Source organism: Pseudomonas sp. AF03-9 (genome assembly GCF_020515815.1).
In the GTDB taxonomy this organism is placed as follows: Bacteria; Pseudomonadota; Gammaproteobacteria; order Pseudomonadales; family Pseudomonadaceae; genus Aquipseudomonas.
Genome location: NZ_JAHPJF010000009.1, coordinates 1 through 57100 on the forward strand (window position 1 = coordinate 1; position 57100 = coordinate 57100).

Sequence of the window (57100 nt, forward strand, 5' to 3'; positions counted from 1 at the left end):
CGGTCCGCCGCGGTGTTTCAGGAAAACCGAGGCGCCTGGATTTGGGGCGGCTTCGCCACCCAGCGCGGGGCAAGCCCGCTCACTACAACAGCCCTCCGACATTTTCAGGTGCGCCCGACCCAAGACGGTGCGCTGATTTTCCAATGCCCAATTTCGGGCATCTCCTACACTCAGAAGTATTCCTTCGTACCTTTTAAAACGACTATTCGGAACTATGGTTCAGAAATTGCTACGGGTGTTGGGTCTGACACCGTTCAGTAACAGTCCTAAACGCGCCACAAGCGCTTATCTTGGTTTCAAGGGATTACATAATGAAAAAAGCATTGCTGACCCTTTCTGCACTGGCTCTGTGCATGGCCGCAGGTTCCGCCTTGGCCAAGGAATACAAGGAATTGCGTTTTGGTGTCGATCCGTCCTACGCGCCGTTCGAATCCAAAGCCGCCGACGGCAGCCTAGTGGGCTTCGACATCGACCTGGGCAATGCGATCTGCGCGGAGCTGAAGGTCAAGTGCAAGTGGGTCGAAAGTGATTTTGACGGCATGATTCCGGGCCTCAACGCCAACAAATTCGACGGTGTGATTTCGTCGATGACCGTGACCACCGCCCGTGAAAAGGCGATCGACTTCTCCAGCGAGCTGTTCTCCGGCCCGACATCCCTGGTGTTCAAGAAAGGCGCCGGCTTCTCCACCCCGGAGTCGCTCAAGGGCAAATCCGTGGGCTATGAGCAAGGCACCATCCAGGAGGCCTACGCCAAGGCCGTGCTGGACAAGGCCGGTGTGACCACCAAGGCCTACGCCAACCAGGACCAGGTGTACGCGGACCTGACCTCCGGCCGCCTCGACGCCTCGGTGCAGGACATGCTGCAAGCCGAACTGGGCTTCCTGAAGTCGCCGGCCGGTGCCGGTTATGAAGTCAGCGCGGCCATCGATGACCCACTGCTGCCGTCCAAAACTGCGATCGGTATCAAAAAAGGTAACAAAGACCTCAAGGCCTTGCTCGATAAAGGTATCAAAGCGTTACACGATGATGGCACCTACGCCACCATCCAGAAGAAACACTTCGGCGACCTGAACCTGTACAGCGGTAAATAACACCCTGGCGCCCACCCCTTTGCGGTGGGCGCTTTTTTATCGCCATAGGTCCTGAAGTCATGTTTGAAGATCTTTTACAAACCCTGGGGCTGGGTGCCTTCAGCTTGAAGGGGTTCGGCCCGCTGTTGCTGCAAGGCACATGGATGACCGTGAAGTTGTCGGTCGCTTCCCTGGCCGTCAGCGTCCTGCTTGGCCTGCTCGGCGCCAGCGCGAAGCTGTCCAGCCTGCGCCTGCTGCGTATCCCCGCCCAGCTCTACACCACCTTGATCCGCGGCGTACCCGACCTGGTGCTGATGCTGCTGATTTTCTACAGCCTGCAAATCTGGCTGACCGGTTTTACCGACTTTATGGAATGGGACTACATCGAGATCGACCCATTCAGCGCCGGGGTCATCACCCTGGGCTTTATCTACGGTGCTTACTTCACCGAAACCTTTCGCGGCGCGATCCTCGCCGTGCCCCGCGGCCAGCTGGAGGCGGCGACGGCCTACGGGCTAAAGCGCGGGCAGCGGTTCCGCTATGTCACCTTTCCGCAGATGATGCGCTTTGCCCTGCCGGGCATCGGCAACAACTGGATGGTGATGCTCAAGGCCACCGCGCTGGTGTCGATCATCGGCCTGGCAGACCTGGTCAAGGCGGCCCAGGATGCGGGCAAGAGCACCTATCAACTGTTCTATTTCCTGGTGGTCGCCGCGCTGATCTACCTGTTGATTACCAGCGCCTCCAACTTCGTGTTGCGCAGGCTTGAGCGGCGCTACTCCGCCGGGGCCCGGGAGGCCGTGCGATGATCGAACTCCTGCAGCAATACTGGCGGCCGTTCCTGTACAGCGACGGCCAGCACATCACCGGCCTGGCAATGACCATGTGGTTGCTCAGCGCCTCGCTGGTGATTGGTTTCCTCGTGTCGATCCCGCTGTCCATCGCACGCGTCTCGCGCAAGCGCCTGGTGCGCTGGCCGGTGCAGTTCTACACCTACCTGTTTCGTGGCACGCCGCTCTATATTCAGTTGCTGATCTGCTACACCGGCATCTACAGCATCGCGGCAGTGCGCGAACAACCGTTGCTGGATGCGTTCTTTCGCGATGCGATGAACTGCACCATCCTCGCCTTCGCCCTCAACACCTGTGCCTACACCACCGAGATCTTTGCCGGGGCGATCCGCAGCATGGCCCACGGCGAAGTCGAAGCGGCCAAGGCCTACGGTCTGAGCGGTTGGAAGCTGTATGCCTACGTGATCATGCCCTCGGCCCTACGCCGTTCGCTGCCGTACTACAGCAACGAAGTGATCCTGATGCTGCATTCGACCACGGTGGCATTTACCGCGACGGTGCCGGACATTCTCAAGGTGGCCCGGGACGCCAATTCGGCTACCTACATGACCTTTCAATCATTCGGCATCGCTGCGCTGATCTACCTGACCGTGACCTTCGCCCTGGTTGGTCTGTTTCGCCTGGCAGAGCGCCGCTGGCTGGCCTTTCTCGGGCCGAGCCACTAAGGAGTCGCAATGCGTCATCAGATTCATCAACTGATTGCGCCGGTGCCAGGTACGGCGCGGCAGATTCACAGTTTCCACTTCGGGCCCGCAGAGGCCGAGGGCAAAATCTATATCCAGGCGTCGCTGCATGCCGACGAACTGCCGGGCATGCTGGTGGCCTGGCACCTGAAGGTGCGCCTGGCCGAGTTGGCCGCGGCCGGGCGTCTGCGCAGTGAGATTGTGCTGGTGCCGGTGGCCAATCCGGTGGGCCTGGAACAGGTGCTGATGGATATTCCATTGGGCCGCTATGAGCTGGAGAGCGGGCAGAACTTCAATCGCCTGTTCGTCGACCTCAGTGAAGCCGTCGGTACTCAGGTCGAGGCGTTGCTCAGCGACGACCCGCAGCACAACGTGCGGGTGATCCGTGCTGCCCTGTGCGACGCGTTGGCGGCGCAGGCTGCTGCGACCCAGTTGCAATCCCAACGCCTGGCATTGCAGCGCCTGGCTTGCGATGCCGACATAGTGCTGGACCTGCATTGCGACTTCGAAGCCGTGGCGCACCTGTACACCACGCCCGAAGCGTGGCCGCAAGTGGAGCCGTTGGCGCGCTATATCGGCTCGGAGGCCAACTTGCTCGCCACCGACTCCGGTGGGCAATCCTTCGATGAATGTTTCACCCTGGTCTGGTGGCAGTTGCAGCAACGCTTCGGCGAGCGATTCCCGATACCCATGGGCAGCTTTTCGGTGACCGTCGAACTGCGCGGCCAGGGCGATGTGAACCACGGCCTGGCCAGCCTCGACTGCCAGGCGATCATCGACTACCTGATCCACTTCGGCGCCATTGCCGGCGATGTCGCCCCGCTGCCCGACCTGCCCTACCCGGCCACGCCGCTGGCCGGTGTCGAGCCGGTGGCTACGCCGGTTGGCGGCCTGCTGGTGTTCAGCGCCCTGCCCGGCGAATACCTGGAGGCCGGGCAACTGATCGCCGAAATCATCGACCCTATTACCGACCGCGTAACGCCCGTGCACTGCCAGAAGGCCGGCCTGCTTTACGCCCGTTCGCTACGCCGCATGGCCACTGCCGGGATGGTCATCGGCCATGTCGCAGGCACCGAGGCCTACCGCAGCGGCTATCTACTTTCGCCTTGAGGATGCACGCCCCATGTACAAATTGACCGTTGAAGGCCTGCATAAAAGCTATGGCGACAATGAGGTGCTCAAAGGTGTTTCGCTCAAGGCCAAGACCGGTGACGTGATCAGCCTGATCGGCGCCAGCGGCTCGGGTAAGAGTACCTTTCTGCGCTGCATCAACTTCCTGGAGACCCCCAACGACGGCGCCATGACCCTGGATGGCAAGCCCATCCGCATGGTCAGCGACCGCCACGGCATGCGCGTGGCCGACGACGCCGAGTTGCAGCGCCTGCGCACGCGCCTGGCGATGGTGTTCCAGCACTTCAACCTGTGGAGCCACATGAGCGTGCTGGAAAACATCACCATGGCCCCGCGCCGGGTGCTGGGCTGCAGCAAGAAGGACGCCGAGGAGCGCGCCCGTCGTTATCTGGACAAGGTCGGCCTGCCGGCACGGGTGGCCGATCAATACCCGGCGTTTCTCTCCGGCGGCCAGCAGCAACGGGTCGCCATCGCCCGCGCCCTGGCGATGGAACCTGAGGTGATGCTGTTCGACGAACCCACTTCGGCCCTCGACCCGGAGCTGGTGGGCGAAGTGTTGAAAGTGATCCAGGGCCTGGCCGAGGAAGGCCGCACCATGATCATGGTGACCCACGAGATGAGCTTTGCACGCAAGGTGTCGAGCCAGGTGCTGTTCCTGCACAAGGGCCTGGTGGAAGAGCAAGGCGCGCCGGCGGATGTGCTGGGCAATCCGCAGAGCGAGCGCTTGCAGCAGTTCTTGAGTGGCAACTTGAAGTAAACCTTTGCGCGCCCTGGAAGGTCTGTGCAATAGACCTTCCAGAGTGTCAGCGCGCCCATGGCAAAACCTACCGACTACGCCAAGCATTGGTTTGCCGCCAAGGGTTGGAAGCCGTTCGCTTTTCAAAAAGATGTGTGGGCGGCGGTCAGGAGCGGCCAGTCGGGGCTGCTGCACGCCAGCACTGGCGCCGGTAAGACCTACGCCCTGTGGTTTGCTGCCCTCAACCGCTTTGCCATCTCGCGCCCGCCCGCGACCGGCAAGCGTAAACCCCTTGCCGAACCGCTGAGCGTGCTGTGGATCACGCCGATGCGCGCCCTGGCCGCCGACACAGCCCGTGCCCTCGAAGCGCCGCTGGAGTCACTACAGATTCCGTGGAGCGTCGGCCTGCGCACCGGCGACACCAGCAGCAGCGAACGCGCACGCCAGACCCGGCGCCCGCCCACCGCACTGGTCACCACCCCGGAAAGCCTGACCCTGATGCTCGCCCGTGCCGACAGCGAAACGAGCCTGGCGCACCTGCGCATGGTCATAGTGGATGAATGGCATGAATTGATCGGCAACAAGCGCGGCGTCCAGTTGCAACTGGCGCTGGCACGGCTGCGACGCTGGCATCCCGAACTGATGGTGTGGGGGATTTCCGCCACGCTGGGCAATCAATCCCACGCCTTGGAAGTGTTGGTCCCACAGGGCGGCGGGATCAATGTGCAGGGGCAAACAGCCAAGCAGCTGAAGGTCGACACCTTGCTGCCAGCGCACGCCGAACGCTTTCCCTGGGCCGGGCATATCGGCCTGAAGATGTTGCCCCAGGTGCTGGCGGAAATAGACGCCAGCAGCAGTTGCCTGGTGTTTACCAATACGCGGGCGCAGTCGGAAATCTGGTTCCAGGCATTGCTGGATGCGCGTCCCGATTGGGCCGGGGTGATTGCACTGCACCATGGTTCACTGTCGCGGGAAACCCGAGACTGGGTAGAGCGGGCGTTGAAAGACGGCCAGCTCAAGGCGGTGGTCTGCACCTCCAGCCTGGACCTGGGGGTGGATTTTTTGCCGGTAGAGCGTGTGCTGCAGATTGGCTCGGCCAAAGGCGTCGCACGCCTGATGCAGCGCGCAGGGCGCTCGGGGCATGCGCCGGGTCGGCCGTCGCGAGTGACGCTGGTGCCGACCCACAGCCTGGAACTGGTGGAAGCGGCGGCGGCCCAGGATGCAATTGCCCAGCGGCGTATTGAAGCGCGGGAGTCGCCCTACAAGCCATTGGACGTGCTCGTACAACATTTGGTGAGCATGGCGTTGGGCGGCGGCTTCACGCCGGATGCGCTGCTGGAAGAGGTACGCGGCACCTGGGCTTATCGCGACCTCGGTAAAGAGGATTGGGGCTGGGCGCTGGGATTTGTGCGGCATGGCGGTCTGTCCCTGACCGCCTATCCCGATTACCGCCGGGTGGAACCCGATGAACAGGGCATCTGGCGTGTCCCTGATGCACGACTGGCGCGGCGTCACCGCATGAGTGTGGGCACAATCGTCAGCGACGCCAGCATCCAACTGAAATTCTGGAGCAAAGGCGGCGGGGGCAAGAACCTGGGCAGTGTCGAGGAAGGTTTTATTGCGCGGCTCAAGCCAGGTGATGGCTTCCTGTTTGCCGGACGCTTGCTCGAGCTGGTCCGCGTGGAAAACATGACCGCCTATGTACGCCGCAGCAGCGCGAAAAAAGCCGCCGTACCGCGCTGGAACGGCGGGCGCATGCCACTCTCCAACGAGCTGGCACAGGCCGTGGTGGCACGCTTTGACGCGGCGGCCCAGGGGCACTTTGACGGCCCTGAAATGCGCGCGGTGCAACCTTTGCTACAGACGCAGTTGCACTGGTCCGGCCTGCCGACGTGCACATGCTTACTGGCCGAAGCACTCAAATCCCGCGAGGGCTGGCACCTGTTCCTCTACCCGTTCGGCGGGCGCCAGGTGCACCAGGGGTTGGCCGGTTTGCTGGCGTGGCGGGTCAGCCAGGGGCAACCCGTGACCTTCTCGATTGCGGTGAACGACTACGGGTTGGAGCTACTGAGTGCTACCGAGGTGGATTGGCCTGCATTGTTGAACAGCGCATTGCTGAGCCCCGAGAACCTGCGCCACGACGTGGCCGCCAGCCTGAATGCCGGTGAGTTGGCCTTGCGCCGCTTTCGTGAGATCGCGCGCATCGCCGGGCTGGTGTTTGCCGGTTACCCCGGCGCACCGAAAAGCACGCGGCAGGTGCAGGCGTCCAGCGGGCTGTTCTTCGAGGTGTTCAAGCAATATGACCCACAGAACCTGTTGCTGACCCAGGCGGGGGAAGAAGTCCTGCGTGACGAGCTGGATATGCGGCGGCTGGAAGAGACCTTGTGCCATCTGTCGACACTGAAGCTGGATTTGCACTTGATCGAACGCCCGACGCCACTGGCGTTCCCATTGCTGGTGGAGCGAATGCGCGAAAGCATGAGCTCGGAAAAGCTCTCGGCGCGCATCGCACGGATGGTCAAGGACCTGGAAAAGGTCGCGGATAACAGGAAGCGTTGATGGTTTGCAAGGTGCTGCTGGAAGGTGAATGGCTATGGTTGCTGGCGGACAAGGCGGTTTACTGGCCCGCGCGGCGGTGCCTGTTGATTGCCGATGCACATTTTGGCAAAGCCTCGGCCTATCGCAGCCTGGGGCAGCCAGTGCCCCAGGGGACGACAACAGCCAATCTGGCACGCCTGGATCGACTGTTGTCGGCGTATGCCTGTGAGCAGTTGATCTTTCTTGGCGACTTCTTGCACGGCCCTGGGTCACAGGCCAGTGGCACCCTGAACGCAATGAGGGCCTGGCGTGAGCGCAATGCTGCCCTGGAGATGACCTTGATTCGTGGCAATCACGATAAACGCGCAGGCGACCCACCCGCCGACTTGAGGATCGACGTGGTGACTGAGCCACTGCTGATGGGGCCTTTCGCCTTGCAACACGAACCGCACGCCCACCCCGTTCACCACGTGCTGGCAGGGCATGTGCATCCGGTGTATCGGCTGCGTGGCAAAGGGCGCCAGAGCCTGCGGCTGCCCTGCTTCCAGATCGGGGGGCGGATCAGTCTGTTGCCAGCGTTCGGCGCATTCACCGGGGGGCATGGGGTGGAGCAGGACAATGATCGCCGAATCTATGTGATTGGCGATCATGAAGTCTGGCCACTGGGCTAGATGTCAGACAACGGGAGCGGGAGGCGGCTCGTCCGGCAGGGTTGGAACACCGTTTTCATCGGGCTGCTCGGGTTGACCTGGGGCGGGGTCAGGATCCGGCTGCCCCGGCACTCCCCCATCGAAGGCTGGATTTGCCATCAGGGACCAGGCCATGACACCAATCTGGTTAGGTTCAAGCCGGGCAAGTTCGGCGCTGATTCGCGGGTCGATCTTCATAAGGTACTCCTCAAGCGTGGCCCGGCGCGTTGTGCACGCGCCGAGGCAGTACACCCAATAGAGTGCCTACCCGCTGACAAATTCCCTTTACGTGTAAGACCTTTCGATCAAGCGCGTGGGAGGGTAACGCCGCGCTGGCCCTGGTACTTGCCTGCACGGTCTTTATAGGACACTTCACAAGCCTCGTCGGACTGCAGGAACAGCATCTGTGCCACACCTTCGTTGGCATAGATCTTCGCCGGCAACGTGGTGGTGTTGGAGAACTCCAGGGTCACGTGACCTTCCCACTCGGGCTCAAGCGGCGTCACGTTGACGATGATGCCGCAGCGCGCGTAGGTGCTCTTGCCCAGGCAGATGGTCAGCACGTCGCGGGGGATGCGGAAGAACTCCACGGTGCGCGCCAGGGCGAAGGAGTTTGGCGGAATGATGCACACGTCGCTCTTGACGTCGACGAAGCTCTTTTCGTCAAAGTTCTTCGGATCGACAATCGCCGAGTTGATGTTGGTGAACACCTTGAACTCATCGGCGCAGCGCACATCGTAGCCGTAGCTGGAAACACCGTAGGAAATCACCGGGGCATCGCCTTGACCACGGATCTGGCGCTCGACGAACGGTTCGATCATGCCGTGCTCTTGCGCCATGCGGCGAATCCACTTGTCCGATTTGATGCTCATGGCGGGTGTCCTGAATAGCGAGGTGGAAAAATTCTGTTGGGCATCTTACCGGGGCCGGCGTTGGGGTTCAAAGGGCGCCGGACTTTTCTTGACGATAGGCCTGCCTGCCGGAGGCCGCAGCCAGCAGGGCCGGGACCCGGCTCAGGGTGACCGATGGCAGTAAATACCACCGCCAGTCACGAAATTAGAGAAACCTTCGGAAATACCATTGGCACGTTCCGGAAAAAGGGTTAAGGTGGCGCCACTGTGCTGCTTGTGTCACTGAGAATCTCTACACGATATGTTGAATTTCGATCCAACCATCTCCAAGAATTTTTCCTGCTCTTTGCACTCAGTCTCGGCCAGGGCTTTTCCTGAGTCGCAGTTAACTTTGTCCAAGGAGATACACCATGTCTAATCGCCAAACTGGTACCGTTAAGTGGTTCAACGATGAAAAAGGCTTCGGCTTCATCACTCCACAATCCGGTGACGACCTGTTCGTTCACTTCAAAGCTATCCAATCCGACGGCTTCAAAAGCCTGAAAGAAGGCCAACAGGTTTCTTTCATCGCTACCCGCGGTCAGAAAGGCATGCAAGCTGAAGAAGTTCAAGTTATCTAACTTGTACTGACTTAGTCAAAAAGACCCCGCCCTTAAAAGCGGGGTTTTTTTATGCCTGGGATTTGGCATTGTCGCCGATGTAATGGCCAGGCAAAAAAATGTGGGAGCCAAACCTATGTGGGAGCTGGCTTGCCTGCGATAGCATCACCTTGGTGTCACTGACAAACCGAGGTACTGCTATCGCAGGCAAGCCAGCTCCCACACAAGCCTGGCTCCCACACTTTCAACGTGCGCCGTTATTGGAACAACGACTCACTCGACAAGCCATTCTTCTCCAGGATCTCACGCAAGCGCTTGAGGCCCTCCACCTGGATCTGCCGCACCCGCTCACGGGTCAAGCCGATTTCCAGGCCGACATCCTCCAGGGTACTGCTCTCATGGCCGCGCAGGCCGAAGCGGCGAATCACCACCTCACGCTGCTTGTCCGTAAGCTCGGATAACCACTGGTCAATGCTTTGCGACAGATCATCGTCCTGCAACAGCTCGCAAGGATCTGTGGGACGATCATCGGTCAAGGTATCCAGCAGGGTTTTATCCGAATCCGGACCCAGCGAGACGTCGACCGAAGACACGCGCTCGTTCAAGCCGAGCATGCGCTTGACCTCACCCACCGGCTTCTCCAGCAGGTTGGCGATCTCTTCAGGCGACGGTTCGTGATCGAGTTTTTGCGTAAGCTCACGTGCCGCCCGCAGGTAGACGTTGAGCTCCTTGACCACATGGATCGGCAACCGGATCGTGCGGGTCTGATTCATGATCGCCCGTTCGATGGTCTGGCGAATCCACCAGGTAGCGTAGGTCGAAAAGCGGAAGCCCCGCTCCGGGTCAAACTTCTCCACCGCCCGGATCAAGCCGAGGTTGCCCTCCTCGATCAGGTCCAACAGGGATAGCCCACGATTGACATAGCGTCGGGCGATTTTCACCACCAGCCGCAGGTTGCTTTCAATCATGCGCTTGCGCCCAGCCGGATCACCTTTTTGCGACAAGCGCGCAAAATGGACTTCTTCTTCGGGAGTGAGCAGAGGGGAAAAGCCGATTTCATTGAGGTACAACTGGGTCGCGTCGAGCGCCCGGGTGTAGTCAATGTACTTGTGTTGCTTTAACGCAGTGGAGTTCTTGGATTTGGTGCGAACTGAAGGTGTTGCAGGTCCCTCATTCGACATCGAATCCTCAGCGATACCGGTCTCCATAAGGAGGACCTCATCGTCGATGTCAAACTCCGGCGCTTCTTTACTGAGAGCCATTGTTATAGTCCTTTGGTGAGTTCGACCTCAAGCTCAAGCATCGCCTTTATCCTTGGCAACGCTGGAGCCTGTTCCTTCTACGTGAGGGAACAGGCTGGCAACACATCAACGACGGGGTAGGAATTGCAGTGGATCTACAGGCTTCCCTTGGCGGCGAATCTCAAAGTGCAGTTTCACCCGGTCTGTACCAGTTGACCCCATTTCGGCAATTGTTTGTCCGACTTTGACTTGCTGCCCCTCCCGAACCAACAGCCTGCGGTTGTGACCGTAAGCACTGACGTAGGTATCGCTGTGTTTGATGATGACCAGCTCGCCGTAGCCCCGTAAACCACTCCCGGCGTACACCACTGTCCCATCAGACGCAGCTAAAACAGGCTGTCCCAAATCCCCGGCAATATCAATGCCTTTATTCAAACTGCCGTTTGAAGAGAATTTTCCAATAAGCACTCCGTTTGAGGGCCATCCCCAACCGGTCGGTGCAGGCCCTGCCGGAGGCAGCGGCGCAGAGGTCGGCTTGCTCGCAACCGCAGGCGCAGCGCTGCCTGCAGGCCGGGTGATGATCGTGGTTTTGCTCGAAGACGACGGCGACGAAGTGCTGTTTGTGACAACCGCAGCAGGCGTTGAGCCGGTGCGCCCGTCAAAGCGAATCGTCTGACCCGGATGTATCGTGTAGGGCACCGGAATATTGTTACGTGCTGCAAGCGCCTTGTAATCCCAGCCATAACGGAAGGCGATCGAGAACATCGTGTCGCCCTTGCGTACCACATATTGCCCGGTGGTCACCGTCGGCTTTTGCGGAGCCGCGCTATTGCGGTCGACCACCCGTGCGCCGCTGCTTGGCGAGCTGGAGCACGCCACCAGGGAGGAACTCAAGACAAGGCCAAGCACCAGTCGCTGAAAGCTTGTTTTACTCATACGCTGCGCAAGACCTGTGAGACTCACCCGCCGCTCCCTTTGTGGTGGCTGAACATGAACGCCTGTATCAGGCTTGAAATATGACGCAAGTATAACTGGGCATTGGCTTTTTTCCGGCACACGACTGAAACGAAACATTCATCATGTTTAACCCGGATGGCCAATCATGTTGACTCAACAGGCCCCGGCGTAAGACACATCCCGGCCAACAGAATTCACTGCCGGTAGACAAATGATCAGGCCAGCGGACCATTGAGCAACGGGACGAAGCGTACGGCGCCCAGCACATGCCGTGAAAACCCTTCGTCCTCACGGATAATGAGCATCAATTGTTGCACTTCGCCGGAGCCCACCGGGATGACCAACCGCCCACCAGGGGCCAATTGATCAAGCAAGGCTTGCGGCACATCGGTGGCCACGGCGGTGACGATGATGCCGTTGTAAGGCGCCAACGCCGGCCAGCCTTCCCAGCCGTCGCCCCAGCGGAACACCACGTTGCGCAGGTTCAACTCTGCCAGGCGCTCCTTGGCGCGGTCCTGCAGGACCTTGATGCGCTCCACCGAAAACACCCGTTCCACCAACTGCGACAGCACCGCGGTCTGGTAGCCCGAGCCGGTGCCGATCTCCAGCACCTTGTCCAACGGCCCGGCCGCCAGCAGCAGCTCGCTCATGCGCGCGACCATGTACGGCTGGGAGATGGTCTGGTTGTGGCCGATGGGCAGCGCGGTGTCTTCATAGGCACGGTGCGCCAGGGCTTCATCGACAAACAGATGCCGTGGTGTACGGCGGATCACTTCCAGCACCTGGGCGTTGGACAAGCCCTCCTCGTACAGGCGCTGGATCAAACGCTCACGGGTGCGTTGGGAGGTCATCCCGATGCCGCGGCGCAGTAGGTCGTCTTGTTCACGGCCCATCAGTTCAGCGCCTCCAGCCAGCCATCGAGACTACTGAAGGCATCACTGAAGGTGCGATCAAGTTGCAACGGGGTAATCGATACATAACCTTGCATCACCGCGTGAAAGTCCGTGCCCGGGCCGCCATCTTCGGCATCGCCGGCGGCGGCGATCCAATAACCTTCCTTGCCGCGCGGATCGACCACCTTCAACGGCGCCGCCGCACGGGCACGATGGCCCAGGCGCGTCAGCTGGATGCCGCGGATATGGTCGAGGGGCAAATTGGGGATATTGACGTTGAGCACCGTTCGCGGCGGCAGGTCCAGGGAACCATGGGCCTCCACCAGCTTGCGCGCGAAATAGGCGGCAGTAGGCAGGTTGTCCAATTGGCGCGAAGCTAACGAGAAGGCAAACGAGGTCCGCCCCAGGAAGCGCCCTTCAAGGGCCGCCGCCACCGTGCCGGAATACAGCACGTCGTCACCCAGGTTGGCGCCGAGGTTGATGCCCGACACCACCAGGTCCGGCTCGTGCTCCAAGAGGCTGTTGATCGCCAGGTGGACACAGTCGGTGGGGGTGCCGTTCACGCTGATAAAGCCGTTGGCCAGAACCTGCGGGTGCAGCGGACGGTCGAGCGTCAGCGAACTGCTGGCGCCGCTCTTGTCCTGGTCGGGGGCAACCACCATGCACTCGGCATAATCTTCCAGCGCAGCATAGAGCGCGGCAAGACCGGGTGCGGTGGCACCGTCATCGTTTGATATCAGAATACGCATGGGCTGTCCGTCTGCCCCACCGGCACCAGATCAACAAGCTCGCGCACCAAGACAGTGGCGAAGCATCCGGCCGGCAGGACGAATTCCAATTGCAGAATGTCAGGACCGGGATAATGCCACGTCAACCCGCCAATGGGCAGTCGCAGAATGCGACGCTCCTGGCTCATGCCGGCATTCACCAGCCAATCGCGCAGGTCGGCTTCGCCGGCGGCAATGGCCTGTTCCAGCGCATGGGTTGCGCCTGAGGCGGGCGAGTCGCCCTCGCCCCACTGCGGCCCGGTGGGGTGCAGGTCCAGAATTGCCAGGCGCGGGTCGCTGCATTCAGCTTCGCCCGCCGGGAAAAAGCTGCGGCTGTCGGTAAACGCCAACAGGTCGCCGACTTGGGCGCGCTGCCAGGAGCCGTCGGCAACACGCGCCGCCAGCACCTTGTTGAACAGGAAACTGCGGGCGGTGGACAACAGCCGCGAACGCACATTGCGCTGCTCCGGCAGGGCCTTGCGCGCAGCCCACTCGCGGGCGTCGACGACATTGCCGCCGTTGTGGCCAAAGCGCTGAGCGCCAAAATAATTGGGAATGCCGTGCTGGGCGATCAATTGCAAGCGCGCATCGATGGCGGCGGTGTCGCCAGCCAACTGGGTCAGGCGCAAGGTGAAGCCATTGGCCGAATGCGCACCGCGCTGCAGTTTGCGCTTGTGCCGTGCAGTCTTGAGGATCTTGAGGGTGTCGTTTTCTGCCGCGCTCATGTCCGGGTCGGCCTTGCCTGGCAGCTGCACGCTGAACCATTGGCGGGTCAGCGCCTGGCGATCCTTGAGCCCGGCATAACTGACGGTGCGCAACGGCACACCGGCGGCCTTGGCGATACGCCGCGCCGCTTCCTCAGTGTTCAGGCCGCGCTTTTCCACCCACAACCACAGGTGTTCGCCCTCGCCGGTCAGCGGGATGTCGAGTACCTCATCGACTTGAAAATCTTCCGCCGTCGCCTTCAGTACCGCGCTGCCCAAGGCCTCGCCATAGGCCCGTGGGCCCAACAGTTGCAGGTCGTTCATGCGCGCAGCAACAAGGCGACGGAGTGCACGGCGATGCCCTCTTCACGACCGGTAAACCCGAGCTTTTCGGTGGTGGTGGCTTTCACGTTCACTTGATCCAATTCTATTTGCAGATCCGCGGCGATCAGCGCGCGCATCGATTCGATATGGGGGGCCATTTTCGGCGCCTGGGCCACGATGGTGTTGTCGACGTTGGCGACCTTCCAGCCCTTGGCGTGGATCAGGCCGACCACATGCCGCAGCAGCACGCGACTGTCCGCACCCTTGAAGGTCGGGTCGGTGTCTGGAAAGTGTTTGCCGATGTCACCCAATGCCGCCGCGCCGAGCAAGGCATCGCTCAAGGCATGCAGCACGACATCGCCGTCGGAATGAGCCAGCAACCCGTGGTGATGCGCAATGCGCACGCCGCCCAGGGTGATGAAATCGCCTTCAGCGAAACGGTGCACATCGTAGCCGTGGCCAATACGCATAAAAAAACGCCCCGATTTAATTCAGGGCGTGATTCTACCTACTTTTGCCTCACATTAACCGAGCAAAGCACGGCCATGATGTCGCAAATGCTCTTCGATGAAGCTGGCGATAAAGAAGTAGCTGTGATCGTAGCCAGGCTGCAGGCGCAGTTCGAGCGGATGGTTGGCCGCTTTCGCAGCTTGCTGCAAGGCTTCGGGCTTGAGCTGCACCGCGAGGAAGTCGTCGCGATCCCCCTGATCCACCAGCAACGGCAGCTTTTCCGAGGCTTCGCCGAGCAACACGCAGGCATCCCATTCGCGCCATTTGGAACGTTCTTCGCCGAGGTAGCGGGAGAAGGCTTTCTGGCCCCACGGGCAATCCATCGGGTTGTTGATCGGCGAAAACGCCGACACCGACAGGTAACGCCCAGGGTTGCGCAAAGCACACACCAGCGCACCGTGGCCGCCCATGGAGTGGCCGCTGATACCGCGTTTATCCGAAGCCGGGAAATGCGCTTCGACCAAAGCCGGCAACTCCTGCACCACGTAGTCATGCATCCGATAGTGCTTGGCCCAGGGTTCATGGGTAGCGTTCAGGTAAAAGCCCGCACCGAGGCCGAAATCCCACGCGTTATCCGGATCACCCGGCACACCAGGGCCGCGTGGACTGGTGTCCGGCGCGACGATGATCAGCCCCAGCTCGGCGGCCATGCGCTGGGCGCCGGCCTTCTGCATGAAGTTCTCATCGGTGCAGGTCAAGCCGGACAGCCAGTACAGCACAGGCAACTTGCCGCCCTGCTCCGCTTGCGGCGGCAGGTAGACGGCGAAGGTCATGTCGCAACCGAGCACATCGGAATGATGCTTGTAGCGTTTATGCCAGCCGCCGAAGCTCTTCTGGCACGACAGGTTTTCCAGACTCATGGCCGACCTCAGAAGTGGATGACGGTGCGGATGCTCTTGCCTTCATGCATCAGGTCAAACGCTTTGTTGATGTCTTCCAGACCCATGGTGTGGGTGATGAAGGTGTCCAACGGGATCTCGCCGGTCTGGGCCATTTCCACGTAGCTTGGCAACTCGGTCCGACCGCGCACGCCGCCGAATGCCGAACCGCGCCAGACGCGACCGGTCACCAACTGGAATGGACGGGTGGAAATTTCCTGGCCGGCGCCGGCAACACCAATGATCACCGACTCGCCCCAGCCTTTGTGGCAGCACTCAAGGGCGGCGCGCATCAGTTGCACGTTGCCGATGCATTCGAAGGAAAAGTCCACACCGCCGTCGGTCAAATCGACAATCACGTCCTGAATCGGGCGGTCGTAGTCTTTCGGGTTGATGCAGTCGGTAGCCCCCAGTTGCTTGGCGATCTCGAACTTGGCCGGGTTGATGTCGATGGCGATGATGCGCCCGGCCTTGGCCTTGACCGCACCGATCACCGCCGACAGGCCGATACCGCCGAGGCCGAAGATGGCCACGGTATCGCCCGGCTTGACCTTGGCGGTGTTGATGACCGCGCCGATGCCGGTGGTGACGCCGCAACCCAGCAGGCAGACTTTCTCCAGCGGGGCTTCTTTGGGAATCTTGGCCACGGAAATTTCCGGCAGCACGGTGTACTCGGAGAAGGTCGAGGTGCCCATGTAGTGGAAAATCGGCTGGCCTTTGTAGGAGAAGCGCGTGGTGCCGTCAGGCATCAGGCCCTTGCCCTGGGTCGAGCGGATGGCTTGGCACAGGTTGGTCTTGCCCGACAGGCAGAATTTGCACTTGCCGCATTCCGGGGTGTACAGCGGGATCACGTGGTCGCCAACCGCCACCGACGTCACGCCCTCGCCAATCGCTTCAACCACCGCACCGCCTTCGTGGCCGAGGATCGACGGGAAGATGCCTTCCGGATCGGCACCGGACAGGGTGTACGCGTCGGTGTGGCAAACGCCGGACGCAACTACGCGCAACAGCACTTCACCCGCCTTGGGCATGGCGACATCCACTTCAACGATCTCAAGAGGCTTCTTGGCTTCGAAGGCTACGGCGGCGCGGGACTTGATCATCCGGGTTTCTCCATCGGGTTAAAAACTAAGGCACAGAGTGTAAAACATGGCTGACTGATGAATAATCCAGCCAAAAGCAAAACTTTATTGCTGTACAGGGATAATCATCATGTTGGAAAACCGCTGGGAAGGCATTGATGAATTCGTCGCGGTGGCCGAATGCAGCCAATTCACCGCGGCAGCCGAGCGCCTGGGCGTGTCCTCATCCCACATCAGCCGGCAGGTGGCACGCCTGGAAGAACGCTTGCAGACGCGCTTGCTCTATCGCAGTACGCGCAAGGTCACGCTGACCGAGGCCGGCCAGACCTTTCTGCAACATTGCCAACGTTTGCAGGACGGGCGCGAAGAAGCCCTGCGCGCGGTCGGCGACCTCACCAGCGAACCCAAGGGCATGTTGCGCATGACCTGCGCCGTGGCGTACGGCGAGCGATTCATCGTGCCGCTGGTGACGCGGTTCATGGCGTTGTACCCGCAGTTGCGCGTGGATATTGAGCTGAGCAACCGTCAACTGGACTTGGTGCACGAAGGCCTCGACCTCGCGATTCGCCTCGGGCGCCTGCAGGATTCGCGCATGGTCGCCAGCCGCCTGGCACCGCGACGCATGTACCTGTGCGCATCACCGTCCTACCTGGCGCGGTATGGTCGGCCACATAGTTTGTCGGAATTGACTCGGCACAACTGCCTGATTGGTAGCTCGGACATTTGGCAACTGGCCCAGGATGGGCGGGAATTTTCCCAACGTGTACAGGGAAACTGGCGTTGTAACAGTGGGCAGGCGGTGCTGGATGCAGCGTTGCAAGGCGTCGGGTTGTGCCAGTTGCCGGATTATTACGTGCTGGAACATTTGCACAGCGGTGCGTTGGTGTCGTTGCTGGAGGCGCATCAGCCGCCAAATACAGCGGTGTGGGCGTTGTATCCGCAGCAGCGGCATTTGTCGCCGAAGGTGCGCAAGTTAGTGGATTTCTTGAAGGCGGGGTTGGCTGAAAGGCCGGAGTACAGCAGCTGATTGTGGGGGTGTTTGTAATGGCCTCTTCGCGAGCAAGCCCGCTCCCACACTTGACTGCATTCACAAATCAAAATGTGGGAGCGGGCTTGCTCGCAAAGGGGTCGATGCGGTCTATCTGACTACCTACGGTTAGCCCACCGCAACCGCAACCACTCCAGATCTTCGGGCCGGGTCACCTTGATATTGTCCGAGCGCCCTTCAATCAAGCGCGGCGCCTGGCCGGACCATTCCATCGCCGAGGCTTCGTCAGTGATGACAGCATCCGCCACCAAGCTGTCGGCCAACGCACGATGCAAGGCCCCCAGGCGGAACATCTGCGGCGTATACGCCTGCCAGATCAGGCTACGGTCGACGGTCTCGACCACACGCCCGTGTTTGTCGACACGCTTGAGCGTATCGCGGGCCGGCACGGCCAGCAGGCCGCCGACCGGGTCATCCGCCAGTTCGCTTAATAACTTGTCGAGATCATCACGACTCAGGTTCGGCCGCGCAGCATCGTGCACCAGCACCCAATCGTCATCGCTGGCGCCGAGGGCATTCAGATGCAGCAGCGCATTGAGCACCGAGCCCGAACGCTCCGAACCACCGTCCGCACGCTGAATGCGCGGGTCGGCAGCACAAGCCAGGCTGGGCCAATAAGGATCATCGACAGCAAGACTGACCACCAACCCGTTGAGGCAAGGATGGTCGAGAAAACAGCCAAGGCTGTGTTCGAGAATTGTGCGCCCGCCCAGCTGCAAATATTGCTTGGGACGGTCCGCAGCCATACGAGCACCAACGCCCGCGGCAGGAATCACGGCCCAGAAGGCCGGCAAACCATTACTCATTGGGCCAACTGGTAGAGGGTTTCGCCCTCCTTGACCATACCCAACTCATGGCGAGCCCGTTCTTCAACGGTCTCCGTACCTTTTTTCAGCTCAAGCACTTCGGCGTCGAGGACGCGGTTTCGCTCCAGCAGGCGTTCGTTTTCGGCGTGCTGGTCGGCAATTTGCTGGGTCAGATCCTTTACCTGCGCAAAGCTGCCATTACCCACCCATAGGCGGTACTGCAGGCCAGCCAGCAACAGGAGCAAGATGAGGAACAACCAATTGGGACTGCGCATCGAAATCCGGGTATCCAGTGAAAAAAGACAGCCATGTAAAACTTTTGCAGCAACTGATAGCACGAAGCCTGGAAGAACCAGGCTTGTGCTCGGTAGCCATGAGATTAGCGTCGAAATTCACTTCATCGTGAAATTTGCGACGCTATCAGACGACTTTTACCATTTAACCATCAGCCGCGAAACTCGCCGCGACCGTTGTACTTGGCCTTGCCTGCCAGTTGCTCTTCGATACGCAGCAATTGGTTGTACTTGGAAACGCGGTCCGAACGGCACAGGGAGCCGGTCTTGATCTGGCCAGCCGAAGTGCCCACGGCCAGGTCGGCAATGGTCGAATCTTCGGTTTCGCCGGAGCGGTGCGAGATCACGGCGGTGTAGCCCGCAGCCTTGGCCATCTGGATGGCTTCCAGGGTTTCGGTCAGGGTGCCGATCTGGTTGAACTTGATCAGGATCGAGTTGGCGATCTTTTTATCGATGCCTTCTTTCAGGATCTTGGTGTTGGTCACGAACAGGTCGTCGCCCACCAGTTGGATCTTCTCGCCGATCTTGTCGGTGAGGATTTTCCAACCGTCCCAGTCGGACTCGTCCAGGCCGTCTTCGATCGAGATGATCGGGTAGCGCTGGGTCAGGCCCTTCAGGTATTCAGCGAAACCTTCGGAGTTGAACACCTGGCCTTCGCCGGACAGGTTGTACTTGCCATCTTCGTAGAACTCGCTGGCCGCGCAGTCCAGGGCCAGGGTCACGTCGGTGCCCAGCTTGTAGCCAGCGTTGGCCACGGCTTCGGAGATCACTTTGAGTGCATCTTCGTTGGACGCCAGGTTCGGTGCGAAACCACCTTCGTCACCCACCGCAGTGCTCAGGCCACGGGCCTTCAGCACAGCCTTGAGGTGGTGGAAAATCTCGGTGCCCATGCGCAGGCCTTCGGAGAAGGACTTGGCGCCAACCGGCTGCACCATGAATTCCTGGATGTCGACGTTGTTATCAGCGTGCTCGCCACCGTTGATGATGTTCATCATCGGTACTGGCATCGAGTAGACACCCGGGGTGCCGTTCAGGTTGGCAATGTGCGCGTACAACGGCAGGTCCTGGTCCTGTGCAGCGGCCTTGGCGGCAGCCAGGGACACGGCGAGGATGGCGTTGGCGCCCAGGCTGCCTTTGTTTTCGGTGCCGTCGAGCTTGATCATCGCGTGGTCCAGGGCTTTCTGGTCCAGCGGGTCCTTGCCCAGCAACAGGTCACGGATCGGGCCGTTGATGTTGGCAACAGCTTTCAGTACACCCTTGCCCAGGTAACGGCTCTTGTCGCCATCACGCAGTTCCAGCGCTTCGCGCGAACCGGTAGAAGCACCGGACGGCGCGCAGGCGCTGCCGATGATGCCGTTATCGAGAAGCACGTCGGCTTCGACGGTGGGGTTGCCACGGGAGTCGAGAACTTCACGACCTTTGATGTCGACGATTTTTGCCATTGTTGTAAACACTCCAAAGTTGACGAAAACGACGCAGCTGAAGGAAAACTTTTGACCGACCGCAAGGGTGGAACAACGGGGCAGGCTTGCAGGCGACAAGGCTCAGGCCCGGGGGCCTGAGCTTTTAGCGTGGGATACTTTACCGGAGAAACGCGGCTTACGCGGTCTCTACCGTCGGAAAACTCTTGACCAGTTCGTCCAACTGCTTGAGCTGGGCCAGGAACGGCTCCAGCTTGTCCAGGCGCAGGGCGCATGGGCCGTCGCATTTGGCGTTGTCCGGGTCCGGGTGGGCTTCCAGGAACAGGCCAGCCAGGGACTGGCTGATGCCGGCCTTGGCCAGGTCCAGCACCTGGGCACGGCGCCCACCGGCGGAATCGGCACGACCACCGGGCATTTGCAGCGCGTGGGTCACGTCGAAGAACACCGGGTATTCGAACTGTTTCATGATGCCGAAACCGAGCATGTCCACCACGAGGTTGTTGTAGCCGAAGCTCGAACCGCGCTCGCAGAGGATCAACTGGTCGTTACCCGCTTCCACGCACTTGTTCAGGATGTGTTTCATCTCCTGGGGCGCGAGGAACTGGGCTTTCTTGATATTGATCACAGCGCCGGTCTTGGCCATCGCCACGACCAGGTCGGTCTGGCGCGACAGGAAGGCCGGCAACTGGATGATGTCGCACACCTCGGCGACCACGGCAGCCTGTTCAGGCTCGTGGACGTCGGTGATGATCGGCACGCCGAAGGCTTGCTTGATGTCCTGGAAGATCCGCATGCCTTCTTCAAGGCCCGGGCCGCGATAGGACGTCACGGACGAACGGTTGGCCTTGTCGAAGCTGGCCTTGAATACGTAAGGGATACCGAGTTTCTCGGTGACCTTCACGTACTCTTCACAGACCTGCATCGCCATGTCGCGGCTTTCCAGCACGTTCATGCCGCCAAACAGCACCATGGGCTTGTCGTTGGCAATCTCGATGTCGCCGACGCGAATGATCTTCTGGGCCATCAGGGTTACGCCTTCTTCTGGTGTTGCGTCAGTGCCGCCTTGACGAAACCGCTGAACAACGGGTGACCGTCGCGCGGCGTCGAGGTGAACTCCGGGTGGAACTGGCAAGCGACGAACCATGGGTGATCCGGTGCTTCAACCACTTCAACCAGTGCGCCATCACCGGAGCGACCGGAGATTTTCAGGCCGGCTTCTTTGATTTGCGGCAGCAGGTTGTTGTTCACTTCGTAGCGGTGACGGTGACGCTCGACGATCACGTCCTTGCCGTAGCAATCGTGAACCAGCGAGCCCGCTTCCAACAGGCAGTCTTGCGCGCCAAGGCGCATGGTGCCGCCCAGGTCGGAGGCTTCGGTACGGGTTTCGACCGCGCCGGTGGCATCTTCCCACTCGGTGATCAGGCCCACGACCGGGTGGCCGCTCTTGCTGTCGAACTCGGTGGAGTTGGCGTCTTTCCAACCCAGCACGTTACGGGCGAACTCGATAACGGCCACTTGCATGCCCAGGCAAATCCCCAGGTACGGCACCTTGTTCTCACGAGCGTACTGCACGGCAGTGATCTTGCCTTCCACGCCACGCAGGCCGAAGCCGCCTGGAACGAGTATCGCGTCCACACCTTCGAGCAAGGCGGTGCCTTGGTTCTCGATGTCTTCGGAATCGATATAGCGCAGGTTGACCTTGGTACGGTTGCTGATGCCCGCGTGGCTCATCGCTTCGATCAGCGACTTGTAGGCGTCCAGCAGTTCCATGTACTTGCCGACCATGGCGATGGTGACTTCGTGCTCGGGGTTGAGCTTGGCGTCAACCACGGCTTCCCACTCGGACAGGTCCGCGCCGTTGCATTGCAGGCCGAAACGCTCGACCACAAAATCATCCAGGCCTTGCGAATGCAGGATGCCCGGGATCTTGTAGATGGTGTCGGCGTCTTCCAGCGCGATCACCGCACGTTCTTCAACGTTGGTGAATTGCGCGATCTTGCGACGCGAGGAAATGTCGATCGGGTGATCGGAGCGGCACACCAGCACGTCCGGCTGCAGGCCGATGGAACGCAGTTCCTTGACCGAGTGCTGGGTAGGCTTGGTTTTGGTTTCGCCAGCGGTGGCGATGTACGGCACCAGTGTCAGGTGCATCAACATCGCGCGCTTGGCGCCGACTTCGAAACGCAACTGGCGGATGGCTTCGAGGAACGGTTGGGATTCGATGTCACCCACGGTGCCACCGATCTCGACCATCGCCACGTCGGCATCGCCTGCACCCTTGATGATGCGGCGCTTGATTTCGTCGGTGATGTGCGGGATCACCTGGATGGTTGCACCCAGGTAGTCACCACGGCGCTCTTTGCGCAGCACGTGCTCGTAGACACGGCCGGTGGTGAAGTTGTTGTTCTGGGTCATGGTCGTGCGGATGAACCGCTCGTAGTGGCCCAGGTCCAGGTCGGTCTCGGCGCCGTCGTGGGTGACGAACACTTCACCGTGCTGGAACGGGCTCATGGTGCCCGGGTCAACGTTGATGTACGGGTCCAGCTTGAGCATGGTGACCTTAAGTCCCCGCGCCTCCAGGATGGCCGCCAATGAAGCCGATGCGATGCCTTTCCCCAATGAAGAAACAACACCGCCCGTGACGAATATGTAGCGCGTCATGAAAAACCCTAGAAGTCTGCGTTAAAGCGGTCCGAGCCGCCGGGGAAAGCGAAGAGAGGCCGAAGCCCCCGATCACCTGCATTAATCACAGTGCACCTTTCAAAAAAACCGCCGCGTTGTGACAGACCAGCAATGAAACACCGGTACGTTGATCGCTACACATTTTTTGGAATCGCCCAGCAAAGACTGCTTGGTAATCGGCAACTGCTGCGATTCAGGCGAATCCACAGAAGTTGTATCAAGAAGGGAGCGTAGTCTACCGGAAAGGCGCTATCAGCTCAAACCTTGATCGCAGTTCTGTGGCATCCAATGTAATTGCCAGTCGCTGGCCGAGTTGGGCCATAGCCCGGCGAGGGTTGGGATACCCAGCAATTGCTCACCCCGATACAGCAGCGGCAATCTGCCACGGACAAAGCCCGGCAAGCCGCATTCATTCAGCAGGCGCTTCACGTCACGCCGGCCACGGCCCGGCACTTCGATAACTTCGCCGCCCTGGCGATAGCGGATCACCAGTGGGCCGTCAGGGGCCGTGCCGATCAGTCTCAGGCGACCATTGCCGGGTAACTCTAGTGGGATTTGTGGATCGGGCCAGCTCACCGATGCGTCGGAAAATTCCGACCAAGCGGTAGGCAGCCACCAGATGCGCTCGCCACAACGGTGCAACTCGCCATCGGCAAGGTGCCACAGGGGCTGCGCGTCGCCCTTGGCGTCCCGCAGGGAATGCCAGCTGGCCCAATGGTCACTGTCGGGTAACCGAGTCAGCGGCGTCAGCCAATGACGCAGGGTGTTGCGTTGGCGGGCATCGGAAAGTTCGCGCAACGGCGCAAGGGCCAATGACAGCAATGGCAACCAGGGAAAGGCTGAGGGCTGGTCAGCGGCACGCAGGTCCAGTTGCGCCAATTCGTCGAGCAACCCTTGCGCCTCCCCCAGGTGCTCGGCGGCGCGCGCCAGGCTGGAGACCGCTTGCGGCCAACGCTCCGTGAGTACCGGGAACACTCGGTGGCGCAGGTAGTTGCGCGAGAACCGCGGGTCGGTGTTGGACGGATCTTCAATCCACGTGAGTTGATGTTCGCTGGCATAGGCTTGCAACTCAGCCCGCGATACCTCCAGCAACGGTCGCACCAGATGACCGCCCGCCAAGGGGCGCTGCGCAGGCATTGCCGACAATCCCCGCACGCCTGCCCCGCGCAACAGGCGAAACAGCAGGGTTTCGGCCTGATCATCACGATGCTGGCCAGTGAGCAACACCTCCCCTGCCCCGGTCACCTCGGCAAACACCTGGTAGCGCGCATCACGGGCGGCACGCTCAAGGCTGGCGCCGGGCCGGACTTGCACGCGCATGACGCGCAGGGGCACGCCCAGAGCGTCACACATCGACTGACAATGCGCTGGCCAGGCGTCGGCGACAGCTTGCAGGCCGTGGTGGACATGGATGGCGCTGAGGGGAGGAAGATGCTCAGTGTTAGCGAGCAGGTGCAGCAGGACAGTGGAGTCGAGCCCGCCGGAGAAAGCGATATGCCAGGCCGGGGCGTTGCGCCAGGCAGAGAGGGCGTGAAGGAGCTTTGCGGACAAGGAGGATTTCATGAAAAACACCGCCACTGATCTGGCATACGATAACCCAGCATACACAAAGCAAATGTGGGAGCGGGCTTGCTCACGAATGCAGAGTGTCAGTCACTGAAAAGGTTGACTGATCCACCGCTTTCGCGAGCAAGCCCGCTCCCACATTTTAGGGCTATGTCGAATTACAGACCGTAGCTCATCAAGCGCTCGTAACGACGGGCCAGCAGCGCTTCGTTATCCAGCTTCTTGAGCATCGCCAGTTGCGAGCCCAATTCTGCGCGGATGGTCGCAGCCGCGGCAGCCGGGTCACGGTGGGCGCCGCCCAGTGGCTCGGCGATCACTTTGTCCACGATCCCCAGGCCCTTGAGACGATCGGCAGTGATGCCCATGGCTTCGGCAGCGTCCGGCGCCTTTTCTGCGGTTTTCCACAGGATCGAGGCGCAACCTTCCGGCGAGATCACCGCGTAGGTCGAATATTGCAGCATGTTCAGCTGATCGCAGACACCGATGGCCAGTGCACCGCCGGAACCACCTTCACCAATCACGGTGGCGATGATCGGGGTCTTCAGGCGGGACATGACGCGCAGGTTCCAGGCAATCGCTTCGCTCTGGTTGCGCTCTTCAGCGTCGATACCCGGGTACGCACCCGGAGTGTCGATGAAGGTCAGGATCGGCATCTTGAAGCGCTCAGCCATTTCCATCAGGCGGCACGCCTTGCGGTAGCCTTCCGGGCGCGGCATGCCGAAGTTGCGACGTACTTTCTCGCGCACTTCACGGCCTTTCTGGTGACCGATCACCATCACTGGCTGGTCGTCCAGGCGAGCGATACCGCCCACGATGGCCGCGTCGTCGGAGAAGTGGCGGTCGCCATGCAGCTCGTCGAACTCGGTGAAGATGTGGTCAATGTAGTCCAGGGTGTATGGACGGCGCGGGTGGCGGGCCAGGCGCGCGATCTGCCAGCTGGTCAGCTTGCCGAAGATGTCTTCGGTCAGCGTCTTGCTCTTGTCTTGCAGGCGCGAGATTTCATCGCCGATATTCAGCGAATTGTCATTGCCGACCAGGCGCAGCTCTTCGATCTTGGCTTGCAGGTCAGCGATCGGCTGTTCGAAATCAAGAAAATTCGGGTTCATAAGCGTCCGTCTTGGGTCGACGGCCAGGGAGTGCCTGGCCAGCCGGTTGTCTATTCGCGCCCTACCTTAAGGGAGAGGCGCGTTTAGGTCGAGATTAAATATTTAGTCGAGATCAGACATATCTGACCGTCAACGGTATTGGAGGAAGACGTTGTCACGGCCGAACTGGTCACGCAAAGCTTGAATCAAGCCATCCGCAGGATCAATTCGCCAGGTCTCGCCGAACTGCAACATCGCCTTGGCATCGCTGCCGGTGTACTCCATTGTCACCGGGCACGCGCCACGATGGCGTTTGAGCAATTCGCCCAACAGGCGTAGCTGATCGCCCTTGAGCGCCTCGGTCTTGACCCTCAGGCGCAGGCTTTCGGCAAGATTGGTGCGCGCATCTTCCATGCTCATCACCCGCTTGATCCGCAGGCGCAGGCCGCCGGAAAAGTCGTCATTGCTGACCTCCCCCTCCACGACGACCATGGCATCGGTCTGCAACAACGACTGGGCCGAGTGGAAGGCATCGGCAAACAGCGACGCTTCGATCCGCCCCGAGCGGTCATCGAGGGTGATAAAGCCCATCTTGTCGCCTTTCTTATTTTTCATCACCCGCAGGGCGATGATCATGCCGGCGACGGTCTGGGTGTCTCGCGCCGGCTTCAGGTCGATGATGCGTTGACGGGCGAAACGACGGATTTCGCCCTCGTATTCGTCAATCGGATGACCAGTGAGGTAAAGGCCCAGGGTGTCTTTTTCACCCTTGAGACGTTCCTTGAGGGTCAACTCCTTGGCCTTGCGGTGGTTAGCGTACACATCCGCATCTTCTTCGACGAACAAACCGCCAAACAAGTCGGCGTGGCCGCTGTCGTGGGTGCGGGCGGTCTGTTCGGCGGCCTTGATCGCCTCTTCCATGGCGGCGAGCAACACCGCGCGGTTACGGTCGATATTGGCTTGGTAAGCTTTCGGTTCATCGTGGAAATACGGGCCGAGACGGTCGAGTGCACCGCTGCGGATCAGGCCATCAAGGGTACGTTTGTTGATGCGCTTGAGGTCGACCCGCGCGCAGAAGTCGAACAGGTCCTTGAACGGCCCGCCCTGACGCGCTTCGACAATCGCTTCCACCGGGCCTTCGCCCACACCTTTGATCGCGCCCAGGCCGTAAATGATGCGGCCTTCGTCGTTCACCGTGAACTTGAACTCCGAGGCGTTCACATCCGGCGCGTCGAGGCGCAGCTTCATGGTGCGCACTTCCTCGATCAAGGTCACGACCTTGTCGGTGTTGTGCATATCCGCCGAGAGTACCGCCGCCATGAATGGCGCCGGGTAGTGGGCCTTCAGCCAAGCGGTCTGGTACGACACCAGGCCGTAGGCGGCGGAGTGGGATTTGTTGAAACCGTAGCCGGCGAACTTTTCCACCAGGTCGAAGATGTTACCTGCAAGGTCGGCGTCGATATTGTTGGTCGCGCAACCTTCAATGAAGCCGCCGCGCTGCTTGGCCATCTCCTCGGGTTTTTTCTTACCCATGGCCCGACGCAGCATGTCCGCACCGCCAAGGGTGTAACCGGCCATGACCTGGGCGATCTGCATCACCTGTTCCTGATACAGGATGATGCCGTAGGTCGGTGCCAGTACGGGCTTGAGGCCTTCGTACTGATAGTCCGAGTGCGGGTAAGCCAGCTCGGCACGTCCGTGCTTACGGTTGATGAAGTCATCCACCATGCCCGATTGCAGCGGGCCCGGACGGAACAGCGCCACCAGTGCGATCAAGTCTTCCAGGCAGTCGGGCTTGAGCTTTTTGATCAGCTCTTTCATGCCGCGCGACTCAAGCTGGAACACCGCCGTGGTCTCGGCTTTTTGCAGCAACTGGTACGTTGGTTTGTCGTCCAGCGGGATGAAGGCAATATCCAGTGGCGCTTCGTTGACCTTGGCGCGGTCACGGTTGATGGTCTTGAGCGCCCAGTCGATGATCGTCAGGGTCCGCAGGCCGAGGAAGTCGAACTTCACCAGGCCGGCCGCCTCCACGTCGTCCTTGTCGAACTGGGTTACCAGGCCGTCACCGGCCTCGTCGCAATAGATCGGCGAAAAGTCGGTGAGCTTGGTAGGCGCAATTACCACACCACCGGCGTGTTTACCGACGTTACGCACCACACCTTCGAGCTTGCGCGCCATGTCCCAGATTTCGGCGGCCTCTTCATCGACCTTGATGAAGTCGCGCAGGATTTCTTCCTGCTCGTAAGCCTTTTCCAGGGTCATGCCGACTTCGAACGGAATCATCTTCGACAGACGATCCGCCAGGCCGTAGGACTTGCCCTGCACCCGCGCCACGTCGCGGATTACAGCCTTGGCAGCCATGGAGCCGAACGTGATGATCTGACTTACCGCATTGCGGCCATATTTCTCGGCCACGTATTCGATTACGCGGTCGCGGCCGTCCATGCAGAAGTCGACGTCGAAGTCGGGCATGGAAACCCGTTCCGGGTTGAGGAATCGCTCGAACAGCAGGTCATATTCCAGCGGGTCGAGGTCGGTGATCTTCTGTACATAGGCCACCAACGAACCGGCACCCGACCCCCGGCCGGGCCCAACGGGTACGCCATTGCTTTTGGCCCACTGGATAAAGTCCATCACGATCAGGAAGTAACCGGGGAACCCCATCTGGATGATGATATCCAGCTCGAAATTCAACCGATCCACGTAGACCTGGCGCTTGGCCTCGTAGTCCTCGGTGGTGTCCTTGGGCAGCAGAACGCTCAACCGCTCTTCCAGACCGTCGAACGAGACTTTGCGGAAATATTCGTCGATGGTCATGCCATCGGGAATCGGGAAGTTGGGCAAAAAGTGCTTGCCCAGCTTCACTTCGATATTGCAGCGCTTGGCGATCTCCACCGAGTTTTCCAGCGCTTCCGGCAGGTCGCTGAACAGCTCGGCCATCTCGTCGGCGCTTTTGAGGTATTGCTCCTCGCTGTAGTTCTTCGAGCGACGCGGGTCATCCAGGGCCCGGCCTTCGCCGATGCACACGCGGGTTTCGTGGGCCTCGAAATCTTCCTTCTTGATAAAGCGCACATCGTTGGTCGCCACCAACGGCGCGCCCAGCTTGTCGGCCAGGGCGACGGCGGCGTGCAGATGCTCTTCGTCGTTGGGGCGGTTGGTGCGTTGCACTTCCAGGTAGAAACGGTCGGGGAAGACCTGCATCCACTCGCGGGCCAGTACTTCGGCTTCCTGGGGGTTGCCGCCGAGCAGCGCGAGACCGATCTCACCCTCTTTGGCGGCCGACAGCATGATCAGGCCTTCACTGGCCTCGGCGACCCATTCGCGCTCGATAATGATCGAGCCATTGCGCTGGCCGTCGATGAAACCGCGGGAAATCAGTTCAGTGAGGTTGCGATAACCGACGCCGTTCATCGCCAGCAGGCTGATGCGGCTCAGGGCGTTGTCCGGATCTTTGTTGGACAACCACAGGTCGGCACCACAGATCGGCTTGATGCCGGCGCCCATGGCATTTTTGTAGAACTTGACCAGGGAACACATGTTGTTCTGATCGGTCACCGCCACCGCAGGCATGTTCATGCCCACCAGGGTTTTGACCAGCGGTTTGATCCGTACCAGGCCGTCGACCAGGGAGTATTCAGTGTGCAGGCGCAGGTGAACGAATGAAGCCGGCATAGTGATCTCTTATACGTGGAAACAACAAGGCCCGGATTGTACCGGGCCTTGGCAAAAACATCAGCCTCGCGACTACACCTCTGCGAGACGCTCCCGTGCCTCGTAAGCCAGGCGCACCGGGGCGAACGAGCGACGATGGATCGGCGTTGGACCCAGGCGGGCCAAGGCTTCCAGATGAACGGGCGTCGGGTAGCCTTTGTGACCACCGATGCCGTAGCCGGGGTAGGTCAATTCGAAAGCAGCCATTTCACGGTCACGGCTGACCTTGGCCAGGATCGACGCCGCGGCAATCGCCGGCACTTTGCTATCACCCTTGACCACGGCTTCAGAGGGCATCGCCAGTTTGGGGCAGCGGTTGCCGTCGATCATCGCCATTTTTGGCGTGATGTGCAGGCCTTCGACCGCGCGCTGCATGGCGAGCATGGTGGCGTGGAGAATGTTCAGCTCGTCGATTTCCTCGACTTCGGCACGGGCAATGTGCCAGCTCAAGGCTTTTTCACAGATCTCGTCGAAGAGCTTTTCGCGGCGGGCTTCGGTGAGTTTTTTCGAGTCGTTGAGACCGAGGATCGGACGGTTCGGATCAAGGATCACCGCCGCCGTGACTACCGCGCCGCACAGCGGCCCGCGACCGACTTCGTCGACACCGGCCACCAGTTCGTGGGCTTCGGCAACCAGGCTGAAGTCCAGGCCCATTTGCGTGGTCATAGGGTTTCCTGTTTTTTACCGATCAAGGTCAGCACGGCGTCCGCCGCCTGGTTGGACGCATCACGGCGCAGGGTGCGGTGAATCTCATCAAAACCGCGGGTCTGCTCTTCGCCGCCATCGATCAAGGGGAGTACGGTTTGCGCCAGGGCTTCGGGCGTTGCGTCGTCCTGCAACAACTCCGGCACCAACAGGCGTTGAGCCAGCAGGTTCGGCAAGGAGATGTAGGGGCTTTTGACCATGCGCTTGAGAATCCAGAACGTCAGCGGCGCCAAGCGGTAGGCCACGACCATTGGGCGCTTGTACAGCAGCGCTTCCAGGGTCGCGGTGCCCGAGGCGATCAGTACCGCATCACAGGCCGCCAGGGCCAGGTGCGATTGGCCGTCGAGCAAGGTCAGCGGCAGGTTGCGCCCTTCAAGCAAGGTTTCGATCTGGGCCCGTCGTTGCGGGCTGGCGCACGGCAGCACGAAGCGTACGCCTGGCTTCAAGGCCAGCAGGCGTTCGGCCGCATCAAAAAACAACGCCCCCAGGCGCCCGACTTCGCCGCCACGGCTGCCCGGCATCAGCGCGACCAACGGCCCGTCAGCCAAACCCAGTTCGGTACGGGCTGCTGCGCGGTCGGCGTGCAGCGGAATGGTGTCGGCCAGGGTATGCCCGACAAACCGCACCGGCACGCCCTTCTCCTCGTAGAAACGGGCCTCGAACGGCAGCAGGGTCAGCATCAGGTCGCAGCCTTCCCGGATCTTCAACACGCGCTTCTGTCGCCACGCCCACACGGACGGGCTGACGTAGTGCACCGTCTTGATCCCGGCCTGACGCAATTTGAGTTCGATGTTGAGGGTGAAGTCCGGCGCATCGATTCCGATAAAGACGTCGGGTTTTTCTTCGATGAGGGTCTGAATCAGCAGTTTGCGCCGAGCCAGAAGCTCACGCAGACGCCCCAGCACTTCCACCAACCCCATGACCGACAAGCGCTCCATGGGGAAATAGGAAGTGAGGCCTTCGGCCTGCATCAGCGGACCACCCACACCGATAAACTCAACCGCAGGATGCTGGGCCTTGAGGGCTCGCATCAGGCCTGCGCCCAAGATGTCGCCGGAAGCTTCTCCGGCCACCAACGCAATACGCAGATTGGCCATGATCAGCGCGTGATGCCGCGGGTCGACGCCTGGATCGAGTCACGGAATACCGCGACTTCCGGGAACAACGCTGACGGCTCGGCCAGTTCGGTCAAGGCTTGGTCAACGGTGAGCCCCTGGCGGTAGACCACCTTGTAGGCGCGACGCAGGGCGTGGATCGCCTCTTCGCTGAAACCACGACGGCGCATGCCCTCGAAGTTCATGCTGCGGGCTTCGGCCGGGTTGCCGAACACGGTGACGAACGCCGGAACGTCCTTGCCGATGGCGGTCCCCATGCCGGAAAAGCTGTGGGCGCCGATGTGACAATACTGATGCACCAGGGTGAAACCGGACAGGATCGCCCAATCATCAACGTGCACGTGGCCTGCCAACGCGGTGTTGTTGACCAGGATGCAGTGGTTGCCGATCACGCTGTCATGGCCGATATGGGCATAGGCCATGATCAGGTTGTGATCACCCAGCGTGGTCTCGGCACGATCCTGAACGGTGCCACGGTGAATGGTCACACCTTCACGAATGATGTTGTGGTCACCGATTACCAGGCGCGTTTCTTCACCCTTGTACTTCATGTCCGGGGTGTCTTCGCCTACCGAGGAAAACTGGTAGATGCGATTGTGTTTGCCAATGCGGGTCGGTCCCTTGAGGATCACGTGCGGCCCGATGACAGTCCCCTCGCCGATTTCAACACCTGCGCCGATGATCGACCAAGGGCCGACCTCAACGTCGGCGGCCAGAACGGCCGACGGATCGATGATTGCGCGAGGGTCAATCAAACTCATAGTTTGCGTTCCGCGCAGATGATCTCGGCGGAGCACACCGGCTTGCCATCTACCGACGCCTGGCATTCAAACTTCCAGATCTGGCGCTTGCAGCTGATGAACTTGGCTTCCAGGATCAACTGGTCACCCGGGGTGACCGGATTGCGGAAACGCAATTTGTCGGAACCGACAAAATAGTAAAGCGTGCCGTCGGCAGGCTTGAGGTCGAGCATTTTGAAACCAAGGATACCGGCAGCCTGGGCCATCGCTTCAATGATCAATACGCCCGGCATGATTGGATGCGCAGGAAAGTGACCGTTGAAGAACGGTTCGTTGATGCTGACATTCTTGTAGGCACGAATGCGCTTTTCCTCAACATTGAGGTCCACTACGCGGTCCACCAGCAGGAACGGGTAACGGTGAGGCAGGTATTCGCGAATCTCGTTGATGTCCATCATTTCGGGGGGAAGCCTGTAATAAAGATTGGGGGCGGGCGGACTAAAAGCACGCCCCGCTAGCAAATCAAGGAGGCAAGTCTAGCGGCTGTGCACACTTGATATGGAAATGGTATCAGCCTTCTGATGAAACATTACCGCCAGGGGTCACGTCACCAACACGCTTTTCCAGCTGTTTGAGGCGTCGCGCCATGTCGTCCAGATGCCTCAAGCGTGCTGCACTCTTGCGCCATTCAGCTGCGGGCTGCATGGCCGTACCGGAGGAATAGGCGCCTGGCTCGGTAATCGAGTGGGTCACCATGGTCATCCCGGTAATGAAGACGTTGTCGCAAATATCGATATGGCCCACCAGCCCAACGCCACCGGCGAGCATGCAATGCTTGCCGATCTTGGTGCTGCCGGAGATACCGACACATGCCGCCATGGCGGTGTGATCACCGATCTGCACGTTGTGGGCGATCTGGATCTGGTTGTCGAGCTTCACGCCATTGCCGATCACGGTATCGGCCAAGGCCCCGCGATCGACAGCAGTGTTCACACCGATTTCCACATCGTCGCCGATCAATACACCGCCGACCTGGGCAATCTTGTGCCAGACACCTTTGGAGTTGGCAAAACCGAAGCCTTCGCCACCGATCACGGCACCCGACTGAATGACTACGCGCTCACCAATACGCACATCGTGGTACAGGGTCACGCGCGGGGCCAGCCAGCCACCGGCGCCGATTACGCAGCGCGCGCCGATAAAGCAATGGGCTCCGACCGTGACACCGGCAGCAATGCGCGCACCACTCTCGACCACCGCAAAGGCGCCAATGCTGGCCGCAGGGTCAACCTGGGCATCATCCGCAATTACCGCCGACGGATGAACACCGCCCGCCGCCTTGGGTTTTGGATCGAACAGGTGCGAAGCCTTGGCGTAGGCCAGGTACGGATCAGCCACCACCAGCGCGTCCCCGGCAAACCCTTCGGCATCAGCGGCTTTGAGCAACACGGCGGCGGCTCTGCTGTCGACCAGGTATTTACGGTATTGGGGATTTGCGAGGAAGCTCAACTGAGCTGGGCCAGCCTCCTGCAAGGTGGCTAGCCCAGTGATTTCTTTCTCCGGGGAGCCGCGCAAGGCGGCTCCCAGGAACTCGGCCAACTCGCCGAGCTTGATAGTCGCGGTCATGGCTTACTTCAGCTGGTTCATGCGCTCGATCACCTGGCGGGTGATGTCGTATTGAGGCTTGACGTCGATCACGGCGCCGCGTTCGAACACCAGGTCAAAGGCACCTTTCTTGATGACTTCTTCCACGGCGCTGTCGAGTTTCGGCTTCAACTGCTTGAGCATTTCACGGTCGGCAACGGCCTTGGCTTCGTTCAGCTCCTTGGATTGGAACTGGTAGTCACGGGCCTTTTGCTTGAATTCAAGCTCCAAACGCTCGCGCTCGCCTTGCTGCATCTTGTCGCCACCAGCCACCAGACGATCCTGGATGCCCTTGGCACTGCTTTCCAGGGTCTTGAGCTTGGTCAGTTGCGGACCGAATTTCTTCTCGGCATCCACGGCGTACTTCTTGGCCGCATCGGATTCCAGCAGAGCCATCTGATAGTTCAGGACGGCGATTTTCATTTCGGCGAAGGCCGGGGTGGTTACCAGCACGGTGGCCAGCAGAACCAATTGAGTCAACTTACGCACGATGTACTCCTACAGAATCCGTTGTCGTTATCTTGGGTCAGACGCTTAGAACGTCTGGCCGAGGGAGAATTGGAAAATCTGGGTTTCAGCGTTATCCGGTTTCTTGATCGGCATGGCCAGAGCAAAGCTCAATGGGCCAAGCGCAGTCACCCAAGTCACACCCACACCAACGGAGCTCGCCAGGTTGCTCAGGCTCACGTCGTTGCACTGGGTCTGAGATTTCACGCCGCTTGGGTTGGTGATCTGCTCACACTTGGAATCGAATACGTTACCCACGTCCCAGAATACCGAAGTACGCAACGAACGCTGGTCCTTGACGAACGGCAGCGGGAACAGAATCTCCGCACCACCCTGAATCAACACGTTACCACCGAACGGCAGAGGCTTGTTGTCGGAGTCGACCACAGTGCCCTGGTTACCGGTTACACCAACACCACGGCTCGGCGTACCACGCGGGCCCAGGGTGCTGTCCTTGAAACCACGTACGGAGTTGAAGCCACCCGCATAGTAGTTCTCGTAGAACGGCAGGCCATTGGTCGAACCATAACCGTCACCGTAGCCCAACTCAGTGTGCAGGCGCATGGTGTAGTTGTCGCTCAACGGCTGGAACAGCTGGCCGCGGTAGTCGAGTTTGAAGAACGACAGGTCGCTGCCCGGCGTGGTGGTTTCCAGGGTCAGGCTCTGGGAATGGCCACGGGTTGCCAGTACACCTTTGTTCAGGGTCGACTCGGACCAGCCGGCAGACGCCTTGAAGTTCAGGAACTTGTCGCCTTCACGACGGGTGAAGTCGAAGATTTCGTCCACGGTGTAGACACCGGTCTTGATCTCATCCTGTTGCGCGGTCAGGCCGAAGGTAAGACGCGAGGTCTCACTGATCGGGTAACCGATGTTCACGCCAGCACCCAGGCTGTCGATCGCATAGCTTGCAACGTCGACGTCGAGGTCTTTGTAGTCGGTGGTACGGTAGAAGGCGTTGTAGCCCAGGCTCACACCGTCAGCAGTCCAGTAGGGGTCGACATAACCGAAGTTATAGCGGCTCTGGTATTCGCTGCGGGTCAGGCCGATGGAGACCTTGTTACCGGTACCTAGGAAGTTGTTCTGGGTAATCGAACCACCAAGGATCAGACCGGCACTCTGTGCAAAGCCGACACTCGCGGTGATCGAACCCGAGGCTTGTTCTTCTACGGCGTAGTTCACGTCAACCTGGTCATCCACACCTGGCACGGCCGGGGTTTCGACGTTGACCTCTTTAAAGAAGCCCAGGCGCTCAAGACGGGTCTTGGACTGGTCGATCAGGTATGTCGACGCCCAGCCACCTTCCATCTGACGCATTTCACGACGCAGCACTTCGTCCGCAGACTTGGTGTTGCCACGGAAGTTGATACGGTTCACGTAGGCACGCTTGCCCGGGTCGACGACAAAGGTGATGTCCACGGTGTGGTCATCATCATGTGGGGTCGGCACGCCGTTGACGTTGGCGAAGGTATAGCCTTCGTTGCCCAGGCGACGGGTGATCAGCTCGGAGGTCGTGGTCATCAGTTTGCGCGAGAACACCTGGTCCTTCTGCACCAGCAGCAAGGCCTTGACCTGATCTTCGGGAACTTTCAGATCACCGCTCAGCTTGACATCACGAACCTTGTACTTCTCGCCTTCATTGACGTTGACGGTGATGTAGACGTGTTTCTTGTCCGGGGTGATGGACACCTGGGTGGAGGCAATATCCATGTTGATATAGCCACGGTCCAGGTAGTAGGAACGCAGGCGCTCCAGGTCACCGGAGAGTTTTTCGCGGGCGTACTTGTCATCGTTCTTGAAGAACGACAGCCAGTTGGTGGTCTTCAGTTCGAACAGGTCGATCAGGTCTTCATCGGCGAACTTGGTGTTGCCCACCACGTTGATGTGCTGAATGGCCGCCACGGTGCCTTCGTTGATGTTGACCTTGAGGCCGACACGGTTACGAGGCTGCGGGATCACTTCGGTTTCCACGGACGCGGAGTAGCGGCCCTGGGCAACGTACTGGCGTTGCAGTTCGTTACGCACACCTTCAAGGGTGGCACGCTGGAAGATCTCGCCCTCGGCCAGGCCGGATTGCTTGAGGCCTTTCATCAGGTCTTCAGTGGAGATCGCCTTGTTGCCCTCGATCTCGATACTGGCGACGGAAGGTCGCTCGACCACGGTGATAACGAGGACGTTGCCTTCGCGACCCAGTTGGATATCTTGAAAGAAGCCGGTTTTGAACAGCGCACGAGTGGATTCCACCAGGCGACGGTCATCAGCCTGTTCCCCGACGTTCAACGGCAACGCACCAAAGACGCTACCTGCGGATACCCGCTGGAGGCCGTTGACGCGAATATCGGAGATGGTGAAGGACTCGGCGTGAACTTCGGCGATCATCAATACGGTGAGAACCGCAGTTAGCAGCAGACGTTTCATGAAGTCCTTTCTTATTCCAACTGGCAATAAACAAACTGCCGCAAAATGCGGCAGATTCGCAATTCAGCGAAGCGTTACAGACGTCCCAGATCGTTGACCAAGGCTAACAACATCACCCCGACCACCAAACTGATACCGATCTGTATCCCCCAACCTTGCACCCGATCCGACAAGGGGCGACCACGCACCCACTCGACCAGATAAAACAACAGATGCCCCCCATCCAATACTGGGATGGGCAGCAAATTCAGAACCCCCAGGCTAATACTCAGATAAGCCAGGAAATTCAGGAAATCCGCGACACCCGACTGGGCAGAAGCGCCCGCCACTTTAGCAATGGTTATCGGTCCACTCAAGTTTTTTACCGAGAGCTCGCCGAACAACATTTTCTTCAGGGATTCGAGGGTCAGCACACTCATGGTCCAGGTGCGTTTCGCAGCCTCGCCAATCGCCGCCACCGGCCCGTAACTGACCTCGCGCAGCATCGACGGCGGCCACTCCGGACTCTTCACCCCGGCGCCCAGGTAACCCCCGGCCGCCTTGGCTTCCCCACGCACCGACAGGGTCACGGGGACATCGATTTGAGCACCCTCGCGCTCAACTTTCAGCACAATTTTGGTATCAGGGCGTACACGCACCAGATCGACCACTTGCTGCCAATCGGCCAGCGCCTGACCATCAAGCGCCAACAAACGGTCGCCGGTTTTCAGGCCGGCCGCCTGGGCCGGACCTTTCGGGTCCAGCTCGGCGAGGACCGGCGGCAGGCTCGGACGCCACGGACGAATGCCCAGGGACTTGATCGGATCAGGCTCATCCGCGCCCTGGAGCCAACGGTCCAGCTTGAGCTCACGTGGCGATTCGGCCGTGGAGTCCTGCTCACGTACCACCACATTGATGGTGCCACTCTCCCCCAGGCGACGCACCAACTGCAGGTTGACCGCGCCCCAACCTGTGGTTGGCTCGCCATCAATCGCAACAATTTCCTGGCCGCTGGTCAAGCCAGCCCTGGCCGCAATACTGTCAGCCTCGACCGCACCGATGATCGGACGCAGTTGCTCGCTGCCCAGCATGGCCAAGACCCAGAAAAAAAACATCGCCAGCAGGAAGTTGGCGATCGGGCCGGCAGCAACGATGGCAATACGCTGACGAACGGTCTTGCGATTGAAGGATTGGTCCAGCTGATCGGCCGGCACTTCGCCTTCGCGCTCATCAAGCATCTTGACGTAGCCGCCCAGCGGAATCGCCGCGATCACGAACTCGGTGCCCTGGCGGTCATGCCAGCGCAGCAACGGCATGCCGAAACCGACGGAAAAGCGCAATACCTTGACGCCGCAACGACGCGCAACCCAGAAGTGGCCGAATTCGTGGAAGGTAACCAGCACGCCCAGAGCAACCAGGGTGCCGACAATCATGTAGAGCGCACTCATCTAATTTCTCCGCATTCCAATCCAGTGCCTGAAGGCTCAAACGCGCCCGCAGACTAACGCGCGTTGCGGTTCAACCATTGCTCGGCCAGGGCCCGCGCCTTTGCATCAGCCTCGAACACTGCCGCCAAATCATTTACAGCGACCACAGGCTCAAGACCCAGTACGTCCTCGATGATACTCGCGATCTGCGGAAAGCGGATGCGCCCACCAAGAAACGCCGCCACAGCCACTTCATTCGCCGCATTGAGCATCGCCGGCGCGCTGTTACCCGCCTCGGCCGCTTGCCGCGCCAGGCGCAGGCAAGGGAAACGCTGCTCGTCCGGTGCTTCGAAGTCCAGGCGGGCAATGGCAAACAGGTCCAACGGCGCCACGCCGGAATCGATCCGCTCAGGCCAGGCCAGGGCGTTGGCGATCGGCGTGCGCATATCGGGGTTACCCAGCTGCGCCAATACCGAACCGTCCACATAATCGACCAGGGAATGAATCACACTTTGTGGGTGAATCACCACCTCGACCTGATCAGGCCTGGCATCGAACAACCAGCACGCCTCGATCAACTCAAGGCCCTTGTTCATCATGCTCGCCGAGTCAACGGAGATCTTGCGCCCCATCGACCAGTTCGGATGGGCACACGCCTGGTCAGGCGAGACGTGCTCCAACTCGGCCAGCGGAGTCTGTCGGAACGGACCACCGGACGCAGTCAGCAGAATCCGGCGCACACCGACCTGGCTCAAGCCACGGGCAAAATCACCCGGCATGCACTGGAAGATTGCATTGTGCTCGCTGTCGAGCGGCAGCAACACAGCACCGCTCTTGCGCACCGCCTGCATAAAGAGTGTGCCGGACATCACCAGCGCCTCTTTATTGGCCAACAATATCTTCTTGCCGGCGTCGACAGCCGCCAAGGTTGGGCGCAGGCCCGCGGCACCCACGATGGCAGCCACAACGGTGTCTACCTCGGCATCCGCCGAGACCTGGCACAGCCCTTCCTCTGCGACCAACACCTCGGTCGCCAGGCCCGCGGCCCGCAGATCATCCTGCAAGCCTCGCGCGGCGACTGCCTCAGGCACCACGGCATAGCGAGGCGCATGGCGCACACACAGGGCCAGCAGCTCTGCCAAACGCGAGAAGCCGGTCAGGGCAAACACCTGGTAACGATCAGGATGACGAGCGATCACGTCCAGGGCGCTCAGCCCGACCGAGCCGGTGGCGCCCAGCACGGTCACCTGTTGCAGGCGGCTCACGAAGCGATCATCCACAACAGCACAGCAAAGATCGGAATAGCGGCGGTCAGGCTGTCAATACGATCCAGCACACCGCCGTGACCCGGCAGCAGGTTGCTGCTGTCCTTGATCCCAGCCTGGCGCTTGAACATGCTTTCAGTGAGATCACCCACCACCGAGATAAAGACGACGATGGCCGTACCCAGCAGGCCCAGGAAAATCTCCTTCACCGACCAGTCACGCACGAGGCCGACCACCAGCGTGATGACCAGCGTCAATGCCAGGCCGCCATACACGCCCTCCCAGCTTTTGCCGGGACTGACCGCCGGCGCCAGCTTGCGCTTGCCGAAGGCCCGACCGGAGAAGTAGGCACCAATATCGGCGCCCCACACCAATACCATTACCGCCAGAATCAGCCAATTACCGATGGGATAACGCTTGATCTCTACCAACCCCTGCCAGGCCGGCAGCAGGATCAGCAAACCGATCACCAGCTTGCAGGCAACGCTGGACCACTGGCTGCTGGTACGCGGATAGGTCAGCACCAGGAACGTCGCCAGTGCCCACCACAACACCGCTGCCCCCAGCACCCAGGGTGCGATGTCCGGCAGGATGTACATCAGGAACAGCAGAAGCGCCACGACAGCGGCGTACACCACCCGCGGCAGTTGAGCATTGAAACCCGCCAGGCGCGCCCATTCCCAGGCTCCCAGGGTCACGACCAGGCCGATAAACAGCGCAAAGCCGGAACCGTCGAGCAGGAAAAACCCACACAAGGCAATCGGCAGCAGGATCAGTGCTGTGATGATTCGTTGTTTAAGCATTTAAACCCGGGCTCCAGCTTCGATCTGCTCGCTCGTTTTACCAAAGCGACGCTGACGGGAAGCGAAATCGGCCAGCGCATTGCGCATGGCATCGTGTTTGAAGTCCGGCCAGAACAGGTCGGAGAAGTACAGCTCGGTGTAGGCCAATTGCCACAGGAGGAAATTGCTGATGCGGTGCTCGCCACCGGTACGGATGCACAAGTCAGGCAACGGCAGGTCGCCGGTCACCAGGCAGGTTTGCAACAGCTCGGGCGTGATGTCGTCCGGGCGCAGGTGACCGGCCTGTACTTCACGGGCCAAGCGTTGCGCGGCCTGGGCGATGTCCCACTGGCCGCCGTAATTGGCGGCGATCTGCAGCACAAACCGGCCGGAGCCGGCAGTAATGGCTTCAGCCTCGCGCATGGCCGCCTGCAACTCCGGATGGAACCGTGAGCGGTCACCAATGATTCGCAGGCTGATGTTGTTGTCGTTGAGGCGCTTGGCTTCGCGACGCAAAGCCTTGAAGAACAGGTCCATCAGGGCACTGACTTCATCGGCCGGGCGCTGCCAGTTTTCACTGGAGAAAGCAAAGAGGGTCAGTACCTCGACCTTGGCCTCGGCACACACCTCAATCACAGCCCGCACCGCATCGACACCCGCTTTATGCCCGGCAACACCCGGCATAAAGCGTTTTTTCGCCCAGCGATTATTCCCATCCATGATGATCGCGACGTGACGCGGCACCATAGAAGGTACAGTCTGCTTGGTCTTTTCCATGAAGGCGTCCTGACCCCTTATACGGCCATCAGGTCCTTTTCTTTTTCTTCCGTGGCCTTGGTGATCTGGGCCTCGGCATCTTTGGTCAGCTTGTCGATGTCAGCGACGGCACGACGCTCTTCGTCTTCGCTGATTTCCTTGTCCTTGACCAGCTTCTTCAGCTCACCCAGGGCATCGCGACGGATGTTACGCACCGCTACACGTGCATCTTCAGCGGCGCTGCGAGCCTGCTTGGTGAAGCCCTTACGGGTTTCTTCAGTCAGGGCCGGCATGGAGATCAACAGCAACTCGCCCAGGTTTGTCGGGTTGAGGTTCAGGCCGGCGCTCTGGATGGCCTTGTCGACAGCACCCAGCATGTTGCGCTCAAACGCTACGACCTGCAGGGTGCGCGAGTCTTTAACGGTAATGTTGGCGACGCTACTGATCGGTGTATCGGAACCGTAGTAAGGCACCATCACGCTACCCAGGATGCTCGGGTGCGCCTTGCCGGTGCGAATCTGGCCGAATGCGTGGCTCAGGGATTCCAGGGATTTTTGCATACGCGCCTGGGCGTCTTTCTTGATTTCGTTGATCATTGTTGGCCTTCCTCGATCAGAGTCCCTTCAGCGCCGCCGTGTACGATATTCAGCAGGGCGCCGGGCTTGTTCATGTTAAATACGCGCAGCGGCATCTTGTGGTCGCGGCACAGGCAAATAGCCGTCAGGTCCATCACACCCAGCTTGCGATCCAGCACTTCATCGTAGGTCAGATGATCGAACTTCTCGGCATGCGGGTCTTTGAATGGATCTGCAGTGTATACGCCATCGACCTTGGTCGCCTTCAGCACGACGTCGGCGTCGATTTCGATCGCGCGCAGGCACGCAGCCGAATCGGTGGTGAAGAACGGGTTACCCGTGCCGGCGGCAAAGATCACCACTTCCTTGGAGTTCAGGTGGCGCATGGCTTTGCGGCGATCATAGTGATCAGTCACGCCAACCATGGAAATAGCCGACATCACGATAGCCGAGATATTGGCACGCTCCAGGGCGTCGCGCATGGCCAGGGCGTTCATCACAGTAGCCAGCATGCCCATGTGGTCGCCAGTGACCCGATCCATACCCGCCGCACTCAGTGCCGCGCCGCGGAACAGGTTACCGCCACCAATCACCAGGCCGACCTGCACACCGATGCCAACCAATTGGCCGACTTCCAGCGCCATGCGGTCGAGCACCTTGGGATCGATCCCGAACTCTTCCGAGCCCATCAGGGCCTCGCCGCTGAGCTTGAGTAGAATGCGTTTATAGCGAGCCTGATAACCACTGCCCTGCTGAGCCATTGCGAATCTCTCCTGCGGCGTATTTTAAAAATTCTTGGCGAGCCGTTTACGGCTTGCGTTCACTCTAGCTGGACGCTCTCACAGCGCCATCGGAACACGGCTTTGTAAGCCAGTTCCGAAGGGAATCCAAATAAAATTGGCCTTCCCATTTGAAAAGAGGCTGCGCGCGTGAGCGGGCAGCCTCTTTCGGGCGACAGTTGAAAACTGTCTTATTGTTTGGCGGCAGCCAGCTGGGCAGCAACTTCTTCAGCGAAGTTGTCGACCGGCTTCTCGATGCCTTCGCCTACTTTGAAGTAAGTGAAGGAAACGATTTCTGCACCGGCTTTCTTGGCCAGTTCGCCAACCTTGATTTCAGGGTTCTTGACGAACGCCTGCTCAACCAGGCTTGCTTCGGCCAGGAACTTGCTGATACGGCCTTTGACCATGTTCTCAACAATGTTTTCTGGCTTGCCTTTGATTTTTTCTTCGTTCAGCTGCAGGAACACAGCTTTTTCACGCTCGATCGCTTCGGCAGAAACTTCCGAAGGCAGCAGGAACTCAGGGTTGCTGGCTGCTACGTGCATGGCGATGTCTTTGGCCAGCTCGACGTTGCCGCCTTTCAGGACAACTGCAACACCGATCTTGTTGCCGTGCAGGTAACCACCAACAACATCACCTTCAACGCGAACCAGGCGACGGATGTTGACGTTTTCGCCAACCTTGCCGACCAGTACCAGGCGAGCAGCTTCTTGAGCTTCGATCAGAGGCTCAACGGTAGTCAGCTTGTCAGCGAATGCTTTTTCAACGCTGGCAGCAACGAATGCCTTGAAGTCATCTTGCAGAGCCAGGAAGTCGGTCTGCGAGTTCACTTCCAGCAGAACGGCGGACTTGCCGTCTTCTTTCAGAGCGATCGCGCCTTCAGCAGCTACGTTGCCTGCTTTCTTGGCAGCCTTGATGGCGCCGGAAGCACGCATGTCATCAATGGCTTTTTCGATGTCGCCGTCAGCCTTTTCCAGGGCTTTCTTGCAATCCATCATGCCTTCGCCGGTACGCTCACGCAGTTCTTTAACCAACGCTGCAGTAATTGCTGCCATTTTCAAATTCCTCTTGGATAGGTTTTCAACCATTCCACCCGATCGAACGGGGGATCAATTCTTCCCGAACCACCTTTGTAGGCCGCTGCACGTTACAGATGATGTAGCTGCGCTGCCGACAAATGGTTTTCGAGGTGGCAAAAAGGGGGCCAAGCCCCCTTTTTGCTTACTGAGTCAACGCCAGGGCGTCAATTACTCAGCTGCGGCTACCGGAGCTTCTTCAACGAACTGCTCGGTACCACCAGCAACGTGGTTGCGACCACGGATTACAGCGTCAGCCATCGAACCCATGTACAGCTGGATAGCGCGGATTGCGTCATCGTTGCCTGGGATGATGTAGTCAACGCCTTCCGGGCTGCTGTTGGTATCGACTACGCCGATAACAGGGATGCCCAGCTTGTTGGCTTCGGTGATCGCGATGCGCTCGTGATCAACGTCGATAACGAACAGTGCGTCAGGCAGACCGCCCATGTCCTTGATACCACCCAGGGAACGATCGAGCTTTTCCAGGTCACGGGAGCGCATCAGCGCTTCTTTCTTGGTCAGCTTGGCGAAAGTACCGTCTTCGGCTTGTACTTCAAGGTCACGCAGACGCTTGATGGAAGCACGGATGGTTTTGAAGTTGGTCAGCATGCCGCCCAACCAGCGGTGATCGACGTACGGCGAACCGCAACGTGCTGCTTCTTCAGCAACGATCTTGCCAGCGGAACGCTTGGTGCCGACGAACAGAATCTTGTTTTTGCCCTGGGCCAGGCGCTCTACGAAAGTCAGAGCTTCGTTGAACATTGGCAGGGTTTTTTCAAGGTTGATGATGTGGATCTTGTTACGTGCGCCGAAAATGTATTTACCCATTTTCGGGTTCCAGTAACGGGTCTGGTGACCGAAGTGCACACCGGCCTTCAGCATATCGCGCATGTTGACTTGGGACATGATAGTTCCTTAATAAGTCGGGTTTGGCCTCCACGTATCCCAATGACCAACCAGCGGCATCAAGGCCTCCGGCACCCAGGTCATCGTGTCGACACGTGTGTGGATTTAAGCTTTGCGGGGTATCCCCGGAAAGCGGCGCATTTTATACCACAGCATCGACGAAAACGAAACCCGCAATCACATTTGCCGCCCAGCGCATTTACCCAAGCCCTTGAATAGAGCCAACATCACCCTACCTTATAGAGAGAAGCGATCATCAGGGGCTCATGATTTGACGCCAGCGTCTGTTAGAATCGCGTTTTTTGGGGCTTGTGCGAATTCTGTAACCTTTTGTCGCACGCCCGTGAACCGTATTGATTTCAGCGCGTCGCGCTAGAGAGAGCCTGTATGACCGTTAGTTTGAAAACCGCCGAAGACATTGCTGGCATGCGCATCGCCGGCAAACTGGCTGCCGACGTGCTGGAAATGATTGCAGAACACGTCAAGCCCGGCGTCACCACCGAAACCCTGAACCAGATCTGCCACGACTATATAGTCAACGTGCAGGGCGCCATCCCCGCGCCATTGAACTACAAGGGTTTCCCCAAGTCGATCTGCACCTCGGTCAACCACGTGGTCTGCCACGGGATTCCGGGCGACAAGCCGTTGAAGGACGGCGACACCCTGAACATCGACGTCACCGTGATCAAGGACCGCTACTTCGGCGACACCAGCCGCATGTTCCACGTCGGCACCGTGCCGGTCTGGGCCGAGCGCCTGTCCCAGGTCACCCAGGAATGCATGTACAAGGCCATCGAAATCGTCAAGCCAGGCTGCCGCCTGGGCGACATCGGTGAAGTGATCCAGAAGCACGCGGAAAAGAACGGCTTCTCGGTGGTCCGCGAATTCTGTGGCCACGGCATCGGCACTGTGTTCCACGAAGAACCGCAGATCCTGCACTACGGCCGCGCCGGCACCGGCATGGAACTGAAGGCCGGCATGACCTTCACCATCGAGCCGATGATCAACCAGGGCAAGGCCGACACCAAGGTACTGGGCGACGGCTGGACCGCCATTACCAAGGACCGCAAGCTCTCGGCCCAGTGGGAACACACCCTGCTGGTCACGGAAACCGGCTACGAGATCTTCACCCTGCGCGCCGACGACACGATCCCACGCGTTTCGGCTGCCGTTTAGGTATAAACAGGGTTGCTCAGGTTTTCCCACAGCGTGTTGTGACTGACTGAATAGATAGAAAGGAAAGCCGATCGATGCCCCAGGTGGATCCCGAACTCTTCGACCGTGGCCAGTTCCAGGCCGAACTGGCCCTGAAGGCAAGCCCCATTGCCGCTTTCAAGAAGGCGATCCGCCAGGCCCGCGAGGTGCTCGATGAGCGCTTTCGCAACGGTCGCGATATTCGCCGGCTGATCGAAGATCGCGCCTGGTTCGTCGACAACATCCTGCAAAAGGCCTGGGAGCAGTTCAACTGGAGCGAGGACGCCGACATCGCCCTGGTGGCCGTCGGCGGCTATGGTCGTGGGGAGCTGCACCCCTACTCCGACATCGATCTGCTGATCCTGCTGGACAGCGCCGACCATGAGATTTTTCGCGATTCCATCGAGCGCTTTCTGACGCTGCTGTGGGACATCGGCCTGGAAGTCGGCCAGAGCGTGCGCTCCGTCGACGAATGCGCCGAAGAGGCCCGCGCCGACCTCACCGTCATCACCAACCTGATGGAAAGCCGCACCATCGCCGGCCCCGAGCGCTTGCGCCAACGCATGCTCGAAGTCACCAGCACTGCGCACATGTGGCCGAGCAAGGATTTTTTCCTCGCCAAGCGCGCCGAACAGAAAGCCCGCCACCACAAGTACAACGACACCGAATACAACCTGGAACCCAACGTCAAAGGCTCGCCCGGCGGGCTGCGGGACATCCAGACGATTCTGTGGGTGGCCCGTCGCCAGTACGGCACCCTGAACCTGCGCGCCCTGGCTGGCGAAGGCTTCCTGGTAGAGAGCGAAAACGCCCTGCTGGCCTCGTCCCAGGAATTCCTGTGGAAAGTGCGCTACGCCCTGCACATGCTCGCCGGGCGCTCCGAAGACCGCCTGTTGTTCGACCATCAACGCTCCATCGCCACCCTGCTGGGCTTTGAGGGCGAGGACGCGAAGACCAGCATCGAAAGCTTCATGCAGCAGTACTACCGGGTGGTCATGAGCATTGCCCAGCTCAGCGACCTGATCATCCAGCACTTCGAAGAGGTGATCCTGGCTCCCGAAGACGAAGCGCCGCCGCAGCCGATCAATGCGCGCTTCCAGCTGCACGATGGCTATATCGAGGCCCGCAACGACAACGTGTTCCGGCGCACGCCGTTCGCCATGCTGGAAATCTTCGTGCTGATGGCCCAGCAGCCGGAAATCAAAGGCGTGCGCGCCGACACCATCCGCCTGCTGCGGGAGAACTGTCACCTGATCGACGATGAGTTCCGCAACGACATCCGCAACACCAGCCTGTTTATCGAGCTGTTCAAGTGCAAGATCGGCATCCACCGCAACCTGCGCCGGATGAACCGTTACGGCATCCTCGGGCGCTACCTGCCGGAGTTCGGTTTTATCGTCGGGCAGATGCAGCACGACCTGTTCCACATCTACACCGTGGACGCCCACACTCTGAACCTGATCAAGCACCTGCGTAAGTTGCAGTACACCCAGGTATCAGAGAAATTCCCGCTGGCCAGTAAGCTGATGGCCAAGCTGCCCAAGCCCGAACTGATCTACCTGGCCGGCCTGTACCATGACATCGGCAAAGGTCGGCATGGCGATCACTCGGAAGTCGGCGCCGTCGACGCCGAGGCGTTCTGCCAGCGCCACCAGTTGCCGCTGTGGGACAGCCGCCTGATCGTCTGGCTGGTACAAAACCACCTGGTGATGTCGACCACCGCCCAGCGCAAGGACTTGTCCGACCCGCAGGTGATCCACGATTTCGCTGGCATCGTCGGCGACGAAACCCGCCTCGACTACCTGTACGTGCTGACCGTCTCCGACATCAACGCCACCAACCCGACCCTGTGGAACTCCTGGCGCGCCAGCCTGTTGCGCCAGCTCTACACCGAGACCAAGCGTGCCTTGCGCCGCGGCCTGGAAAACCCGGTCGACCGCGAAGAACAGATCCGTCGCACCCAAAGCGCGGCGCTGGACATCCTGGTACGTGGTGGCAATGACCCGGACGACGTCGAGCAACTGTGGTCGCAACTGGGCGACGATTACTTCCTGCGCCACACCGCCGGCGACGTGGCCTGGCACAGTGACGCGATCCTGCAGCAGCCGGCCGATGGCGGCCCGCTGGTGTTGATCAAGGAAACCACCCAGCGCGAATTCGAAGGCGGTACGCAGATCTTCATCTACGCGCCGGACCAGCACGACTTCTTTGCCGTGACCGTGGCGGCCATGGACCAGCTCAACCTGAACATCCATGACGCGCGAGTGATCACCTCCAGCAGCCAGTTCACCCTCGACACCTACATCGTGCTCGACACCGAAGGCGAGTCCATCGGCGACAACCCGGCACGGGTGAAAAAAATCCGCGAAGGCCTGACCGAGGCCCTGCGCAACCCGGACGACTACCCGACCATCATCCAGCGCCGGGTGCCGCGCCAGCTCAAACACTTTGCGTTTGCGCCCCAGGTGACCATTTCCAACGACGCCCAGCGCCCGGTCACGGTGCTGGAGCTCAGCGCGCCGGACCGTCCAGGCCTGCTGGCACGCATCGGCGGGATATTCCTGGAGTTCGACCTGTCGCTGCAGAACGCCAAGATTGCGACCCTTGGTGAGCGCGTGGAAGACGTGTTCTTCATCACCGACGCCGACAACCAGCCGCTGTCCGACCCTGAGCTGTGCCTGCGCTTGCAGGAAGCCATCGTCCAGCAACTGAGCGTGCCCCAGGAGCCCGGCGTCGAACTGACGCGCCTGACCATTTGAATTGTTAACTTTGTGAACACGATCCCTGTGGGAGCTGGCTTGCCTGCGATGCGGGCGCCGCGGTGCAACAGATGACTGGCGGCGATGCGATCGCAGGCAAGCCAGCCCCCACAGGTTCGGTGCTCACCGTGATAGAGGCTTACATGAACAACGCCCTGAACCAGTTGCAACCCTACCCGTTCGAGAAACTGCGCGCCCTGCTCGGCAGCGTCACGCCGAACCCGGACAAGCGCCCGATTGCGCTGTCCATCGGCGAACCCAAGCACAAGTCCCCGGAATTCGTGGCCAAGGCCCTGGCCGACAACCTCGATCAGATGGCCGTCTACCCAACCACCCTGGGCATCCCGGCCCTGCGCGAGGCCATCGGCGCCTGGTGCGAACGCCGCTTCGACGTGCCCAAGGGCTGGCTCGACCCGGCACGCAATATCCTACCGGTCAACGGCACCCGTGAAGCGCTGTTCGCCTTCACCCAGACCGTGGTCAACCGTGGCGACGACGCGCTGGTGGTCAGCCCGAACCCGTTCTACCAGATCTACGAAGGTGCTGCGTTCCTGGCCGGGGCCAAGCCGCATTACCTGCCATGCCTGGATGCCAACGGCTTCAACCCGGACTTCGACGCCGTGACCCCGGACATCTGGAAACGCTGCCAGATCCTGTTCCTGTGCTCCCCCGGCAACCCGACCGGTGCGCTGATCCCGGTCGACACCCTGAAGAAGCTCATCGCCCTGGCCGACGAATACGACTTCGTGATCGCCGCCGACGAGTGCTACAGCGAGCTGTACTTCGACGAACAGACCCCGCCGCCGGGCCTGCTGAGCGCCTGCGTCGAACTCGGCCGCCAGGACTTCAAGCGTTGCGTGGTGTTCCACAGCCTGTCCAAGCGCTCCAACCTGCCGGGCCTGCGCTCGGGTTTCGTGGCCGGTGACGCCGACATCCTCAAGGCCTTCCTGCTGTACCGCACCTACCACGGTTGCGCGATGCCAGTGCAAACCCAACTGGCCAGCATTGCCGCCTGGCAGGACGAGGCCCACGTCTTGGCCAACCGTGACCTGTACCGCGAGAAGTTCGACGCGGTGCTGGCCATCCTCAAGCCAGTACTGGACGTACAAAGCCCGGACGGTGGTTTCTACCTGTGGCCGAATGTAAAGGGCGACGATGCCGCGTTCTGCCGTGACCTGTTCGTGGAAGAACACGTGACCGTGGTGCCAGGTTCTTACCTATCGCGGGAAGTGGACGGTTTCAACCCTGGCGCCGGGCGTGTGCGCCTAGCGCTGGTTGCACCGTTGGCGGAGTGTGTGGAAGCGGCGGAGCGGATTCGCGATTTCATTCAGCGTCGCAAGTAACCCTGTAATACCCGCACTGTGCAACGCAGTGCGGGGCATCCAGGCGCACGTCGAGACGGAGCACTTTGCTCACTGCACATGGAACCAGACTTCAGGACTTACCACCCAACGGAAGGACTCATAAACTGAATGGATGCTCTTGCCGGCCGACGACGGTCCTGGAACATTAATGATCAATAATCTCTCGCGCTACTCTTACAACATCCCCGCACTCCCATCCCCCCAAACAGCCGCCCCCGTGCTGATCAGGCACGAACGTGGCATTGCCTCGACCCAACACTTATGGCCCCAAGGCTCAACGCTTAATATTTCATTGTTCGACATGCCGGATAAAGCAAAAGAATACATAAAGAAAAATATTAATCTTTGGCAGCCTTATACAAACTTGAAGTTCAACTTTATCAACACCAATGACGGTGACATTCGAATATCGGGCAAAAATGACGGTACAGGCAATTGGTCGGTCATTGGCACACAGGCAAAACAAATGCCTCTGCACGAACCCACCCTGCACATCGACCTGGTGCAGACTGCCGATATGCTCAACCACTCAATACGGCACGAATTCGGGCACGCATTGGGGCTGTTGCATGAACACCAACATCCGGATAACGACATACAGTGGAACAAGGAAAAACTGTACTCGGAATCCGAAAGTCTTGGTCATACAAAAGAGGTCACCGACGAGAATTTTCTAAACCCTCCCGATTCGAGCACCACTCTCACATCAGCCTACGACTCAAAGTCAGTGATGCACTACAAAGTTCCGCCGCACGTAACAACCAATGGCGTCGGCGTGGATTTCAATGAGGATATATCGGAAGGCGATAAGCAATTTATCGCGCTCCTTTACCCACCCGCTTCCGTCGACAAACCAGTGATCCATTTATTGGCCGATTGATATTCAGCCAGGTGAGGACACCACGCCTGCACGCTGCCAGTAAGGTGCGAGGTATAGGATACTGACGGGTCATTTCAGCGAGCCCAGGTTCGCCTCGCTCATATCCAACTCGGCCAACACCTCCCGCAACACGTCATCACCAATCTGGTGATGACGGCTCAAGCTATACAACTCCAGGCGCTGCGCCCGCAGGGCCTTGAGGCGTAACTTGCGCTCAAGCAGGTCCATCTGGCGAGCCAGCGCCTGGGCTTCGGCGGAGTCGTTGAACACGTCCAACTGGTGGCGATACTCCGACATCAGGCGTGCCTTCAACTCAGCAGCAAGCGCGGCCTGGGCGGCGTCCTGGTTGTCGCTTTCCACAGGCTCTTCGGCTTCCAGGGCATGGATCGCGGCCACGGCGGTTTTCTTCCAGGCCTCGCGAACCTCGTTGTGGCGCTTCTCATCGGGGCTCTTTTCGACGCCGCGCAACAACAGCGGCAAGGCGATGCAGGCGGCGACCAGCGACAGCAGGATCACGCCAGCGGCGATAAAGATCAGCAAGTCGCGTTCAGGGAAGGCCTGGCCAGGCGCCAGCAGCAACGGCACCGACATTACACCCGCCAGGGTCACCGCCCCCCGCACACCGCCGACCGTCAGAAGCCAGCATGAGCGCGCGGTCGGCACCAGGGTCAGCTCACTTTTCCCACGCAGCCTGCGCAACAAACCCGACAGCCGCCAGATGCTCTGCACCCAGATAAATCGCAGCACCAGCAACACCAGGAAGATCGCGATCACGTCCAGGCAGCGATACAACAACGTCGGCCACAGCGTCGGCTCATGACTGACCACCGCCTTGATGATGTCCGGCAGTTGCAAGCCCAGCAGCAGGAAGATCAAGCCGTTGAAAGCAAACTCCAACAGCGACCAGACGCTGCGATTGAGCAAGCGCGTACTGGTCTGGCGCGGCAACAGGTCGAGCCAGCTTTGCATCATGCCCGCTGCCACCGCCGAGAGAATCCCCGATGCCCCCAAACGCTCAGCCAGCACATACGCGGCGAAGGGCAGCAGCAACATGAACACCACGTGAGTCGCCGGGTCGTCCCAACCCCGCGAGATCATCCACGCACGCAAGCGACCGACCAGCCAGCTCAACGCCACGCCAACGGCCAAGCCGCCGGCGGCCACCAACACAAACGTGAGGCCGGCATCCGCCAGGGAAAACACTCCGGTCAACGCCGCAGCCAGGGCGAACTTGAACGTCACCAGGCCCGAAGCATCATTCATCAAGGCCTCCCCCTGAAGCATATGCATCAACGGCGTGGGCAAACGATTCTGGGAAATGGCCGACACTGCCACGGCATCCGTCGGCGACAGCACTGCCGCCAGGGCGAAGGCCACAGGCAGTGGGATCGTAGGCAAAAGCCAATGAATGAAGTAACCGGCGCCGACCACGGTAAACAGCACCAGCCCCACCGCCAACGTCAGGATCGGCCCGCGCAGCCGCCACAACTCACGCTTGGGCATGCGCCAGCCATCGGAAAACAACAGCGGCGGCAGGAACAGAAACAGGAACAACTCCGGGTCAAGCGCCACATGCAACCCCAGCGTCGGCCAGGCCAGCAAGGCGCCTGCGCCGATCTGCACCAAGGGCAACGGCAAAGGGATGACACGCCCGACCAGACGCGAAACGCTGACCAGCATCAGCATGATTAGAACGGTATAGGCGGTTTGCATAACGCGGGGTTCCCGGACAATCGACTTGCTATGAAACACATAAGGCAATGCCGCGCCTTTGAAGTGCCATATTAGCCAGCTATGTTACCTGCCTCGGCTGCCGCCCGGCATTTGCACATAAGTCGCACGCTGGCATGACGAGCGGCACCACAGGCCGCCGGTCGTGGCATAATCCGTGACCTTGCGTTTTCATTGGTCCAAAGGGGGGCAATTCCTTGACCGTTTCAAGCAAAACCTTGCACCTTTTCGGCATCAAAGCCTGCGACACCATGAAAAAGGCGCGCACCTGGCTCGATGAGCACGGGGTGAGCTACGAGTTCCACGACTACAAAACGGCCGGTATCGACCGCGAACACTTGACCCAATGGTGCAATGAGCACGGTTGGCAGGTGGTTTTGAACCGTGCGGGCACCACCTTTCGCAAACTCGAAGACGAACGCAAAGCCGATCTCGATCAGTCGAAAGCCATTGAATTGATGCTCGCACAACCCTCGATGATCAAGCGCCCGGTGCTCGATCTCGGTGACAGAACCCTGATTGGCTTCAAGCCAGATAGCTATTCGGCGGCCCTCAAGTAGGCCAGCCCTTTCCATTTTTGTAGAGGTAACAGCATGTCCAATTCCCTGTTCAGCCTGGGCTTCGGCGTCGGCACTCAGAACCGCCAAGGTGCTTGGCTGGAAGTGTTTTACGCACAACCGCTGCTCAACCCGTCGGCAGAGATCGTCGCCGCCATCGCGCCGATCCTCGGCTACAGCGAAGGCAACCAGGCGATCACCTTCACCATCAGCCAGGCGCTGCAACTGGCCGATGCACTCAAGAACGTCGACGCCACCCAGGCTGCACTGCTCAATCGCCTGGCTGAAAGCCACACCCCGCTGGTCGCCACCCTGCTGGCCGAAGACGCCGCGCTGACCTCCACGCCTGAGGCCTACCTCAAGCTGCACCTGCTGTCCCATCGCCTGGTCAAGCCCCACGGCCTGAGCCTGGCCGGTGTGTTCCCGCAGCTGCCGAACGTGGCGTGGACCAGCCAGGGCGCGATCGATCTCGGCGAACTGCCAGAGCGCCAGCTGGAAGCCCGCCTGCGTGGCGAGCTGCTGGAAGTGTTCTCGGTGGACAAGTTCCCGAAAATGACCGACTACGTGGTCCCGACCGGCGTGCGTATCGCTGACGCCGCGCGGATCCGCCTCGGCGCCTACGTGGGCGAAGGCACCACCGTGATGCACGAAGGCTTCGTTAACTTCAACGCCGGCACCGAAGGCCCGGGCATGATCGAAGGCCGTGTGTCGGCTGGCGTGTTCGTCGGCAAGGGTTCCGACCTGGGCGGCGGTTGCTCCACCATGGGTACCCTGTCGGGCGGCGGCAACATCGTGATCAAGGTGGGCGAAGGCTGCCTGATCGGCGCGAACGCCGGTATCGGTATCCCGTTGGGCGACCGCAACACCGTGGAATCGGGCCTGTACGTCACCGCCGGGACCAAGGTCGCGCTGCTGGACGAGCAGAACCAACTGGTCAAGGTGGTCAAGGCACGTGATCTGGCCGGCCAGCCGGACCTGCTGTTCCGCCGCAACTCCGAGACCGGTGCCGTGGAGTGCAAAACCCACAAATCGGCCATCGAACTGAACGAAGCGCTGCACGCTCACAACTAAGCAGCCACTCGATGCCACTAGCGGGCCCCGACCCTGGGGCTCGCTTATACGAGTCTTGAACACCATGCTAGTGCCCTCTCCCTGGCGCGCCGATTTCCCGGCCATCGCCACCCTGCAACGGCAAGACCAGACCTACCTGGACAACGCCGCAACCACGCAAAAACCCCAGGCCTTGCTGGACGCCATCAGCCATTACTACGCCAATGGCGCAGCCAATGTGCACCGCGCCCAGCACCTGCCTGGGGCCCATGCGACCCAGGCATTCGAAGACAGCCGCAGCAAGGTCGCGCAGTGGCTGAACGCAGGCGACAGCGGGCAGATCGTCTTCACCCACGGCGCAACCTCTGCGCTGAACCTCTTGGCCTATGGCCTGGAGCATCTATTCAATGCGGGCGATGAGATTGTCATCAGCGCCCTGGAACACCACGCCAACCTGTTGCCCTGGCAGCAACTGGCCAAACGCCGCGCGCTGACGCTGGTGGTATTGCCACTGGGCGATGACGGCGTGATCGACCTCGCCGCCGCCAGTGAGTTGATCGGCCCGCGCACGCGCCTGCTGGCGGTGAGCCAGCTGTCCAACGTACTCGGCGCCTGGCAGCCGTTGGACGCCTTGCTCGCACTGGCCAAGGCCCATGGCGCCCTGAGCGTGGTGGACGGCGCCCAGGGCATCGTCCACGGCCGCCACGACGTGCAGGCCCTGGCTTGCGATTTCTACGTTTTCTCCAGCCACAAACTCTACGGCCCGGATGGCGTCGGCGTGTTGTTTGGCCGCAATGAAGCGCTGCATCACCTGCGCCACTGGCAGTTCGGCGGCGAGATGGTGCAACAGGCCGATTACCACAGCGCCAGCTTCCGTCCGGCGCCGCTGGGGTTTGAAGCCGGTACGCCGCCGATTGCAGGCGTGATCGGCCTGGGCGCCAGCCTGGATTACCTGAGTTCACTTCACGCCGACGCCGTGATCGCCCATGAAGCGGCCCTGCACGACTACCTGTTGCGCGGGCTCAAAGCACGCAACGGCGTACAGGTATTGGGATCGCCCCAGGTGGCCCTGGTCAGCTTCGTGGTCGAAGGCGTGCACAACGCTGATCTCGCCCACCTGCTGACTGAACAAGGTATTGCCGTGCGCGCCGGGCACCATTGCGCGATGCCGTTGCTCAAGGCGATGCACTTGTCGGGGGCAATCCGTGTATCGCTGGCGCTGTATAACGATTCCGACGATCTGGAGCGCTTTTTTGAAGCACTGGATCAGGCGCTGGATATGCTGCGATGAGCCTGCCGGTGGAGGCAGTCGCTGCACTGGAGGCCTTCCAGGCGGTAGGCAGTTGGGAACAGCGCGCGCGCATGCTGATGCAATGGGGCGAGCGTTTGCCGGCCCTGGCCGCGGAAGATAAAGTCGACGCCAACCTGGTGCAGGGCTGTGAAAGCCTGATGTGGTTGGTGGGGCGCTTGCAAGACGGGCATTGGCAGTTTGCTGCCGCCAGTGATGCACGGATGATTCGGGGACTGGTGGCGTTGCTGCTGGCGCGGGTGAATGGGTTGTCGGCCGTTGAACTGCAAGCCGTCGATCTGCACGACTGGTTCAATCAATTAGGACTCTCCCGCCAATTATCATCGTCGCGCAGCAATGGCTTGAATGCAGTGCTGCAGCGCATGCGAGAACTAAGCCGTACACAAGGCTAACTGTGGGAGCGGGCTTGCTCGCGAAAGCAGTGTGCCAGTCGATACATCATTGCCTGAACCAGCGCATTCGCGAGCAAGCCCGCTCCCACATTTTGAATTGTGCAAGGTTCTGGAACCTAGGCGGGTTTAACACGCTCTGAAGGCCTGCGCACCCCGGCCACAATCTTGTCCACGGCCTTGGTCGCCGCCACCATGCCGAACGTGGCCGTCACCATCATCACCGCCCCAAACCCACCGGCACAGTCCAGCTTCACCCCATCGCCGACAAAACTCTTCTGCAAACAGATGCTGCCATCCGGCTTGGGATAGCGCAGTTGCTCGGTGGAGAACACGCACGGCACGCTGTAGTGGCGGGTCACGGTGCGCGAGAAACCGTAGTCCCGACGCAAGGTCGAGCGCACTTTCGACGCCAGCGGGTCGTTGAACGTGCGGTTCAGGTCACACACCTGGATCAGCGTCGGGTCGATCTGCCCGCCGGCGCCGCCAGTGGTGATGATCTGGATCTTGCGGCGCTTGCACCAGGCGATCAGCGCCGCCTTGGCATTCACGGCATCGATGCAGTCGATCACGCAGTCGATGTTCGGCGTGATGTATTCGGCCATGGTGTCGCGGGTGACGAAGTCCGCCACCGCATGCACCACGCAATCCGGATTGATGCCGCGCAAGCGATCGGCCATCACCTCGACTTTGGGTTTGCCTACGGTGCTGTCCAGCGCATGCAACTGGCGGTTGCTGTTGCTGACGCACACGTCATCCAGGTCAAACAGCGAAATCTCGCCCACACCGCAACGGGCCATGGCTTCCGCCGCCCAGGAGCCCACGCCGCCGACGCCGACGATCGCCACATGGGCCGCTTTCAAGCGTTCCAGGCCTTCAATGCCATACAAGCGGGCGACGCCTGCAAACCGTGGATCTTCTGTACTCATGACCATTACCCCAAAAACCGGCGCGCATTATGGACTACAGAGCGACAAGTTCGAAGCGACAAGCTACAAGTAAAGAACTTAGATGGCCTTTCGCTGACTAACGTCCGGCTTTTCTCTGTCTGCTATACGCTCAGGGAAAGGCCGGTGTAGGATGCGCGCCGTTCGGCGCAGGCCGACACCTCTTTTCGTTCCACACCCTTTGGAACCCGACATAACCATGGCATCGCGTAAATTTGGACTCAATCTGGTGATCGTGCTGGCAATTGCCGCGCTGTTCACCGGCTTCTGGGCGCTGATCAACCGCCCGGTCACCGCTCCCAACTGGCCTGAACAGATCTCCGGTTTTTCCTACTCGCCGTTCCAGCAAGGCCAGTACCCACAGAAAAACCAGTTCCCAAGCGACGACGAGATGCGTCGTGACCTTGAGATCATGAGCAAGCTGACGGACAACATCCGTACCTACTCGGTGGACGGCACCCTGGGTGACATCCCCAAACTGGCCGAAGAGTTCGGCCTGCGGGTGACCCTGGGGATCTGGATCAGCCCCGACCTTGAACGCAACGAACGGGAAATCCAGCGCGCCATCGAAATCGCCAACAGCTCGCGCAGCGTGGTGCGGGTCGTGGTGGGTAACGAAGCCGTGTTCCGCAAGGACATCACTCCAGAAGCGCTGATCGTGCTGCTGGATCGGGTGCGCGCCGCCGTCAAAGTGCCGGTCACCACATCCGAGCAATGGGACATCTGGGAAAAGAACCCGCAACTGGCCAAGCACGTCGACCTGATCGCCGCGCACATCCTGCCGTTCTGGGAATACATTCCGATGGACAAGGCCGGCCAGTACGTACTCGACCGTGCCAAGGATCTGAAGAAGCTGTTCCCGAAAAAGCCGCTGCTGCTGTCGGAAGTTGGCTGGCCGAGTAACGGGCGCATGCGCGGTGGCAACGAAACGTCGCCGGCCGACCAGGCGATTTACCTGCGTACGCTGGTGAATAAGCTGAACCGCCAGGGCTACAACTACTTCGTGATCGAGGCCTTCGATCAGCCGTGGAAAGTCAGCGACGAAGGCTCGGCCGGTGCTTACTGGGGCGTATTCAACGGCGCGCGCCAGCAGAAATTCAACTTTGAAGGCCCGGTCGTCGCAATCCCGC

General features: G+C 60.2%; 54 protein-coding genes (1 of these 54 cut by a window edge). 19 read left to right on the forward strand and 35 right to left on the reverse strand.

Translation table 11 applies throughout. The features are described 5' to 3' along the window. The 8 genes from LIY36_RS12625 to pdeM all read left to right on the forward strand — a co-directional run. Positions 1–261: hypothetical protein (locus LIY36_RS12625; RefSeq protein ID WP_226455856.1), on the forward strand; the 261-nt coding region annotated here is incomplete at its 5' end. Positions 262–311: 50 nt separating this feature from the next. Continuing rightward, positions 312–1091 (forward strand): transporter substrate-binding domain-containing protein, encoded by a 780-nt coding sequence (locus LIY36_RS12630; protein WP_017739082.1) that lies wholly within the window; start codon positions 312–314, stop codon positions 1089–1091. A 59-nt stretch (positions 1092–1150) separates the two neighbouring features. Further along, positions 1151–1879, forward strand: coding sequence for an ABC transporter permease (locus LIY36_RS12635; protein ID WP_192299325.1), 729 nt, complete (start codon positions 1151–1153; stop codon positions 1877–1879). Continuing rightward, positions 1876–2586, forward strand: a complete 711-nt coding sequence (locus tag LIY36_RS12640; protein WP_192299326.1) for an ABC transporter permease — start codon at positions 1876–1878, stop codon at positions 2584–2586. The genes LIY36_RS12635 and LIY36_RS12640 overlap by 4 nt, the downstream gene beginning before the upstream one ends. Positions 2587–2595: 9 nt before the next feature. Beyond that, a complete protein-coding gene (locus LIY36_RS12645; protein WP_226455857.1) occupies positions 2596–3714 on the forward strand; it encodes a succinylglutamate desuccinylase/aspartoacylase family protein in 1119 nt (372 codons plus the stop codon). 13 nt (positions 3715–3727) lie between these two features. Beyond that, positions 3728–4492 carry an ABC transporter ATP-binding protein gene (locus LIY36_RS12650; protein ID WP_192299328.1) on the forward strand — a complete coding sequence of 255 codons (765 nt, stop codon included), beginning with the start codon at positions 3728–3730 and terminating at the stop codon, positions 4490–4492. 57 nt (positions 4493–4549) lie between these two features. Continuing rightward, positions 4550–7030 carry a ligase-associated DNA damage response DEXH box helicase gene (locus LIY36_RS12655; RefSeq protein WP_226455858.1) on the forward strand — a complete coding sequence of 827 codons (2481 nt, stop codon included), beginning with the start codon at positions 4550–4552 and terminating at the stop codon, positions 7028–7030. Then, on the forward strand, positions 7030–7680 hold the full coding sequence (gene pdeM, locus LIY36_RS12660; RefSeq protein ID WP_226455859.1) for a ligase-associated DNA damage response endonuclease PdeM: 651 nt from the start codon (positions 7030–7032) through the stop codon (positions 7678–7680). The genes LIY36_RS12655 and pdeM overlap by 1 nt, the downstream gene beginning before the upstream one ends. 3 nt (positions 7681–7683) lie before the next feature. Here pdeM and LIY36_RS12665 read toward each other — a convergent pair whose 3' ends face one another. Next, entirely contained in the window at positions 7684–7896 is a 213-nt protein-coding gene (locus LIY36_RS12665) for a hypothetical protein (protein WP_226455860.1), read from the reverse strand. 107 nt (positions 7897–8003) lie between these two features. Continuing rightward, entirely contained in the window at positions 8004–8570 is a 567-nt protein-coding gene (dcd, locus tag LIY36_RS12670; RefSeq protein ID WP_010212421.1) for a dCTP deaminase, read from the reverse strand. Between the two features lie 389 nt (positions 8571–8959). On the opposite strand from dcd, the gene LIY36_RS12675 reads away from it, so the two are divergent. Beyond that, positions 8960–9169 (forward strand): cold-shock protein, encoded by a 210-nt coding sequence (locus LIY36_RS12675; RefSeq protein WP_002554837.1) that lies wholly within the window; start codon positions 8960–8962, stop codon positions 9167–9169. A gap of 236 nt (positions 9170–9405) precedes the next feature. Here the strand turns inward: LIY36_RS12675 and rpoS are convergent, their stop codons facing one another. The 8 genes from rpoS to LIY36_RS12715 form a co-directional block, all read right to left on the reverse strand. After that, positions 9406–10410 carry an RNA polymerase sigma factor RpoS gene (gene rpoS / locus LIY36_RS12680; RefSeq protein ID WP_192299332.1) on the reverse strand — a complete coding sequence of 335 codons (1005 nt, stop codon included), beginning with the start codon at positions 10408–10410 and terminating at the stop codon, positions 9406–9408. A 105-nt stretch (positions 10411–10515) separates the two neighbouring features. After that, positions 10516–11352, reverse strand: coding sequence for a peptidoglycan DD-metalloendopeptidase family protein (locus LIY36_RS12685; RefSeq protein WP_226455861.1), 837 nt, complete (start codon positions 11350–11352; stop codon positions 10516–10518). A gap of 209 nt (positions 11353–11561) precedes the next feature. Continuing rightward, the gene (locus LIY36_RS12690) at positions 11562–12197 is read right to left on the reverse strand and encodes a protein-L-isoaspartate(D-aspartate) O-methyltransferase (protein ID WP_177325361.1); all 636 of its coding nucleotides are present in this window, start codon (positions 12195–12197) and stop codon (positions 11562–11564) included. 41 nt (positions 12198–12238) lie between these two features. After that, complete coding sequence (gene surE / locus LIY36_RS12695; protein WP_192299334.1) at positions 12239–12988, reverse strand: 5'/3'-nucleotidase SurE; 750 nt, start codon at positions 12986–12988, stop codon at positions 12239–12241. Then, on the reverse strand, positions 12976–14034 hold the full coding sequence (truD, locus tag LIY36_RS12700) for a tRNA pseudouridine(13) synthase TruD (RefSeq protein ID WP_192299335.1): 1059 nt from the start codon (positions 14032–14034) through the stop codon (positions 12976–12978). The genes surE and truD overlap by 13 nt, the downstream gene beginning before the upstream one ends. Next, complete coding sequence (gene ispF / locus LIY36_RS12705; protein ID WP_058412401.1) at positions 14031–14504, reverse strand: 2-C-methyl-D-erythritol 2,4-cyclodiphosphate synthase; 474 nt, start codon at positions 14502–14504, stop codon at positions 14031–14033. Before ispF ends, truD begins: the two co-directional genes overlap by 4 nt. A 54-nt stretch (positions 14505–14558) precedes the next feature. Further along, complete coding sequence (gene fghA / locus LIY36_RS12710; protein WP_226455862.1) at positions 14559–15404, reverse strand: S-formylglutathione hydrolase; 846 nt, start codon at positions 15402–15404, stop codon at positions 14559–14561. Positions 15405–15412: 8 nt separating this feature from the next. Next, positions 15413–16525, reverse strand: coding sequence for an S-(hydroxymethyl)glutathione dehydrogenase/class III alcohol dehydrogenase (locus LIY36_RS12715; protein ID WP_017137160.1), 1113 nt, complete (start codon positions 16523–16525; stop codon positions 15413–15415). Positions 16526–16634: 109 nt separating this feature from the next. On the opposite strand from LIY36_RS12715, the gene LIY36_RS12720 reads away from it, so the two are divergent. Then, on the forward strand, positions 16635–17531 hold the full coding sequence (locus LIY36_RS12720; protein ID WP_226455863.1) for a LysR substrate-binding domain-containing protein: 897 nt from the start codon (positions 16635–16637) through the stop codon (positions 17529–17531). Positions 17532–17650: 119 nt separating this feature from the next. Here the strand turns inward: LIY36_RS12720 and ispD are convergent, their stop codons facing one another. The 23 genes from ispD to rpsB all read right to left on the reverse strand — a co-directional run bounded on the left by ispD (position 17651) and on the right by rpsB (position 43790). Next, the gene (gene ispD / locus LIY36_RS12725; RefSeq protein WP_226455864.1) at positions 17651–18358 is read right to left on the reverse strand and encodes a 2-C-methyl-D-erythritol 4-phosphate cytidylyltransferase; all 708 of its coding nucleotides are present in this window, start codon (positions 18356–18358) and stop codon (positions 17651–17653) included. Next, positions 18355–18633 (reverse strand): cell division protein FtsB, encoded by a 279-nt coding sequence (gene ftsB / locus LIY36_RS12730; RefSeq protein WP_192299339.1) that lies wholly within the window; start codon positions 18631–18633, stop codon positions 18355–18357. The genes ispD and ftsB overlap by 4 nt, the downstream gene beginning before the upstream one ends. Positions 18634–18803: 170 nt before the next feature. Further along, a complete protein-coding gene (eno, locus tag LIY36_RS12735; RefSeq protein WP_003189193.1) occupies positions 18804–20093 on the reverse strand; it encodes a phosphopyruvate hydratase in 1290 nt (429 codons plus the stop codon). A gap of 157 nt (positions 20094–20250) precedes the next feature. Beyond that, positions 20251–21096 (reverse strand): 3-deoxy-8-phosphooctulonate synthase, encoded by an 846-nt coding sequence (gene kdsA, locus LIY36_RS12740; RefSeq protein WP_010212442.1) that lies wholly within the window; start codon positions 21094–21096, stop codon positions 20251–20253. Positions 21097–21101: 5 nt separating this feature from the next. Further along, positions 21102–22733: a CTP synthase gene (locus LIY36_RS12745; protein WP_226455865.1), complete on the reverse strand. Its 1632-nt coding sequence runs from the start codon at positions 22731–22733 to the stop codon at positions 21102–21104. 273 nt (positions 22734–23006) lie between these two features. After that, positions 23007–24317 (reverse strand): tRNA lysidine(34) synthetase TilS, encoded by a 1311-nt coding sequence (gene tilS / locus LIY36_RS12750; protein WP_226455866.1) that lies wholly within the window; start codon positions 24315–24317, stop codon positions 23007–23009. Between the two features lie 161 nt (positions 24318–24478). Beyond that, the gene (locus LIY36_RS12755) at positions 24479–25426 is read right to left on the reverse strand and encodes an acetyl-CoA carboxylase carboxyltransferase subunit alpha (protein WP_192299342.1); all 948 of its coding nucleotides are present in this window, start codon (positions 25424–25426) and stop codon (positions 24479–24481) included. Between the two features lie 129 nt (positions 25427–25555). Further along, on the reverse strand, positions 25556–29077 hold the full coding sequence (gene dnaE / locus LIY36_RS12760) for a DNA polymerase III subunit alpha (protein ID WP_226455867.1): 3522 nt from the start codon (positions 29075–29077) through the stop codon (positions 25556–25558). A 72-nt stretch (positions 29078–29149) separates the two neighbouring features. Continuing rightward, positions 29150–29782: a ribonuclease HII gene (rnhB, locus tag LIY36_RS12765; RefSeq protein WP_226455868.1), complete on the reverse strand. Its 633-nt coding sequence runs from the start codon at positions 29780–29782 to the stop codon at positions 29150–29152. Further along, positions 29779–30918, reverse strand: coding sequence for a lipid-A-disaccharide synthase (gene lpxB / locus LIY36_RS12770; RefSeq protein ID WP_226455869.1), 1140 nt, complete (start codon positions 30916–30918; stop codon positions 29779–29781). The genes rnhB and lpxB overlap by 4 nt, the downstream gene beginning before the upstream one ends. Before the next feature lie 2 nt (positions 30919–30920). Further along, complete coding sequence (lpxA, locus tag LIY36_RS12775; RefSeq protein WP_192299346.1) at positions 30921–31697, reverse strand: acyl-ACP--UDP-N-acetylglucosamine O-acyltransferase; 777 nt, start codon at positions 31695–31697, stop codon at positions 30921–30923. Then, on the reverse strand, positions 31694–32134 hold the full coding sequence (gene fabZ / locus LIY36_RS12780; protein WP_003172281.1) for a 3-hydroxyacyl-ACP dehydratase FabZ: 441 nt from the start codon (positions 32132–32134) through the stop codon (positions 31694–31696). The genes lpxA and fabZ overlap by 4 nt, the downstream gene beginning before the upstream one ends. 112 nt (positions 32135–32246) lie before the next feature. Beyond that, positions 32247–33302: a UDP-3-O-(3-hydroxymyristoyl)glucosamine N-acyltransferase gene (lpxD, locus tag LIY36_RS12785; protein WP_226455870.1), complete on the reverse strand. Its 1056-nt coding sequence runs from the start codon at positions 33300–33302 to the stop codon at positions 32247–32249. 3 nt (positions 33303–33305) lie between these two features. Further along, positions 33306–33809, reverse strand: coding sequence for an OmpH family outer membrane protein (locus tag LIY36_RS12790; protein ID WP_003172279.1), 504 nt, complete (start codon positions 33807–33809; stop codon positions 33306–33308). A gap of 45 nt (positions 33810–33854) precedes the next feature. Beyond that, positions 33855–36242, reverse strand: a complete 2388-nt coding sequence (bamA, locus tag LIY36_RS12795; protein WP_226455871.1) for an outer membrane protein assembly factor BamA — start codon at positions 36240–36242, stop codon at positions 33855–33857. A 74-nt stretch (positions 36243–36316) separates the two neighbouring features. Then, the gene (gene rseP / locus LIY36_RS12800) at positions 36317–37669 is read right to left on the reverse strand and encodes a sigma E protease regulator RseP (RefSeq protein ID WP_226455872.1); all 1353 of its coding nucleotides are present in this window, start codon (positions 37667–37669) and stop codon (positions 36317–36319) included. 53 nt (positions 37670–37722) lie between these two features. Beyond that, a complete protein-coding gene (gene ispC, locus LIY36_RS12805) occupies positions 37723–38913 on the reverse strand; it encodes a 1-deoxy-D-xylulose-5-phosphate reductoisomerase (protein WP_226455873.1) in 1191 nt (396 codons plus the stop codon). Next, complete coding sequence (locus LIY36_RS12810; RefSeq protein WP_226455874.1) at positions 38910–39716, reverse strand: phosphatidate cytidylyltransferase; 807 nt, start codon at positions 39714–39716, stop codon at positions 38910–38912. Before LIY36_RS12810 ends, ispC begins: the two co-directional genes overlap by 4 nt. Further along, complete coding sequence (gene uppS, locus LIY36_RS12815; RefSeq protein ID WP_226455875.1) at positions 39717–40472, reverse strand: polyprenyl diphosphate synthase; 756 nt, start codon at positions 40470–40472, stop codon at positions 39717–39719. Positions 40473–40489: 17 nt separating this feature from the next. Then, positions 40490–41047: a ribosome recycling factor gene (gene frr / locus LIY36_RS12820; RefSeq protein WP_192299353.1), complete on the reverse strand. Its 558-nt coding sequence runs from the start codon at positions 41045–41047 to the stop codon at positions 40490–40492. Continuing rightward, a complete protein-coding gene (gene pyrH, locus LIY36_RS12825) occupies positions 41044–41787 on the reverse strand; it encodes a UMP kinase (RefSeq protein ID WP_003189161.1) in 744 nt (247 codons plus the stop codon). The genes frr and pyrH overlap by 4 nt, the downstream gene beginning before the upstream one ends. Positions 41788–41996: 209 nt before the next feature. Continuing rightward, a complete protein-coding gene (gene tsf / locus LIY36_RS12830; protein ID WP_017739118.1) occupies positions 41997–42860 on the reverse strand; it encodes a translation elongation factor Ts in 864 nt (287 codons plus the stop codon). Positions 42861–43052: 192 nt separating this feature from the next. Beyond that, positions 43053–43790, reverse strand: a complete 738-nt coding sequence (rpsB, locus tag LIY36_RS12835) for a 30S ribosomal protein S2 (RefSeq protein WP_003189158.1) — start codon at positions 43788–43790, stop codon at positions 43053–43055. A gap of 387 nt (positions 43791–44177) precedes the next feature. Here rpsB and map point away from each other — a divergent pair, with 387 nt between their 5' ends. The 4 genes from map (at position 44178) to LIY36_RS12855 (ending at position 49987) form a co-directional block, all read left to right on the forward strand. After that, positions 44178–44966: a type I methionyl aminopeptidase gene (map, locus tag LIY36_RS12840; RefSeq protein ID WP_135287993.1), complete on the forward strand. Its 789-nt coding sequence runs from the start codon at positions 44178–44180 to the stop codon at positions 44964–44966. A gap of 74 nt (positions 44967–45040) precedes the next feature. Beyond that, positions 45041–47743: a [protein-PII] uridylyltransferase gene (locus LIY36_RS12845; RefSeq protein ID WP_226455876.1), complete on the forward strand. Its 2703-nt coding sequence runs from the start codon at positions 45041–45043 to the stop codon at positions 47741–47743. Between the two features lie 143 nt (positions 47744–47886). Further along, the gene (gene dapC / locus LIY36_RS12850) at positions 47887–49086 is read left to right on the forward strand and encodes a succinyldiaminopimelate transaminase (RefSeq protein ID WP_226455877.1); all 1200 of its coding nucleotides are present in this window, start codon (positions 47887–47889) and stop codon (positions 49084–49086) included. A gap of 169 nt (positions 49087–49255) precedes the next feature. Beyond that, positions 49256–49987, forward strand: coding sequence for a M12 family metallopeptidase (locus tag LIY36_RS12855; RefSeq protein WP_226455878.1), 732 nt, complete (start codon positions 49256–49258; stop codon positions 49985–49987). A gap of 69 nt (positions 49988–50056) precedes the next feature. Here LIY36_RS12855 and LIY36_RS12860 read toward each other — a convergent pair whose 3' ends face one another. Further along, positions 50057–51700: a Na+/H+ antiporter gene (locus LIY36_RS12860; RefSeq protein WP_226455879.1), complete on the reverse strand. Its 1644-nt coding sequence runs from the start codon at positions 51698–51700 to the stop codon at positions 50057–50059. Between the two features lie 215 nt (positions 51701–51915). Between LIY36_RS12860 and LIY36_RS12865 the strand changes: the two genes are divergently transcribed. The 4 genes from LIY36_RS12865 to LIY36_RS12880 all read left to right on the forward strand — a co-directional run bounded on the left by LIY36_RS12865 (position 51916) and on the right by LIY36_RS12880 (position 55026). Continuing rightward, positions 51916–52278 (forward strand): ArsC family reductase, encoded by a 363-nt coding sequence (locus LIY36_RS12865; protein WP_065903097.1) that lies wholly within the window; start codon positions 51916–51918, stop codon positions 52276–52278. 33 nt (positions 52279–52311) lie between these two features. After that, entirely contained in the window at positions 52312–53346 is a 1035-nt protein-coding gene (dapD, locus tag LIY36_RS12870; protein WP_226455880.1) for a 2,3,4,5-tetrahydropyridine-2,6-dicarboxylate N-succinyltransferase, read from the forward strand. A gap of 64 nt (positions 53347–53410) precedes the next feature. Further along, positions 53411–54616: an aminotransferase class V-fold PLP-dependent enzyme gene (locus tag LIY36_RS12875; protein ID WP_226455881.1), complete on the forward strand. Its 1206-nt coding sequence runs from the start codon at positions 53411–53413 to the stop codon at positions 54614–54616. After that, positions 54613–55026, forward strand: a complete 414-nt coding sequence (locus tag LIY36_RS12880; RefSeq protein WP_226455882.1) for a SufE family protein — start codon at positions 54613–54615, stop codon at positions 55024–55026. Before LIY36_RS12875 ends, LIY36_RS12880 begins: the two co-directional genes overlap by 4 nt. Before the next feature lie 116 nt (positions 55027–55142). Here the strand turns inward: LIY36_RS12880 and tcdA are convergent, their stop codons facing one another. Further along, complete coding sequence (gene tcdA / locus LIY36_RS12885) at positions 55143–55952, reverse strand: tRNA cyclic N6-threonylcarbamoyladenosine(37) synthase TcdA (RefSeq protein ID WP_370694889.1); 810 nt, start codon at positions 55950–55952, stop codon at positions 55143–55145. Between the two features lie 217 nt (positions 55953–56169). On the opposite strand from tcdA, the gene LIY36_RS12890 reads away from it, so the two are divergent. After that, positions 56170–57100: the beginning of a glycosyltransferase gene (locus LIY36_RS12890; RefSeq protein WP_192299361.1), read on the forward strand. The gene runs 1661 nt beyond the window's last position; only the first 931 of its 2592 coding nucleotides appear in the window; it begins with the start codon at positions 56170–56172; its stop codon lies off the right edge, out of view.

What these genes read in the sequence shown, in the direction of transcription:
- LIY36_RS12630 (WP_017739082.1), top strand. Translation starts at nt 312, where the DNA reads ATGAAAAAAGCATTGCTGACCCTTTCTGCACTGGCTCTGTGCATGGCC.
- LIY36_RS12635 (WP_192299325.1), top strand. Translation starts at nt 1,151, where the DNA reads ATGTTTGAAGATCTTTTACAAACCCTGGGGCTGGGTGCCTTCAGCTTG.
- LIY36_RS12640 (WP_192299326.1), top strand. Translation starts at nt 1,876, where the DNA reads ATGATCGAACTCCTGCAGCAATACTGGCGGCCGTTCCTGTACAGCGAC.
- LIY36_RS12645 (WP_226455857.1), top strand. Translation starts at nt 2,596, where the DNA reads ATGCGTCATCAGATTCATCAACTGATTGCGCCGGTGCCAGGTACGGCG.
- LIY36_RS12650 (WP_192299328.1), top strand. Translation starts at nt 3,728, where the DNA reads ATGTACAAATTGACCGTTGAAGGCCTGCATAAAAGCTATGGCGACAAT.
- LIY36_RS12655 (WP_226455858.1), top strand. Translation starts at nt 4,550, where the DNA reads ATGGCAAAACCTACCGACTACGCCAAGCATTGGTTTGCCGCCAAGGGT.
- pdeM (WP_226455859.1), top strand. Translation starts at nt 7,030, where the DNA reads ATGGTTTGCAAGGTGCTGCTGGAAGGTGAATGGCTATGGTTGCTGGCG.
- LIY36_RS12665 (WP_226455860.1), bottom strand. Translation starts at nt 7,896, where the DNA reads ATGAAGATCGACCCGCGAATCAGCGCCGAACTTGCCCGGCTTGAACCT.
- dcd (WP_010212421.1), bottom strand. Translation starts at nt 8,570, where the DNA reads ATGAGCATCAAATCGGACAAGTGGATTCGCCGCATGGCGCAAGAGCAC.
- LIY36_RS12675 (WP_002554837.1), top strand. Translation starts at nt 8,960, where the DNA reads ATGTCTAATCGCCAAACTGGTACCGTTAAGTGGTTCAACGATGAAAAA.
- rpoS (WP_192299332.1), bottom strand. Translation starts at nt 10,410, where the DNA reads ATGGCTCTCAGTAAAGAAGCGCCGGAGTTTGACATCGACGATGAGGTC.
- LIY36_RS12690 (WP_177325361.1), bottom strand. Translation starts at nt 12,197, where the DNA reads ATGACCTCCCAACGCACCCGTGAGCGTTTGATCCAGCGCCTGTACGAG.
- surE (WP_192299334.1), bottom strand. Translation starts at nt 12,988, where the DNA reads ATGCGTATTCTGATATCAAACGATGACGGTGCCACCGCACCCGGTCTT.
- truD (WP_192299335.1), bottom strand. Translation starts at nt 14,034, where the DNA reads ATGAACGACCTGCAACTGTTGGGCCCACGGGCCTATGGCGAGGCCTTG.
- ispF (WP_058412401.1), bottom strand. Translation starts at nt 14,504, where the DNA reads ATGCGTATTGGCCACGGCTACGATGTGCACCGTTTCGCTGAAGGCGAT.
- fghA (WP_226455862.1), bottom strand. Translation starts at nt 15,404, where the DNA reads ATGAGTCTGGAAAACCTGTCGTGCCAGAAGAGCTTCGGCGGCTGGCAT.
- LIY36_RS12715 (WP_017137160.1), bottom strand. Translation starts at nt 16,525, where the DNA reads ATGATCAAGTCCCGCGCCGCCGTAGCCTTCGAAGCCAAGAAGCCTCTT.
- LIY36_RS12720 (WP_226455863.1), top strand. Translation starts at nt 16,635, where the DNA reads ATGTTGGAAAACCGCTGGGAAGGCATTGATGAATTCGTCGCGGTGGCC.
- ispD (WP_226455864.1), bottom strand. Translation starts at nt 18,358, where the DNA reads ATGAGTAATGGTTTGCCGGCCTTCTGGGCCGTGATTCCTGCCGCGGGC.
- ftsB (WP_192299339.1), bottom strand. Translation starts at nt 18,633, where the DNA reads ATGCGCAGTCCCAATTGGTTGTTCCTCATCTTGCTCCTGTTGCTGGCT.
- eno (WP_003189193.1), bottom strand. Translation starts at nt 20,093, where the DNA reads ATGGCAAAAATCGTCGACATCAAAGGTCGTGAAGTTCTCGACTCCCGT.
- kdsA (WP_010212442.1), bottom strand. Translation starts at nt 21,096, where the DNA reads ATGGCCCAGAAGATCATTCGCGTCGGCGACATCGAGATTGCCAACGAC.
- LIY36_RS12745 (WP_226455865.1), bottom strand. Translation starts at nt 22,733, where the DNA reads ATGACGCGCTACATATTCGTCACGGGCGGTGTTGTTTCTTCATTGGGG.
- tilS (WP_226455866.1), bottom strand. Translation starts at nt 24,317, where the DNA reads ATGAAATCCTCCTTGTCCGCAAAGCTCCTTCACGCCCTCTCTGCCTGG.
- LIY36_RS12755 (WP_192299342.1), bottom strand. Translation starts at nt 25,426, where the DNA reads ATGAACCCGAATTTTCTTGATTTCGAACAGCCGATCGCTGACCTGCAA.
- dnaE (WP_226455867.1), bottom strand. Translation starts at nt 29,077, where the DNA reads ATGCCGGCTTCATTCGTTCACCTGCGCCTGCACACTGAATACTCCCTG.
- rnhB (WP_226455868.1), bottom strand. Translation starts at nt 29,782, where the DNA reads ATGACCACGCAAATGGGCCTGGACTTCAGCCTGGTTGCCGAAGCCCAC.
- lpxB (WP_226455869.1), bottom strand. Translation starts at nt 30,918, where the DNA reads ATGGCCAATCTGCGTATTGCGTTGGTGGCCGGAGAAGCTTCCGGCGAC.
- lpxA (WP_192299346.1), bottom strand. Translation starts at nt 31,697, where the DNA reads ATGAGTTTGATTGACCCTCGCGCAATCATCGATCCGTCGGCCGTTCTG.
- fabZ (WP_003172281.1), bottom strand. Translation starts at nt 32,134, where the DNA reads ATGATGGACATCAACGAGATTCGCGAATACCTGCCTCACCGTTACCCG.
- lpxD (WP_226455870.1), bottom strand. Translation starts at nt 33,302, where the DNA reads ATGACCGCGACTATCAAGCTCGGCGAGTTGGCCGAGTTCCTGGGAGCC.
- bamA (WP_226455871.1), bottom strand. Translation starts at nt 36,242, where the DNA reads ATGAAACGTCTGCTGCTAACTGCGGTTCTCACCGTATTGATGATCGCC.
- rseP (WP_226455872.1), bottom strand. Translation starts at nt 37,669, where the DNA reads ATGAGTGCGCTCTACATGATTGTCGGCACCCTGGTTGCTCTGGGCGTG.
- LIY36_RS12810 (WP_226455874.1), bottom strand. Translation starts at nt 39,716, where the DNA reads ATGCTTAAACAACGAATCATCACAGCACTGATCCTGCTGCCGATTGCC.
- uppS (WP_226455875.1), bottom strand. Translation starts at nt 40,472, where the DNA reads ATGGAAAAGACCAAGCAGACTGTACCTTCTATGGTGCCGCGTCACGTC.
- frr (WP_192299353.1), bottom strand. Translation starts at nt 41,047, where the DNA reads ATGATCAACGAAATCAAGAAAGACGCCCAGGCGCGTATGCAAAAATCC.
- pyrH (WP_003189161.1), bottom strand. Translation starts at nt 41,787, where the DNA reads ATGGCTCAGCAGGGCAGTGGTTATCAGGCTCGCTATAAACGCATTCTA.
- tsf (WP_017739118.1), bottom strand. Translation starts at nt 42,860, where the DNA reads ATGGCAGCAATTACTGCAGCGTTGGTTAAAGAACTGCGTGAGCGTACC.
- rpsB (WP_003189158.1), bottom strand. Translation starts at nt 43,790, where the DNA reads ATGTCCCAAGTCAACATGCGCGATATGCTGAAGGCCGGTGTGCACTTC.
- map (WP_135287993.1), top strand. Translation starts at nt 44,178, where the DNA reads ATGACCGTTAGTTTGAAAACCGCCGAAGACATTGCTGGCATGCGCATC.
- LIY36_RS12845 (WP_226455876.1), top strand. Translation starts at nt 45,041, where the DNA reads ATGCCCCAGGTGGATCCCGAACTCTTCGACCGTGGCCAGTTCCAGGCC.
- dapC (WP_226455877.1), top strand. Translation starts at nt 47,887, where the DNA reads ATGAACAACGCCCTGAACCAGTTGCAACCCTACCCGTTCGAGAAACTG.
- LIY36_RS12855 (WP_226455878.1), top strand. Translation starts at nt 49,256, where the DNA reads ATGATCAATAATCTCTCGCGCTACTCTTACAACATCCCCGCACTCCCA.
- LIY36_RS12860 (WP_226455879.1), bottom strand. Translation starts at nt 51,700, where the DNA reads ATGCAAACCGCCTATACCGTTCTAATCATGCTGATGCTGGTCAGCGTT.
- dapD (WP_226455880.1), top strand. Translation starts at nt 52,312, where the DNA reads ATGTCCAATTCCCTGTTCAGCCTGGGCTTCGGCGTCGGCACTCAGAAC.
- LIY36_RS12875 (WP_226455881.1), top strand. Translation starts at nt 53,411, where the DNA reads ATGCTAGTGCCCTCTCCCTGGCGCGCCGATTTCCCGGCCATCGCCACC.
- LIY36_RS12880 (WP_226455882.1), top strand. Translation starts at nt 54,613, where the DNA reads ATGAGCCTGCCGGTGGAGGCAGTCGCTGCACTGGAGGCCTTCCAGGCG.
- tcdA (WP_370694889.1), bottom strand. Translation starts at nt 55,952, where the DNA reads ATGAGTACAGAAGATCCACGGTTTGCAGGCGTCGCCCGCTTGTATGGC.